This is a genomic window from Lyngbya sp. PCC 8106 (assembly GCF_000169095.1).
Lineage (GTDB): Bacteria > Cyanobacteriota > Cyanobacteriia > Cyanobacteriales > Microcoleaceae > Capilliphycus.
This window is the reverse complement of record NZ_AAVU01000017.1, coordinates 1-57,671: the sequence shown is the minus strand read 5'-3', so window position 1 is coordinate 57,671 and position 57,671 is coordinate 1. Positions and strand designations below refer to the sequence as shown.

Annotated in this window: 49 protein-coding genes, 1 tRNA gene and 1 pseudogene (1 of these 51 running past the window's edge); 16 read left to right on the top strand and 35 right to left on the bottom strand. The window is 42.3% G+C overall.

Translation table 11 applies throughout. The annotated features are described in order from the left end of the window. Nucleotides 1-1,628 carry the 3' portion of a tetratricopeptide repeat protein gene (locus L8106_RS13190; protein ID WP_156803666.1) on the top strand. It extends 397 nt beyond the left edge of the window, so only the last 1,628 of its 2,025 coding nucleotides appear in the window; its start codon lies beyond the left edge, outside the window; its stop codon occupies nucleotides 1,626-1,628. A 64-nt stretch (nucleotides 1,629-1,692) separates the two neighbouring features. On the opposite strand, the gene clpX is transcribed toward L8106_RS13190, so the two are convergent. From clpX to L8106_RS13165, 4 genes are all read right to left on the bottom strand, one after another. Next, nucleotides 1,693-3,042, bottom strand: coding sequence for an ATP-dependent protease ATP-binding subunit ClpX (clpX, locus tag L8106_RS13185; protein WP_009784814.1), 1,350 nt, complete (start codon nucleotides 3,040-3,042; stop codon nucleotides 1,693-1,695). Nucleotides 3,043-3,346: 304 nt separating this feature from the next. After that, entirely contained in the window at nucleotides 3,347-3,715 is a 369-nt protein-coding gene (locus L8106_RS13175) for a hypothetical protein (RefSeq protein WP_009784812.1), read from the bottom strand. 109 nt (nucleotides 3,716-3,824) lie between these two features. Then, nucleotides 3,825-4,709, bottom strand: coding sequence for an ABC transporter permease (locus tag L8106_RS13170; RefSeq protein ID WP_009784811.1), 885 nt, complete (start codon nucleotides 4,707-4,709; stop codon nucleotides 3,825-3,827). 223 nt (nucleotides 4,710-4,932) lie between these two features. Next, complete coding sequence (locus L8106_RS13165; protein ID WP_009784810.1) at nucleotides 4,933-5,952, bottom strand: daunorubicin resistance protein DrrA family ABC transporter ATP-binding protein; 1,020 nt, start codon at nucleotides 5,950-5,952, stop codon at nucleotides 4,933-4,935. A gap of 648 nt (nucleotides 5,953-6,600) precedes the next feature. On the opposite strand from L8106_RS13165, the gene L8106_RS13160 reads away from it, so the two are divergent. The 4 genes from L8106_RS13160 to L8106_RS29595 all read left to right on the top strand — a co-directional run bounded on the left by L8106_RS13160 (nucleotide 6,601) and on the right by L8106_RS29595 (nucleotide 16,969). Beyond that, entirely contained in the window at nucleotides 6,601-7,269 is a 669-nt protein-coding gene (locus tag L8106_RS13160; protein WP_009784809.1) for a response regulator transcription factor, read from the top strand. A 794-nt stretch (nucleotides 7,270-8,063) separates the two neighbouring features. Then, nucleotides 8,064-14,216: a hypothetical protein gene (locus tag L8106_RS33635; protein ID WP_009784808.1), complete on the top strand. Its 6,153-nt coding sequence runs from the start codon at nucleotides 8,064-8,066 to the stop codon at nucleotides 14,214-14,216. A 358-nt stretch (nucleotides 14,217-14,574) separates the two neighbouring features. After that, nucleotides 14,575-15,351 (top strand): hypothetical protein, encoded by a 777-nt coding sequence (locus L8106_RS13150; protein ID WP_009784807.1) that lies wholly within the window; start codon nucleotides 14,575-14,577, stop codon nucleotides 15,349-15,351. Between the two features lie 73 nt (nucleotides 15,352-15,424). After that, nucleotides 15,425-16,969: a pentapeptide repeat-containing protein gene (locus tag L8106_RS29595; RefSeq protein ID WP_009784806.1), complete on the top strand. Its 1,545-nt coding sequence runs from the start codon at nucleotides 15,425-15,427 to the stop codon at nucleotides 16,967-16,969. Here the strand turns inward: L8106_RS29595 and L8106_RS13140 are convergent. The 5 genes from L8106_RS13140 to L8106_RS13120 form a co-directional block, all read right to left on the bottom strand. Continuing rightward, the gene (locus L8106_RS13140) at nucleotides 16,947-18,557 is read right to left on the bottom strand and encodes a polysaccharide deacetylase family protein (RefSeq protein ID WP_009784805.1); all 1,611 of its coding nucleotides are present in this window, start codon (nucleotides 18,555-18,557) and stop codon (nucleotides 16,947-16,949) included. The two genes, L8106_RS29595 and L8106_RS13140, sit on opposite strands and share 23 nt — an antisense overlap. A gap of 186 nt (nucleotides 18,558-18,743) precedes the next feature. Beyond that, nucleotides 18,744-19,124: a hypothetical protein gene (locus L8106_RS13135; RefSeq protein ID WP_009784804.1), complete on the bottom strand. Its 381-nt coding sequence runs from the start codon at nucleotides 19,122-19,124 to the stop codon at nucleotides 18,744-18,746. A 28-nt stretch (nucleotides 19,125-19,152) separates the two neighbouring features. Then, nucleotides 19,153-19,659 carry a crossover junction endodeoxyribonuclease RuvC gene (gene ruvC, locus L8106_RS13130; RefSeq protein ID WP_009784803.1) on the bottom strand — a complete coding sequence of 169 codons (507 nt, stop codon included), beginning with the start codon at nucleotides 19,657-19,659 and terminating at the stop codon, nucleotides 19,153-19,155. 57 nt (nucleotides 19,660-19,716) lie between these two features. Beyond that, a complete protein-coding gene (gene bchI / locus L8106_RS13125) occupies nucleotides 19,717-20,820 on the bottom strand; it encodes a magnesium chelatase ATPase subunit I (protein WP_009784802.1) in 1,104 nt (367 codons plus the stop codon). A 267-nt stretch (nucleotides 20,821-21,087) separates the two neighbouring features. After that, nucleotides 21,088-22,209: a site-2 protease family protein gene (locus L8106_RS13120; protein ID WP_039896231.1), complete on the bottom strand. Its 1,122-nt coding sequence runs from the start codon at nucleotides 22,207-22,209 to the stop codon at nucleotides 21,088-21,090. Nucleotides 22,210-22,639: 430 nt separating this feature from the next. Between L8106_RS13120 and L8106_RS13115 the strand changes: the two genes are divergently transcribed. Further along, nucleotides 22,640-22,855, top strand: coding sequence for a hypothetical protein (locus L8106_RS13115; RefSeq protein WP_009784800.1), 216 nt, complete (start codon nucleotides 22,640-22,642; stop codon nucleotides 22,853-22,855). Nucleotides 22,856-22,900: 45 nt separating this feature from the next. On the opposite strand, the gene L8106_RS13110 is transcribed toward L8106_RS13115, so the two are convergent. The 6 genes from L8106_RS13110 to L8106_RS13085 form a co-directional block, all read right to left on the bottom strand. Next, entirely contained in the window at nucleotides 22,901-23,338 is a 438-nt protein-coding gene (locus L8106_RS13110; protein WP_039896228.1) for a DUF4079 domain-containing protein, read from the bottom strand. Between the two features lie 407 nt (nucleotides 23,339-23,745). Next, nucleotides 23,746-24,777 carry a C39 family peptidase gene (locus tag L8106_RS13105; protein WP_009784798.1) on the bottom strand — a complete coding sequence of 344 codons (1,032 nt, stop codon included), beginning with the start codon at nucleotides 24,775-24,777 and terminating at the stop codon, nucleotides 23,746-23,748. A 245-nt stretch (nucleotides 24,778-25,022) separates the two neighbouring features. After that, complete coding sequence (locus L8106_RS31440; RefSeq protein ID WP_009784797.1) at nucleotides 25,023-25,619, bottom strand: hypothetical protein; 597 nt, start codon at nucleotides 25,617-25,619, stop codon at nucleotides 25,023-25,025. Between the two features lie 115 nt (nucleotides 25,620-25,734). Continuing rightward, nucleotides 25,735-27,186: a multicopper oxidase family protein gene (locus L8106_RS13095; protein ID WP_009784796.1), complete on the bottom strand. Its 1,452-nt coding sequence runs from the start codon at nucleotides 27,184-27,186 to the stop codon at nucleotides 25,735-25,737. Nucleotides 27,187-27,192: 6 nt separating this feature from the next. Next, nucleotides 27,193-27,702 carry a cupredoxin domain-containing protein gene (locus tag L8106_RS13090; protein WP_009784795.1) on the bottom strand — a complete coding sequence of 170 codons (510 nt, stop codon included), beginning with the start codon at nucleotides 27,700-27,702 and terminating at the stop codon, nucleotides 27,193-27,195. Between the two features lie 83 nt (nucleotides 27,703-27,785). Beyond that, a complete protein-coding gene (locus L8106_RS13085; RefSeq protein ID WP_039896251.1) occupies nucleotides 27,786-30,053 on the bottom strand; it encodes a heavy metal translocating P-type ATPase in 2,268 nt (755 codons plus the stop codon). Between the two features lie 190 nt (nucleotides 30,054-30,243). On the opposite strand from L8106_RS13085, the gene L8106_RS13080 reads away from it, so the two are divergent. Then, entirely contained in the window at nucleotides 30,244-30,663 is a 420-nt protein-coding gene (locus L8106_RS13080) for a helix-turn-helix transcriptional regulator (RefSeq protein WP_009784793.1), read from the top strand. 187 nt (nucleotides 30,664-30,850) lie between these two features. Here L8106_RS13080 and L8106_RS13075 read toward each other — a convergent pair whose 3' ends face one another. The 5 genes from L8106_RS13075 to L8106_RS13065 all read right to left on the bottom strand — a co-directional run bounded on the left by L8106_RS13075 (nucleotide 30,851) and on the right by L8106_RS13065 (nucleotide 33,304). Further along, nucleotides 30,851-31,498, bottom strand: a complete 648-nt coding sequence (locus tag L8106_RS13075; RefSeq protein ID WP_198012937.1) for a hypothetical protein — start codon at nucleotides 31,496-31,498, stop codon at nucleotides 30,851-30,853. Nucleotides 31,499-31,722: 224 nt separating this feature from the next. After that, nucleotides 31,723-31,884, bottom strand: a complete 162-nt coding sequence (locus tag L8106_RS32160; RefSeq protein ID WP_009784791.1) for a hypothetical protein — start codon at nucleotides 31,882-31,884, stop codon at nucleotides 31,723-31,725. Then, complete coding sequence (locus L8106_RS34230; RefSeq protein ID WP_255348888.1) at nucleotides 31,881-32,003, bottom strand: hypothetical protein; 123 nt, start codon at nucleotides 32,001-32,003, stop codon at nucleotides 31,881-31,883. The genes L8106_RS32160 and L8106_RS34230 overlap by 4 nt, the downstream gene beginning before the upstream one ends. A gap of 21 nt (nucleotides 32,004-32,024) precedes the next feature. After that, the gene (locus L8106_RS13070; RefSeq protein WP_009784789.1) at nucleotides 32,025-32,882 is read right to left on the bottom strand and encodes a M56 family metallopeptidase; all 858 of its coding nucleotides are present in this window, start codon (nucleotides 32,880-32,882) and stop codon (nucleotides 32,025-32,027) included. Further along, the gene (locus L8106_RS13065) at nucleotides 32,882-33,304 is read right to left on the bottom strand and encodes a BlaI/MecI/CopY family transcriptional regulator (protein WP_009784788.1); all 423 of its coding nucleotides are present in this window, start codon (nucleotides 33,302-33,304) and stop codon (nucleotides 32,882-32,884) included. The genes L8106_RS13070 and L8106_RS13065 overlap by 1 nt, the downstream gene beginning before the upstream one ends. Before the next feature lie 211 nt (nucleotides 33,305-33,515). On the opposite strand from L8106_RS13065, the gene petE reads away from it, so the two are divergent. The 4 genes from petE (at nucleotide 33,516) to L8106_RS13045 (ending at nucleotide 36,253) form a co-directional block, all read left to right on the top strand. Further along, nucleotides 33,516-33,902, top strand: a complete 387-nt coding sequence (gene petE, locus L8106_RS13060) for a plastocyanin (protein WP_232228475.1) — start codon at nucleotides 33,516-33,518, stop codon at nucleotides 33,900-33,902. Between the two features lie 182 nt (nucleotides 33,903-34,084). Then, complete coding sequence (locus tag L8106_RS13055; RefSeq protein ID WP_009784786.1) at nucleotides 34,085-34,402, top strand: 2Fe-2S iron-sulfur cluster-binding protein; 318 nt, start codon at nucleotides 34,085-34,087, stop codon at nucleotides 34,400-34,402. A gap of 96 nt (nucleotides 34,403-34,498) precedes the next feature. Next, nucleotides 34,499-35,512: an LD-carboxypeptidase gene (locus tag L8106_RS13050; protein WP_009784785.1), complete on the top strand. Its 1,014-nt coding sequence runs from the start codon at nucleotides 34,499-34,501 to the stop codon at nucleotides 35,510-35,512. A 441-nt stretch (nucleotides 35,513-35,953) separates the two neighbouring features. After that, nucleotides 35,954-36,253: a hypothetical protein gene (locus L8106_RS13045; RefSeq protein ID WP_009784784.1), complete on the top strand. Its 300-nt coding sequence runs from the start codon at nucleotides 35,954-35,956 to the stop codon at nucleotides 36,251-36,253. A gap of 69 nt (nucleotides 36,254-36,322) precedes the next feature. Here L8106_RS13045 and atpC read toward each other — a convergent pair whose 3' ends face one another. The 5 genes and pseudogenes from atpC to minC all read right to left on the bottom strand — a co-directional run bounded on the left by atpC (nucleotide 36,323) and on the right by minC (nucleotide 41,291). Then, nucleotides 36,323-36,736 carry an ATP synthase F1 subunit epsilon gene (gene atpC, locus L8106_RS13040; RefSeq protein WP_009784783.1) on the bottom strand — a complete coding sequence of 138 codons (414 nt, stop codon included), beginning with the start codon at nucleotides 36,734-36,736 and terminating at the stop codon, nucleotides 36,323-36,325. A 123-nt stretch (nucleotides 36,737-36,859) separates the two neighbouring features. Next, a complete protein-coding gene (atpD, locus tag L8106_RS13035; RefSeq protein WP_009784782.1) occupies nucleotides 36,860-38,308 on the bottom strand; it encodes a F0F1 ATP synthase subunit beta in 1,449 nt (482 codons plus the stop codon). 491 nt (nucleotides 38,309-38,799) lie between these two features. Further along, a complete protein-coding gene (gene minE, locus L8106_RS13025) occupies nucleotides 38,800-39,111 on the bottom strand; it encodes a cell division topological specificity factor MinE (protein WP_009784780.1) in 312 nt (103 codons plus the stop codon). A 276-nt stretch (nucleotides 39,112-39,387) separates the two neighbouring features. Continuing rightward, a pseudogene (gene minD / locus L8106_RS13015) lies at nucleotides 39,388-40,203 on the bottom strand (septum site-determining protein MinD); the annotation flags it as partial. Between the two features lie 239 nt (nucleotides 40,204-40,442). Continuing rightward, nucleotides 40,443-41,291: a septum site-determining protein MinC gene (minC, locus tag L8106_RS13010; protein WP_009784777.1), complete on the bottom strand. Its 849-nt coding sequence runs from the start codon at nucleotides 41,289-41,291 to the stop codon at nucleotides 40,443-40,445. Nucleotides 41,292-41,854: 563 nt separating this feature from the next. Between minC and L8106_RS33630 the strand changes: the two genes are divergently transcribed. The 3 genes from L8106_RS33630 (at nucleotide 41,855) to L8106_RS12995 (ending at nucleotide 46,422) form a co-directional block, all read left to right on the top strand. After that, nucleotides 41,855-43,981 carry a DUF6851 domain-containing protein gene (locus tag L8106_RS33630; RefSeq protein ID WP_039896224.1) on the top strand — a complete coding sequence of 709 codons (2,127 nt, stop codon included), beginning with the start codon at nucleotides 41,855-41,857 and terminating at the stop codon, nucleotides 43,979-43,981. Nucleotides 43,982-44,384: 403 nt separating this feature from the next. Beyond that, entirely contained in the window at nucleotides 44,385-44,927 is a 543-nt protein-coding gene (locus L8106_RS13000) for a ferric reductase-like transmembrane domain-containing protein (protein ID WP_009784775.1), read from the top strand. 103 nt (nucleotides 44,928-45,030) lie between these two features. After that, nucleotides 45,031-46,422 (top strand): WD40 repeat domain-containing protein, encoded by a 1,392-nt coding sequence (locus L8106_RS12995; RefSeq protein ID WP_009784774.1) that lies wholly within the window; start codon nucleotides 45,031-45,033, stop codon nucleotides 46,420-46,422. Nucleotides 46,423-46,622: 200 nt separating this feature from the next. Here L8106_RS12995 and L8106_RS12990 read toward each other — a convergent pair whose 3' ends face one another. From L8106_RS12990 to L8106_RS12975, 4 genes are all read right to left on the bottom strand, one after another. Beyond that, a complete protein-coding gene (locus L8106_RS12990) occupies nucleotides 46,623-47,936 on the bottom strand; it encodes a four-carbon acid sugar kinase family protein (RefSeq protein WP_009784773.1) in 1,314 nt (437 codons plus the stop codon). 517 nt (nucleotides 47,937-48,453) lie between these two features. Continuing rightward, nucleotides 48,454-49,104, bottom strand: a complete 651-nt coding sequence (locus tag L8106_RS12985; protein ID WP_009784772.1) for a hypothetical protein — start codon at nucleotides 49,102-49,104, stop codon at nucleotides 48,454-48,456. Nucleotides 49,105-49,167: 63 nt separating this feature from the next. Next, the gene (locus tag L8106_RS12980) at nucleotides 49,168-49,782 is read right to left on the bottom strand and encodes an SLATT domain-containing protein (RefSeq protein WP_009784771.1); all 615 of its coding nucleotides are present in this window, start codon (nucleotides 49,780-49,782) and stop codon (nucleotides 49,168-49,170) included. Nucleotides 49,783-49,896: 114 nt separating this feature from the next. Next, nucleotides 49,897-51,309 carry an ATP-binding protein gene (locus L8106_RS12975; protein WP_009784770.1) on the bottom strand — a complete coding sequence of 471 codons (1,413 nt, stop codon included), beginning with the start codon at nucleotides 51,307-51,309 and terminating at the stop codon, nucleotides 49,897-49,899. 498 nt (nucleotides 51,310-51,807) lie between these two features. Between L8106_RS12975 and L8106_RS12970 the strand changes: the two genes are divergently transcribed. Then, nucleotides 51,808-52,137 carry a DUF3155 domain-containing protein gene (locus L8106_RS12970; protein WP_009784769.1) on the top strand — a complete coding sequence of 110 codons (330 nt, stop codon included), beginning with the start codon at nucleotides 51,808-51,810 and terminating at the stop codon, nucleotides 52,135-52,137. A 245-nt stretch (nucleotides 52,138-52,382) separates the two neighbouring features. Here L8106_RS12970 and L8106_RS12965 read toward each other — a convergent pair whose 3' ends face one another. The 4 genes from L8106_RS12965 to L8106_RS12950 form a co-directional block, all read right to left on the bottom strand. Beyond that, complete coding sequence (locus tag L8106_RS12965) at nucleotides 52,383-52,925, bottom strand: cofactor assembly of complex C subunit B (protein ID WP_009784768.1); 543 nt, start codon at nucleotides 52,923-52,925, stop codon at nucleotides 52,383-52,385. 45 nt (nucleotides 52,926-52,970) lie between these two features. Continuing rightward, nucleotides 52,971-53,333 (bottom strand): PadR family transcriptional regulator, encoded by a 363-nt coding sequence (locus L8106_RS12960; protein ID WP_039896247.1) that lies wholly within the window; start codon nucleotides 53,331-53,333, stop codon nucleotides 52,971-52,973. A 217-nt stretch (nucleotides 53,334-53,550) separates the two neighbouring features. Continuing rightward, a complete protein-coding gene (locus tag L8106_RS12955) occupies nucleotides 53,551-54,240 on the bottom strand; it encodes a hypothetical protein (protein ID WP_009784766.1) in 690 nt (229 codons plus the stop codon). Between the two features lie 6 nt (nucleotides 54,241-54,246). After that, nucleotides 54,247-55,125, bottom strand: coding sequence for a D-alanyl-D-alanine carboxypeptidase family protein (locus L8106_RS12950; protein WP_009784765.1), 879 nt, complete (start codon nucleotides 55,123-55,125; stop codon nucleotides 54,247-54,249). A 502-nt stretch (nucleotides 55,126-55,627) separates the two neighbouring features. On the opposite strand from L8106_RS12950, the gene L8106_RS12945 reads away from it, so the two are divergent. Further along, nucleotides 55,628-56,677 (top strand): AEC family transporter, encoded by a 1,050-nt coding sequence (locus L8106_RS12945; protein WP_009784764.1) that lies wholly within the window; start codon nucleotides 55,628-55,630, stop codon nucleotides 56,675-56,677. Nucleotides 56,678-56,686: 9 nt separating this feature from the next. On the opposite strand, the gene L8106_RS12940 is transcribed toward L8106_RS12945, so the two are convergent. Together L8106_RS12940 and L8106_RS12935 are read right to left on the bottom strand one after the other, a co-directional pair. Continuing rightward, nucleotides 56,687-57,445, bottom strand: coding sequence for a sterol desaturase family protein (locus L8106_RS12940; RefSeq protein WP_009784763.1), 759 nt, complete (start codon nucleotides 57,443-57,445; stop codon nucleotides 56,687-56,689). A gap of 145 nt (nucleotides 57,446-57,590) precedes the next feature. Continuing rightward, nucleotides 57,591-57,663: transfer RNA gene (locus tag L8106_RS12935), tRNA-Glu, on the bottom strand. Between the last annotated feature and the right edge of the window lie 8 nt (nucleotides 57,664-57,671).

Sequence of the window (57,671 nt, the reverse complement as noted above, 5' to 3'; positions counted from 1 at the left end):
ATCTAACCCTAGCCGATACAAATTTAGCTCAAAAAATTAGTCCTAATGACGAGAGTGAATCTGATTTTAATCGAACTATTACGCTGCTTAATAGTTTATTGATTATTGGGATATTATCACCTGTCATAACGATGGCATTTTTTTGGTTGGTTCGGCGTTTGGTGATTCGAGAATTGGTCACGGAGGCGAATCGGGGTCTAAATCGGGTTGATGGCTTAGAAGAACAAATGGCTCAATCTCGTCATCAATCTCAGCAGCAAGCCCAACAATTAGAAGCACAAATTAAAGTAACTCAAGACTCTATTAATTTTCTGACACAAGAAGCCTCCGCATCTCAAGCGTCGATTGAGGAATTAAAGCAATTACAGTTAAATTTAATTGAAAGTTTACACAAACTTAAGTCTGATTTTAAGTCTAAAGATCACTCTAATTTAATTCAGTTTCCTGGGGCTAATAATAGTCATAATAATTTACCGAAAAGAAATCAACTAAACTCTAATTTTCCTTCTGAATTTGATTGGAGTTTTCAGTTTAATTCTTCTCCCGACTTGATTGCAGATGATTACCTCAAGCAAGGAGAAGCTTTAAATAACGATAAACGCTATTCAGAAGCTTTAATTTCTTTTGAAAAAGCGGCTAAAATGAATCCTAACTTAGAGGAGGCTTGGTATAATCAAGGTAATATTTTGGTGCGTCTAAATCGTTATAATGAAGCTTTAAAGGCTTATGAAAAGGTTGTACAAATTCATCCTCAAAAATATGAGGCTTGGTATAATCGGGGTAATGTTTTAGTTAAATTGAAGCGATATTCTGAAGCCTTAGAATCCTATGATCATGCTTTAGCGATTCAACCTAATGATGATGAAGCATGGCACAATCGAGGAGCATTGCTGCGTAAATTTAAGCGTTATGACGAAGCTTTAACTTCCTATGACAAAGCATTAGAAATTCAACCCAATAAATATGAAACCTGGCATAATCGTGGGAATGTTTTAGGAAAGTTAAAACGATATGAAGAAGCGATTATCTCTTATGATCGAGCTATTACTATTGATGCTGGAAAACGAGAAGTTTGGTTAAATCGAGCCGTTGCACTGTGTAAATTGAAACGCTACGAACAGGCGATCGCATCTTTTGAACAAGCCATTGGACTCGATCCCACTTCCCCTGAATTATGGAATATGAGAGCATCTTTATTACACCAATTAGGACGATACTCAGAAGCAATTGATTCCTTTGAAAATGCGATTGAACATCAACCCAACTGTTATGAAGCATGGCTCGGTAAAGGTTCAGTTCTCGTACAACTTAAGCAATATTCAGAAGCATTAGAAACTTACGAAAAAGCGATCACAATTCAACCAGAAGCTTCAGAAGCTTGGCGACATAAAGGACTCCTATTTGAAAAACTAGAACAATATCCCGATGCGATCGCCGCCTATGATCAAGCCATCAAACTCCAACCCAATGATGCTGAAGCATGGCGTTTTCGAGGGGCATTACTCTCCAAACTCAAAAACTATCAAGAAGCGATTTCGTCTTTGGGAAAAGCGATTTCTATTCAAAAAGAGTTACGCTCAGTGAAAATAACAGCAACCACAGACCCAACATCAGCTTCTAACAATTAATGAGCAAAATTAGGGATAGAAGAAAACAAAACCATTTAACTTTCCATCCCTAGACTCAAGAAACTTAGGCTGACTCGTGTTGTCTACGCCAGGTTGGATGCCATAAAACCTCAGCCGTTGATCGTTTTTCAACCATTTCCTGAGTGATAATACACCGAACCACATCCTGACGAGAAGGCAACTCATACATCACATCAAGCATTAATTCTTCCAAAATTCCTCGCAATGCTCTAGCACCCGTTTTGCGGCGATAAGCTTCTGCGGCGATCGCGATCATCGCATCCTGTTCAAATTCTAAATTAACATTATCCATTTTCAGCAGCTTTTTATACTGCTTAATCAAAGCATTTTGGGGTTCTGTTAAAATCCGCATCAGTGCTTCTTCATCCAGGGGTGAAATCACCGTTACAACTGGAATTCGGCCAACAAATTCAGGAATCAACCCAAACTTCACCAGATCATCGGGTTCAACGTATTGGAGCAGTTCATCTTGACGTTGAACAGATTTAACTGCTGCATTATTTGCCGTTTCCGAAGATTGAATAAAGCCTAAAGACTTTTTACCCAACCGTTGTTCAATCACTTTTTCTAAGCCGACAAAAGCACCACCACAGATAAATAAAATCTTACTCGTATCAATCTCGATAAAATCTTGGTAAGGATGCTTACGTCCACCTTGAGGGGGAACATTAACAATCGTTCCTTCTAAAATCTTGAGTAGTGCTTGCTGTACCCCTTCTCCAGAAACATCGCGAGTAATCGAAGTATTTTCGCTTTTACGGGAAATTTTATCAATTTCATCAATGTAAATAATCCCGCGTTGAGCCGCTTCAATATCAAAGTCTGCCACTTGTAGCAGTCTCAGCAAGATATTTTCGACATCATCCCCAACATATCCAGCTTCGGTGAGCGTTGTCGCATCAGCCACCGCAAACGGAACATCTAGCTGCTTGGCAAGAGTTTGGGCTAGAAGGGTTTTACCACAACCCGTCGGCCCAACTAACATAATATTTGATTTTTGGAGTTCTACGCCATCATCGAGATTGAGATTGCCACTCAAACTCGATCTATCGAGGCTCAGACGTTTATAGTGATTATAAACTGCGACTGATAATACCTTTTTTGCATCATGCTGACCAATAACGTGATCATCAAGATACTGCTTAATATCAGTGGGCTTGGGGATGTGTTGCAATGAAGGAGTAGTCTGGACTGAACCTGTAGAAAGATAATTAGATTCGACATCCCCAAGTGTAGTTTTAGTCGGATCTGAAAATTCTTCCTCTAAAATTTCATTACAGAGTTCTACACATTCATCACAGATGTAAACACCAGGGCCAGCAATTAACTTGCGAACCTGCTCTTGGGACTTGCCGCAAAAAGAGCAGCGTAAGTGGGAGTCATACCTGGACATATTTGCCTTTTTGTAAACAGTTGCTTGTGGCTTTCCCCGTTGTAAATGATGTGAATTTTGAACAATGGAGCAAATTCGGGGGAATTCTATGGAGGTGAATTACCTCTTACTCTTTCAGTGTACTGTTTATTTGGCTTTTCTGCACCCCACATCCTCTCACTAGAAGGAAGTCTAAGCTTTTTTTAATATCTAGATGCTCAGTTACAAAGCCGAGTGGTTCGGGAAAATCTACCTGGAAGTTGATAGATTTTTTCCCAGTTCCAAGATTCCTCTTTCTTTTGAGAGGATACTTCACTTGGAGAGATTATTGATTGAGTTGCTCGCCATCAGAAGAAGTCTCTCCCGCCACTTCAGGATTTTGTTCAAACCTTTGACGTTGCTTGGCGCGAAATTCTGCTGCTGCATCCTGAATATTATCTTTTTGTTGATCATGAACAGAATTCACATTAAGATCCAAAGTTCCCATTTGCGCCCGATGAATCAGGTTATACATGGTACTTTGATCAATCCCCAAACTCGTTCCATTATCATTATTCTGACTGTTAAAATCCTGAAGCGGATTCAGATTGTTTTGTTGAGCAATACTCTGTTGGGACAACAGCGTTACATTGATTCCAACTGCCGATAGGATTGACATTGCCATCCCCACACCAGATTTGACTTTGAGTTTCATTGCGTTTACCTAAGTCGCTATTTCAAAGGATATACCAATTGACTATATTTTAACCCTCCCGGTTCAGAGAGGGTTACAAACTTGATTAAATTCAACTCAAAAGCTCAACCTATGCAAAGCGACGGCGCAGAAGCGGTTGAATCACTAATAACGCAGCGATCGCAAAGCCAAATAGAACCCCAATCGCACCTCCTAAAGAAATATTAGCAAAAGGTGCTTGCATCACGATACTTCCAAAAGACCAATCGGCGTGTAAATACAAATAACGAATCGGTTCAATCGCATAACTCAACGGGTTCAAGGATGCCACAACTTGTAACCAACCCGGCATAAACGAAAGCGGTGCCAAAGCGGTACTTGCGAATAATAACGGTAAGTTCGTGACAAAAATCACCGCAATTAATTCAACGTGTCCCGGTAACGCAAACGCCAAACCCAGACTTAAACCCGTTACACCCAAAACCAACAGAAACAACATCAACGCAATCAAACCCAACTCAGGAATGCCCGGAAGTCCTGCCCCCAGAAACGCACCAGCGCCTATAATGGCTCCGGTTTGGATAAAACTCATGGTGATAATAAAGATTGCAGAAGCAATCACAATAGAAAAGCGAGTCGTGAGTGGCGCCACCAATAAACGGTTCAAAAAGCCAAATTCCCGGTCAAACATCACAGGTAATCCAGCATTTAAAGCCCCTGCAAAAGCCGTAAACACAATGACTCCTGCACCGAGAAATTGAGCATAATTTTGGCTTTCTCCAAATAAACCTTTCGGTGCATTTTGAAATAACGCCCCAAACAAAATCAACCACATCAACGGCTGAATCACACCCGCCACCAGAGTTGACGGACGACGCTGAAGTTGAATAAACAACCGACGAGTTAACGCCAGAGTTTCTTGGAGAAATTCTCCGACGGGATTCGGTTGAATCGTTTCCCGTTGACTCGGAGATAAACTCAGATTAGATGAATTGGAAGTGGTTGTACCCGTCATATTTACAAGATCTCGTTACAACTTTTTTACAAATTTCAGCAAGACGTTTAATCGATTAATTCTCTCTAAAAACCAATGCCTTCAATGTTGGGGGTTCAGGAGTTCAGAAGTTTAGAATTACCTCTTGCCTGTTGCCTCTCTTGGTGCGCTTTACGCAGAGCGGATGGAACATCGCGCCTAGTCGCACCGCTGTTGCCTGTTCCCTGTTGCCTGTTGCCTAACTTTAACGCATATTCTGTTTTTTCTCCGCTTTAGGGTCACGTAAGGCCACCCCCGCTAGTTCCGCATCCATCAGGGTTCGACCCGTCGCCGCTAGATAAACATCATCCAAACTGGGTCGAGATTGGGCGATCCCAAACGTCGGTAAGTCCGCATCTTTTAACGCCTGTTGTACTGATAACAACGCATCACTTTGAGGTTGAACAACCAAGTTCAGAGAATTCCCTTGGGCGGTATTAATAATGGCTTCAGTCACAAACGGTAAAGATTCGAGGAGAGATTTTGCTTTTTCGGCTTCCTCCCACGGCGAAAACTCCCGAATTCTGAGGGTAATGCGATCGCCTCCAACTTGATCTTTGAGTTGAGAAGGAGTTCCTGTGGCAATCACAACCCCTTGATCAATAATTGCCACGCGATCAGCCAAAGCGTCTACTTCTTCTAAATAGTGGCTGGTAATCAACACAGTTGTTCCCGCTTGACGCAACTGACGCAGAAAATCCCAAACCGCTACTCGGCTTTCGATATCCAAGCCTACCGTTGGTTCATCTAAAACCAACACATCCGGTTGATGGAGAAGGCCGGCCGCCAAGTCGAGACGTTTGCGAATACCGCCGGAATAGGTACCGCTTTTTTGGTCGGCCCATTCTGCTAAACCCAATAAATTGATCGCTTTGGCAATGCGATCTTTAATCATTGGCCGAGGCAGATGGTACAATGCCGCTTGCAGTTGTAGGTGTTCACGACCCGTTAGCACCTTGTCTAAGGCGACTTCTTGAGACACATAACCCAGGCGTTGTCTGGCTTGTCGGGGCTTTTCGACCACATTCACCCCTGAGACTTCCAGACGACCCGAATCCGGAGTGATTAACGTACACAAGGCCCGTAGAGTCGTGGTTTTACCCGCACCGTTGGGGCCGAGTAAACCGAAGATTTCCCCCGGTTTGACCTCCATAGAGACTTCTTTGACGGCCTCTACAGAACCATAACGTTTTTGCAGTTTTTCAATTAAGATGGCAGGTGTCATTTTGCGCTTCTATTGGGGACTGCCTTTGTTGACATCACTTGATATTTTAAGAGATTCAACACAACCCGGAGGGGTTCAACGGCAGACATCAGGTAAGGAAAACCGACTATTCGTTGAGAAAAATTAATTTCTGAGTCGTATAACTACAAGAGTTGATATTTTAGCGAGGTGATTGGGCAAGCTAAGAGTCAGGGGAATTGTGTCTATGTATGGCGCTACGCGCTAGGGAATAGGGAACAGGGAACAGGGAACAGCAGACTATGAAAGGGTTTCAGAATTTAGAAATGTCCTAACCAATTTGCGTAGTGCTATATCTGGTATCCGTCGGGACTCATTTCATTTTCTTTGGTGAATCATTGATCTCACAAGTCCGAATGAGAGTTATGATGGAATCGATAGACCCCATAGGGTGTGAACCCCAAGGCAGACAAAGCATCTACCGATAAAAAACAAAGAGAAGCTGCATCCGTTCACTTTAGAGTTGAGGTTACTGCTCAAGATGCTGAGAACAAAAGGTAAACTGTCACAGAATATAGATTTTGATTCAGAGCGATTCAAACAAACAGGGCTGCATCTTGAGGATTTCACAGACAGCATTTGTTTTGATCAATTATTTTGAAATCATTCTCCTGAAGGAAGTTCTGTCTAATGAGCCGGATTTTGATCGCTGAAGATGAACCTCGTATCGCTGCCTTTTTAGAGAAAGGGCTAAAAGCCAACGGCTTTACTATTACAGTCGCCAATGATGGCCTTGATGCTTTACAAAAAGCATTGGGAAGTCAATTTGACTTGCTTATCCTGGATTTAAATCTTCCTCATCAGGATGGCTTTCAAATCTTGAAACAGTTACGGGGCCAGGGAGAGAAAGTACCCATCATTATCTTAACCGCTCGTGATGATATCGAAGATAAGGTTGCAGGTTTGGAAGAAGGCGCCGATGATTATGTCACTAAGCCCTTTCGCTTTGCGGAGTTGTTAGCGAGAGTACGCGCCCGCTTACGTCATCAGACTCTCTCACCTGTTAAAGAGGAACGGGTATTAACCGCAGGGGATATTTTGCTAGACTTGTATACTCGTCAAGCCCAAGTCGCTGATTGTCCCATCAAACTGTCAGCTAAAGAATTTCAGCTTCTGGAAACGTTGATGCGTCATCCTGAACAAGTGATGAGTCGAGAACAACTCCTTGATCGCGTTTGGGGTTATGATTACGATCCCGGATCGAATATTGTTGATGTTTATGTTGGATATTTACGGAAAAAATTGGGCGGGAATCGCATTGAAACCGTTAGAGGAATGGGTTATCGCCTTTGCCCCTAAGATCAAAGAATATTGAGGAACCTAACTTTAAAAATTACGTCTCCGATAGAAGGGTTCTGACTTCAGGATTCGGATCAGATTCGCTAAAACTTGTGACCCTAACAATCTTCTGAAATCTATCGAAAGATAGAGACTGAAGCTCGATTAATGCTGTAGTTTTTTTGCTTCTTTTTACAAGAAACTTTACAATTCATCAACTTTTCTTTTCAAGTCATTCCTACTCATAAATTTCAATATAAACAGGAGTGACTTATTTTCGTATTGCACAAATTTTGGATGACACAATTATCACTTGCAGACCTCAGTATAATTACGTAAATTCCCCTAGTTAATTCTAACTATCACTTAGGTTTTAAGGCTAAAATCCCTGTTAAAACGTCATTGCAAGCCTTTTTCTTATCGATTTAAAAGTTCAGTATTTTAACGGATGCCACTATTCATTCCAGATGTAACAATTGAGTGTATGGGTTGAATAGGAATCATAAAAAACTTCTCATCTGACCCTCATAGAGATCTTAAAAGTGTTTATTAGAATCAGGGTAGAGAACAAAAAGTTCGGTGTGAGACCTCAGATGAAATTATAAAAGATGAGAGCTTACAACTTAAAGCAGAAAGGAGGCAACAAATTTATGCTTGCAACTCAGACAATAAAAACTAAACTCTGAGTCTTTATTAACCCAACAAACCCTTATAGTCTGACTGAAGTTGAGAGGGGAGAAGTAAATCCCTTTCAGTCACTAATCTACAGATTTTTTTCAGTAAAGTTTTTGCAATTTAAGTAGAGGATTCTAGCTATGGACGACTTAATTATGGACGACTTGATTTTAGACCCTTTAACAGGCCTTCCTGTAAACGAAGAAACCCAAACCATCCCCACAGAAACCGTTGAGTCTGTTGATGTGGTAACGGGAGATGATGACATGGAAGACATGGACAACATGGACAACATGGATGACATAGAAGACATGGACGACATGGAAGACATGGAAGACATGGACGAACCTGTAGATGTCACCTCAGACGACATGGACAACATGGACAACATGGACAACATGGACGACATGACCCCCATCCCCGTTGAACCTGATGGCGGAATTGGAGACGGCGCAGGCCCCATTTCTGAACTTCCCGAAGAAGGGGTACAAACCGGAGTTGAAATGGATGATACAGAAGCAACAGATGATATCCTAGACGAATTATTTGATGTAGACGCTTACCTAGAATTCAACTCCGACATCAAGACCCTAGTAGAAGCAGGTCAACTGGATGCGAAAGCCCACTTCATGGAGTTTGGTAAATTTGAAGGTCGGGAATTTAGTTACTCTTTTAATATCACCGAATACGCCGAGAAAAACGTTGATGTCTCTCAAGTTGTCAGTCGTCAGAGTTTACTCTCACACTTCCTCGAATTTGGTTTAGAAGAGGGACGGGAGTTTAACAGCTTATTTAGTGTCAAGAAATACCTAGAAAAGAACACTGACATCGATAACGTCTTCCAAGGTCAAGGTAAATTTGTAAGTGGTTTCCGTCACTTCCTCAAATTTGGACAATACGAACAACGCGAATGCGGTGACTTCTTTAAACCGAGTGAATACCTCAGCTTGAACTCTGATTTAGAATCCTTTGTTCAAGGTGGTCAATTCAGTCTGTTTAAGCATTTTAATAAGTTTGGTAAAAAAGAAAGACGGGAATTTAGCAACTTCTTTAAAGTTAGCGAATACCTACAACTGAACCAAGAACTCGTTGATTTTGTTCAGTCGGGTCAAATTACAGCCGTTGACCACTGGTTACAGTTTGGACGCCTTGAAAATCGTGAATTTAGCTTCTCATTCTCAGTTTCTAAAGTTCTAGAAGTTCTCGGAATTTCCACCCTCGCTGAGTTAGATATCGAACAATTAGTTGAGTCTATTGTTAGCAACTTCAACTTAATTGCGACAGGCGATGATAACACCGACGGTAACGATATTCCTGTTGATGGTGGTGATGATAACGTTGATGATGGTAGCGACGACCAAGACGACAATCAAGACGACAATCAAGACGACAATCAAGACGACAATCAAGACGACAATCAAGACGATGATAATACCGACGATGGTGATGTAATCGCAGGAGATAATAGCGACGACTCCGACGTGGGTAGTGAAGGTGGCGACGATATTGTGGGAGAAGTTCCTGATGTGAATGTTCCCGATGATGTGAATGTTCCCGATGAGGGTGAAACTCCCGATAATGGTGAAACTCCCGATAATGGTGAAACTCCCGATAACGGTGAAACTCCCGATAACGGTGAAACTCCCGATAACGGTGAAACTCCCGATGAGGGTGAAACTCCCGATGAGGGTGAAACTCCCGATGATGTAGAACCCCCATCTAACGTTTATCTAGATGTCAAAGTTGTTAAAGGTAACGCTAACCTGCTTGAACAACTCGGTATCGACAGCGAAATTAGCAACGCAGAACTACAAGACTTGTTAGTCACAAAAGACTTGGCTGACCTGAAAGGAGTCAAACTTTCTAAGTTCTTTGATGTTGATAAACTGTTGAAGGAATTTGACGCTGAACTCAAAGATTTCTTCTCCGTTGAATCTGTTGAAGGACTGAAGTTAGGCGATTTAATCAAGTTCGTTCAAGACGAAGTTGTCGGTAAAGGTAAGAGTCCTTCCCCGAAAGTTAACTTTGATTATCTCAAAGCCATTCATGGTGAAGAACTAACTGAAGAACTGGGAGAAAATGCAACTCCTGAACAAATTCTTGAATATCTCGAAGAAAAAGGAATTAAAGAAGGTAAAAATACTTCTGCTTTCTTAGACTTCAAATTCATCAAGAAACAATACGGCGACAAGATTCGCGAAGAAGTTGATGTTGAGAATACCAGCGAACTCAGTGATGAAAATATTCTCGATAGTGCCAACTTAGAAATTGAGGTTGATGTTGACTACTGCAAGGTTAAATATGCGGAACAACTCGCTCAATTCTACAGTGTTGAAATCGAGGCAGTCAGCAGCTTAGAAGTTTCTCAAATTAAGTTCTTTGTTCTTGACCAAGAGTTAAGCAGTTCTGAAATTGACTTCAAGAAACTGCGGAAAGAATTTAAGAAAGAATTCAAAGAATTTGAGAAAGATGTCAAAGACTTCTTCAAAGGTGGAGTTAAAGACCTTGATGACTTAACTGATGGTCAACTCAAAGCCTTCTTAAAAGGCGAAGGTTTAAAACTTGGAATCTTGAAACAAGTTGTTGATGTTGAATACCTCAAAGATGTCTACAAAGAAGCTTTAGAAGTTCAATTCGGTACAGATGTTACCGTTGATGAAACCTTGGAATTTGTCTTCGGTGGAAAGCATCCCTTCATCGATGAAAAATGGGTTCGCAAGCAATTTAAAGATGAACTGAAAGATTTTGCAGAGTCTATTGGTAAGAAAGAAAAAGACCTAACTCTCGAAGACCTCAAAAAATACTTCTTGGCTGATAACTTTGAACCCGAACAACAACTCTCTGCATTCCAAATTGAAGTTTATCGCACGGAAAATGCTTCAGCACTGACCAGTTTCTTTGAAGTTAGCAACGTTGGTTTAATCAGTTCCGAACAAGTCTACAAGTACATGGTTACGGTTGGCTTGGAACAAGGAATTGACCTTTCAACTTACATCGAAGAAGAAACAGTCGAAGTTTACCGCCAAGAGTTCGCTGAAAAAATCGCGGCTTTCTACAACATTGAAGTCACCGAAGTTAGCACACTTGATGCCAAGGTTGTCATTGATTTTGTAGTCGGTGGTTTGTCTCAAGATATTGACTATGACTACTTCCGTCACACCTTTGAAGGCGATGTTCAAGCCACCTTTAATGTCGAGTCTATTACCGAAGTTAGCAAACTGCAAATTGTTCAATACCTCTACGAACAAGAAGGCGCCGTTGATGTCAGTCAGTTAAACTGGTTCGATAGCAAAGAATTCAAAGGTAAATTTGGTGAAGACCTCGAAAAAGAACTGAAAAAGTTCTACAAGGATGTCGATGATATCTCTGAACTTTCCTCTCATCAAATCTTCAAGTTTGCAGTTGAACACAGCGAACAATTTAGCTTAGAAGGATTGGTTGACCTCGAATACGTTAAAGCCACTTACGCTGCTGCGATTGCGGAAGCACTCGATGTTGACATCGCCGCTATTACAGGTGAAGAAGTGGTGATGGTTTCTGACAGTGAAATTCTCGACTTCTTGGCGGAAACAAATGTTACTGCTATCGCTGAATATGCGGAAGTTACTGAAGCTGAAGTCACTGATGAATTAGCAACAGAATGGTTTACTCAGTCGAATGTTGTCAGTGTTGAACATGGAGAACAAGACGTTAATTATGACTTCGTTCGCTATCAACTGACTCAGGTTATCACTGAAGAAAATCTCAGCAGTGTTGCAGAAATTCTAGACGTTGAGTTAACGACTGTCGAGGATATTGATAGCCTGACTGACGAACAAGTTGCTCAGTTAATTGCTGATAGTGAGTTCGAGGGAATTCTGGGTGAAGAAACAACAATTGAACCGGTACCGACCGAGTTTAACTTAGAGTTTGTTGTCTCTGTCTACGGTGAAGATATTATTACCGCTCTTAGCTTAGAAGCGGATGCTGAAATCACCGAAGCACAAGTTATTGAATACTTCAGCACAACTTTCGCAACCGACATTGAAACGTTCGTTGCGGAAAATAGCGAAGGCGATGATGTAGTCGGAGACGAAGGTGATGATACTGCTGTCGGTGATGAAGGTGATGATACTGTTGAACCTCCAACTGATGATGGAACCACTGACGACGGAACTACCGATGACGGAACTACCGATGACGGAACTACCGATGACGGAACTACCGATGACGGAACTACCGATGACGGAACTACCGATGACGGAACTACCGATGACGGAACAGAAGAAGCTTCCTTCACCGATGCGGATGTTCTAGAATACATCAAACAACTCGATGTTGAGACTGTCGCTAAATCAGTTGAAGTTGATGAACAGTATGTTGAGTTCCAACTGAGTGGTTTAGTTGAAGCAGGAACCGTTACCCTCGAACAAATTAATACCATCCTCGAAGTTGAAGTTACCACTGTTGATGAATTGACTGCTCAACAACTGGTTCAACTCTCCGGAAGTGAAGGATTTGAAAGCGTCGAACTCAAACTGGTTCAGTCTGAAATTGACTACGAATATATTCGTCAAACTCAGACAACCGAACTTGCTGAATTCACCGAAGTCTCAGAAGACAATGTTCTGCGCGGTGAAGTGACTCCTCTGACGGATGCGGACATTCTCGATGGTTTGGATGAAACTTTCGCTAACCTCGATGTTCACTACCTGAAATATCAAATTTCGCAGTTAACTGTTGAACAACAAACTCAATTGTTCGCAGACTTGGAAATTGAAGTCACTGACATCTCTCAACTCGATGTTAAACAGGTGATTGATATTGGCTTCAGTCGCGACTTCAAAGAAATCCTTGAAGTTGAGAAGGTACAATACAGCGCTATCGACCTCGACAAATACCGTAAAGAGAACGCTGAACAAATCGCCGAATTCTATCACGAAATGGATGATGATTCTGAAATGGATGATGACTCTGAAATGGATGATGATTCTGAAATGGATGATGATTCTGAAATGGATGATGACTCTGAAATGGATGATGACTCTGAAATGGATGATGACTCCGATGAAATGGATGATGACTCCGAAATGGATGATGACTCCGAAATGGATGATGATTCCGATGATGACGTAGGTGACAATATGGATGACACCGACGACATGGAAGACGGAGATGGTGATATCGCCTCTATCCCCGATAAGGACTTAATCAAGTTCATGTTCGGTAAGGGATGGAAAAACGGAATCAACCCGCTTGACTGTGTGGATGAAGACTACCTGAAAGAAGAATTTAAACATGAACTCGCTGAACGGTTTGAAATAGCGGTTGAACAAGTTGCAGAACTTCCTTCTGAGATGGTTGTCGGTGGTTTGTACAGCAAGTTTGTAGCGGAAGAAGAAGTCGATGTCGAGTTCTACAAATCCACTCAAAAGAGCGTTTTAGAAACCAATTACGGTGTCTCGGTTAATGAACTCAGCGAAAGCCAAATTGTTGAACACGCTTCAACTTACGGCTTGGCGAATAACTTAGAATTGTCTGCGGTTGATGTTCACGGATTTATCGGAGAATATCAGTCAGAAATCGCTGAACACTTCGATATTTCTGTTGAACAAGTTGCCGAACTTGATGTTTCAGTGGTCAAGGGCTTTATCCTCGAAACGGCTTCTGAAATCGGACTGGATGTTCAAGAGTTTGTTAACGTCGATTACTATCGCGGTTTAGGTGAAGAACTGGTTGAAAACTACCGGGTTGAACAGGTTTATTCTTTCAACTACGAAGCGGCTTTCAACTACACCGAAACGCAAGGTGTCAGCACTTCTTCTCTGTTAGATACGGAGTGGTTCAAACAAGAAAATGCTGCGTTAATTGAGGAAAACAAAGCAGAACTTGATACTGATGAAAGTGGTGAGGTTGAAGATGATGAGTTAATCGGTGGAATGCAGGGTCAATTCCTCGAAGATGGAGTTGAAACTGATGATTCCTACGACATTGATGAATACATCGAAAACAATGGTGATAAGCTGACCAATTTCTACGGTAAGCCTCTCGATGAAATTACTAACCGTCAGGTTGTTGAGTTTGGTTTCGGTGCAGGTTTAGAAGAGGGTATTGACCCCTATAGCGATGAATTCTTGGCTGAAAATCCTGAGTTAGAATTGGATAACTTTATCAGCACAAATGCTTCAGAGTTGACTCAATTCTACGGGGTTCAAGAAGTGACTCAAATCAACTTCTATCAAGCCTTTGAGTATCAAGTTTCCTTCGGTTTAGTTGGTGCGACAACTACTAATTCTTCTGAAGGAATTGTTTAACGGCTAACCCCTTTCTCGACCTTCCTAGTTCTACTGGGGAGGTGAGAAAACCCCTCTCGTCACAACTCGTTTAAAATCAATGAGGTGTTCGGTCTTCTGACTTGACACCTCATTTTACAGTTATCTGTTATCCGTTATCCTCTCACTCTAAGTCAAACCTGCGCGTCTTAAAAATTCGCGTGCTAAACTCACTAATGACAATTCTGTCTGAAGTCCTAAACTATAGAATAAAATTTCTATTGTCCGAGAATGTTTGAATTTATCACTTAAGGAGATAAACTATCCCGAAATACTAACCTTTCCGTTGAAAAGTTCATCGACCGATGAGTTAACCATTTATAAAGAAAGGAGAGAGAAGATGAGAAGTTCACTCAAACAAATAAAATCTGGTTTTAGTAGTTTAGGAGTCGCATTTACAATTGCGCTTACGGCTATTCCAGCGATCGCACAAATTGATTTAGCAATTGTAACAGAAATTCTCGGAGATAACAACGAAGTTTTTATCGAGAACCAAGTCGCCCAAGAAAGTGATGATGCGGCTTTAGGTGAAGAAGTCCGCACGGAACAAGCCCGGGCGCAACTTGACTTTAATACAGGCGCGTCGGGACGAATGACCGAAAATTCTTCGATTGTTGTGGGTCAGTGTATTGAAGTCCAGCAAGGGGCTTTAGTGGCTTCTGGCCCGGCTAATGGTTGTCTGTCGGGGTTTGCTGTCGGTGTCCAAGGAACGATTTATTTGATGAGCGCCGATGAAGACGGAATTGGTACAATAAATGTTTTAGAAGGACAAATTCAACTCGCTCTCCAAGACAACCCCGACGACCCCAACGCCTTAGTGATTTCAGCCGGACAGAGAGTTGCAAGGTTAACCCAAGGTTTAGCGCTCGCTGATATTACGATTGAACAACTCACCAAAGAAGAATACGAAGCCATTATCACCGGGCCGTTATTTCGAGGGTATCAAAATCCGTTACCCGATCAGGATAAAATAGATGAAATTTGTAAACGGCTGTATCAAAATTGTGTTGCTGTAGGAAGTGAACCTCCTCAACCGCCTCAACCTCAACCGCCCAAACCTCAACCGCCTCAACCTTCTGAACCGCCTAATGGTACACCTGTTCGCGGTTTATGGTAAGAATACATTAAGATTTGATGAAGCACGGGTTGTCGTCAACTCGTGACTTCTTTTGAGGCGGGAAAATCAAGTTATGACTTTGAAGCGACCCAAACGTGTAAAGTGGTATCAGTGGAAAAATATTCAAGCCCGATCACCGTTATTTCGCTCTTTTGATAAATGTCTGTGGTTTCGGATTTACCTGGCGTTGGTGATTGCTTATATTGGTCTGCTGTTTGTGAACCGGGTTGAAAACTGGGTTGCAGGTGAAACGATTTGTCAGGTACAAGACACGGCTTTACACTGTATTACTCAGGAAGTTCTTTCTCTGATTACTGTTGACCATGTAGAAAGCTTCAGTATTTCCACTGTTGCGGCTTTATATTTACTCGAAAGTCGTAAACGCCGAAAACGGGCTATTTATGAAGCATGGCAGGTTGTTGACAGTACCGCCACTTCGGGAGTTTTCGCTAGTCGAGCGCGACTGAAAGCTCTGCAAGACCTCAATAATGAAGGTGTTTCTCTCGATGGACTCGATATTTCTCAAGCTTACCTCAAAGAAATTAATCTATCTGGCGCCAATTTAGTTGAAGCCAACTTAGAAGGTGCGAACTTACAAGGCGCTAGTCTTAGTCATGCTAACCTGAGTGGAGCCAATTTGCAAGGCGCTGACCTCCAAGGCGCAAATCTCCACGAAACTAACTTTCAGGGGGCGAACCTCGCGGGTGCTAACTTAGGCGGTGCAAACCTCAAATGTACAGACTTTCAAGGGACTAACTTACAAGAAAGCCATCTCAAACAAGCCTATTCTGTGCGAAAAGCGAAATTTGCACAAGCTAACCTTTCTGGTGTGGATTTTCAAGGCGTTAATTTACGGGGGGCTAATCTCAAACAGGCGATTTTATCTGAGGTTAATCTCAGCGAATCTAATCTCGCGGATGCAAACTTAGAACAAGCGGATTTGATGGGCGCAGAATTACGAGGGGCGACGTTAAAAGGAACAAATTTAAGTCAAGCTTATTTAGTCAGAACAAACCATTTACGAGAGGTTAAAAATCTGCGAGAAGCGAACTTAAAAGGGGCGAATTTAACTCGGGCAAATTTACGAGAAGTTAACTTACAGGGTGCGAATTTACAACAAGCGAATTTACAACAAGCTATCCTACAAGGTGCGAATTTAAAAGACGCTAATTTAATCAGAGCGAACCTACGAGAAGCAAAACTTCAAGACGCTAAACTTCAAAGGGTTAACTTAGAACGTGCGAATTTACAAGCGGCGAATTTAACCGATGCTAACTTAAGCAATGCTAATTTAACTGATGCTAGTTTGTGTGACACTTGTTTAAATCAGACTCAATTTTATCAAGCTGTTTTAATTAGAGTAGATTTTTATAGCCTTGATAACCTATTTAACACGGATTTTCAAGATGCAAATTTTCAAGATGCTGACCTAAAAGGGGCAAATTTACGAGGGGTTAATCTCAAAAACGCCAACTTTCAAAACGCCAACCTCAAACACGCCAATCTCAGCGATATAGAAATTATCAACCCCCGGCAAATACAAGCTGCTCAAAATTACTGGGAGGCTGAATATAGTGAGGATTTTCGCCAACAGCTTAATCTAAAAACCCATTATTAAGGCTTGATATTGGAGTTAATTTCTGTGTTCCGATTTGCTCTGAAACTTGACAGAGTTCGGGTTTGATTTCTTCTACTTCTACGGAGTTTGTTTGAGAATTTTTATCCGCGATAACTTTCGGAAAACTGCCTTTCTGATAAGCTGCAATTTGAGTCGGTGTTAACATATCCATAAAGTCAGCCAGTTCGCGATAAGTCACACATTGCACATCCGGTTGACCACAAACGGCTTCTGCAAACCTAAATAAAGCATTCCAATAGGCACCATTATTCCAAGCTGAAAAGTGATGTCCGATGTGTAAAGGGGCGCGATTTCCTTTATAGTTATTCTCAAAATAGTTCATATAGGTTTTGAAGGTATCCTCCTCATAACGTTTGGCTTGGCTTGAGTTAGATTTGGCTTTGGAGTGAAGATAATAAAAGTTGTAGTCCATTGACAATACACTCTTTTTTGTTAAAGCTGTCGTGATACTGGCTAACGGAAAATTCCAAACCCCATTTTGTTTTTGTGGCCAATAATTGGGTTGATTGCTGCGACTTGTATCATACCGAAATCCTTGCTTTTCTAAGGTACGAAATAAACCAGGACTGGTTCCGAGTTCGGGGGCGCGAAACCCTTCAATTGCATTGCGGTCAAAGGCGAGACGACCTGTTAAACCGTTGATTTTATAAGCGTCAAAAATGAATTTATCAAAGTATTCAAACTCTTTTTTCCAGTCGGCTTCACTCCAGTTATTACCGTTAAAATGACCGACTGCATGAGAAGCAATTTCATGTCCTTCTTGATAGGCTAAATTTACCTGTTCGAGTCGTTTTTGAATGTCATCTGGTGAACCGCCCCAACCAATGGCTGAACGTCCTAGACCTTTTCCAGCAGGGGCATTGTAGAGTTTACGGTTCTCATTGCTGACAAAATAAACCGCGCTAATAAAATAAGTAAAACGTAAATTGATGCCTTTTTGTTCTAAGGTTTTGGCAAAGTTTCGCGACTTGTTCCAAGCCTCTAAAGAACTCGAACCATCAAAGGCTAACAAAACAAATTGGGGTGGCGTTTCCGGTGCTTTAATTAATTCTTCGTTTCGTAAAAGATTATATAATAAACGAGTATTCCAACGCTGAGATTTACAAGAGTTTCCGCCGTCTGCGTTGCTACAAGCTGTTACTAATTGTTGAGGAAAAGGGCCGATTGCATTTTGACCTTCTACACAGTAATTTGTAATGGAGTTGAGACGAGAACCATCTGGGCATCGTCCATTTCCGTAGGCTTTGAGAAAGAGTGTTTCCGACCAGTGAGTCTGATTACAAGCGCTTCCGCCTCCCCAGTCTAGACATTTTTCGATCATTTTTTGGGTGACTGGCCCGAAGGCAGTTTGACCATCTGAACAATAATATTTACCTTTGTCGTTAACAAGTTTAGCTTCAAAAGTTGGGGGAACTTCAACAATTTTATTAGGAGTTTTTGTTAGGGTTTCTGTTTGTTGAGGAGAAACCGTTGATGGGGTTGTGCAGGCGGAAAGTGAAAGTAATAAACCGCAGTAAATTAAGCCCTGATGCCATAATTTGAAGTTGAACTTTAATCGAATTAGCACATTACACCCCTTAAAAAAATACTTTGAACACCCATTCTATTTCAAAAGTCTCTTAATTTTGACATTAAAAAAGGGTTAACGCTTTGTATTTCAGCATTAACTTTGATGGGTATTTTAGGTGATTAACTGAGTTTATGTCAAGAGGTTGAGGTTAATTTTGGGTTAATTTTGTGATCGGTTCATCATTTAAGAGGACAGCTTGTATTCTAAGGGTTCACAGAATTGATTAATCCCTGTTTTGATAGCATAAATGACCACAGGAGTGATTAACAGTTGTGGACAAGTATTTTGTTCGATTAAATGTCCGACCATTTTACTAATATTACCTTGCAACAGTTCGTCACGATATTCTTGATCACAAATTGTTACCCGATACCGTTTCGCCACACCCGCCAGCCAATTATCGGAAGTTGTGGGCATTTGTCCAACTTGAATTGCAATGGAAATAGCCGCATCTTCGATATCTCCTTCACAGTCTTCTATGGTATCCAACGCTTCTAATGCTTGGGGATATTCAGAAAGTTGCGAACGAAATTGAGCAATTTCTTGAGACGTTAAAATAACCATCTATCCTAAATTGATATTTTTTTCTACTTTATTGCTTGGGAACGATTTCATCATCAAACCAAGCCGTTAAAGCAACTGCTAAAGCATCGGCTGCATCATCAGGTTTGGGAATTTTATCTAAGTCCAATTCCCGGGCGACTGCATTTTGTACCTCAACTTTATTGGCGTTACCATATCCGGTTAACGCTTGTTTAACTTGAGGCGGGGAAAACTCAACTAGAGGAATTTTTTCCTGGGCTAAAACTAACATTAAAATTCCTCGGGCTTGAGCGAGGGAAATAGTATTTCCCATCCGATAAAAAAACAGTTTTTCAGCAACCGCTAAATCGGGCTTAAACTGTTCAATTAAGGTGTGTAAATCCTCATAAATTGTACAAAGACGCTTTCCCATTTCTTGATGGGCAGGTGTTTTAATCACTCCAAAATCAATTAAAGAAACGGGATAGCCACCCCGTTCCCTTTTATTTTGACAATGAATCACACCAAAGCCCAAAGTTGCGAGTCCAGGATCAAATCCAATAATACGTCTTTGCATGGGTTAGGATTTTTTCAAGGTTTAAAGTTCCAATTTCTAACCCTTAAACCTTTTCAATTAATTGCCGTCCTCGGGTTCGGGTAAACCAAAGACTTGACGGAAAACTTTCTGCACTTTGTATCCTGAATCAATTGATTCTAACGGATCTTTCCGCAGACGATGACGCAAGCAAAGGGTAATCACCCGACCAATATCTTCGACTGTTACCTCTGTGCGACCTTCCAAAGAAGTTAAGGCTTTAGCGGCGCGGTTGGTGACAATATCACCTCGCAAACCATCAACATCAAGTTCTGAACAAACTTGAGAAATATTCACGCGAAAGTCATAGCTAATTTCGACAGAAGAGAGTCTTTGTTGAGCCTCAATAATCGTCTGTTGTAGTTTTTCTTGATCGCTGAGATACTGAGCGAGAAATTCTTTAGGAGCGCCGTCAAAAGCAGTACGTTGTTCAACAATTTTAACCCGCAAATTCGGTTCTTTAACAGTGCGAATTTCGGCGTGCATTCCAAAACGGTCTAACAGTTGAGGGCGTAGTTCTCCTTCTTCGGGGTTACCTGAACCTACTAACACAAACCGGGCGGGGTGACGGATAGAGATTCCTTCTCGTTCAACGGTATTCCAACCACTAGCCGCAGAGTCGAGCAACACATCAACAAGGTGATCATCTAACAAGTTCACCTCATCAACGTAGAGGATACCGCGATTAGCCTTGGCAAGCAAGCCCGGTTCAAACGCTTTCACCCCTTCAGCTAGGGCTTTTTCAATGTCAATGGTGCCACAGACACGATCTTCAGTCGCCCCTAATGGTAAATCAACCATCGAGACTTTTTTGCGTGCGACGGGAACCGATTGTTGATCGAAGACTCGCTGACGGACTTCATCACTCATCAATTCTGGGTCATCTGGATGACTGTTGAAGGGGTCATCTGCAACGATCTCTATTTCGGGTAATAAGTCAGCTAAAGCCCGAATAGTGGTCGATTTGCCCGTTCCGCGATCGCCCATGATCATCACACCACCGATTTTGGGGTCAATCACATTCAGCAGCAACGCCAGTTTCATTTCTTCCTGACCGACAATTGCGGTGAAGGGGAAAACAGCACGACGGGCTAGGCTAGCTGTTGATTTTGCATTTTCAGTCGTGACGACGGTTGAACTCACAGTTTTTCAATTCTCTATTCCGATGTACCGTTTTATATTGTCTCATATTTTTGTAAGGGCAGATTTATCTATTCAACGGGTTAGCCAGTATCTTACGGAAAACGATCTGATCGTTGCCTGTGATGCAGAAGTGATCGCTCTCATCGGGCATAATTGGTTGAATCATCGCCAACTCCAACATAGACATAAAAAATCAACCTTTCTCAGACTTTACGGACTTTCACCCGCTTCCTCAAAGAAAGGCTGCTTCGTTAAACTGATGTCGAATTATGCGGGTTTGGCTTGGGCGCTGCGTTGTAACACTTTGCGAATTGAAGCTTTTTCAATTAACCCGACTAACATTCCATTTCGCATTACCGCTAATTCATTAATTTGTTCTTTTTCAAATAAGGTGACAACATCGAGTAATGAACGTTCGGCTTCTATCGTGTTAGACAGTTCAACGGGTTGCATCAGTTCTTTCACTGAAGTTGTCGGCCACTGAGATGTGGGAATTGCTCTCATGCTATCGACTTCAAATTGACCCAACAATTCGCCTTCTTCGTTAACAATAAAGAACCGTTTGGCTTGAGCTTTTCCGATGATATATTCATTAGCTAACTCACGCAAAGATAATTCCTCAGAAATGATCGGAGTCTCGTTGGTGAGGGCATCTTCTGCGGTAAACTCAGACAGTTTGCTGCGTAATGTAGCATCTTGGGCCAAAACACCCGCATTTTGTAATAGGAACCAACCGATTAAGATTGTCCAAAAGTTGGGGAATTGACCGGATAATAAGGTCGGTAGAAATCCTAATGCGATCGCAGTCCAACCTAATGCTTGACCGACTCGACTCGCCCAGATTACTCCAGTATACTGATTTCCGGTAATTTTCCAAACGAAGGCTTTGAGTACGTTTCCGCCATCGAGAGGTAAGCCAGGAATCAGGTTAAATAGAGCCAGCGCCAGGTTAATATAGGCGAGTAAACCCACCATCGCCCCTAATGGCCCGCTTGTCGCGATGCTAGTTCCAATTCCGGTTAACAGTAAAAATAGGGCAATACTTACCGCAGGGCCTGCGATCGCAATCCAAAAGGCACCACCGGGGGTTTTGGCTTCTTTATCTAAACTTGCGAGTCCCCCAAACAGAAATAGGGTGATTGATTTAACGTTGATTCCTTGTTTGATGGCGACAAAACTATGTCCGAGTTCGTGCGCTAATACTGATGCAAATAGCAGCAAAGCGGCGACTAAACCGAGGACTGTAGAATTGATGGCGCCCAAGGTGGGAAATTCCGATGATAAGTTGGTTCCGTAGCTTAATGTCATTAATCCCAGTACGATGAACCAGGAAGCGTTGACATAGAACGGAATACCGAATAAGTTACCGACTCGTATAGAGTTATTCATTAAATATGTCCTTTGAATTCAGCTTGTGTAAACGGTTTATTTCCTTAATTTTATCTCTGCATCTATCGTAACGAAATGTAAACGTTTTACGCAATCTCTCATTTTTCGTATGTACCGTCTATTCAGGTACGGTTTTCGCAAGATTCATCTATTTATTTTTTCGATTGTAGTTGCTATTTCATCTCAGAACTCAGATTTAGAGGGCGATTACGCTCTGTCTTCGCTGACCGGAAAGAGGCTGGCAAAGGTTTTTATGCTTAGACCGGGAGAAGGTGGTATAATTACTATTGTGATAGATATCACAGGTTTATGAAGCAACAAGTCACTAGGTTTTTCTAGTGCTGTCAACAAAACGTAATTCAATTTGTCACAGATCTAATCACCAAGATAGGAGATAATTAAGGGTAATATAAAAGTTCAATTTAGACCTATGCCCTTAATTAATCTTCTTCCCGGAGCAGTTTACGCCATGGTTGCATCTGTCGGAAATAACAATTATTTAACTCAAGCTGACCGATACGGATTAATGGCTGCTATCTTAGACGATACCCTCAGTGAAGATGAGCGAAAATCTGTTGATCGTTTACTGCGGGCTGTTATGAGAGGACGAATTCAGGTTGTGGATGAATTATCTGTGATCAACTAATCTCTAGTCTTACTATAAGGTAGGGTTAGATTTTTGAACTCTATCTTATGGTAAATATTTCTGTACGACAGTCCAACCGCTTAGAGAAACAACAGCAAAGGCGAAGAAAAGTACAATATTGGTACTAATATGAAGTGATCGCGCCCAAGGTCGTGAAGGATGAATCTGAGTTGCACTCCACGCTGAAACGAAAACTAAACTCACGACTGTTAATCCCGCAGGCAAGTGGGCTGAATGACCTAGACTCCCATAGTGACCGAGGGTGCCAATCAAACCAATTGCCAACAGGAGTAAAATCAACGCAACCATTGTACCACCAATCACATAATGAGCGGTTCGTAATCCTGGAGGGCGAGGTTTTTTCACATTACGAGTATAAAACATCCAACTACCTGTGACGGCGAGCATCAGGTAAGCAAACAGCGAAAATCCCATTGACCAAGCAGCTATCTTCCATAGCCACAGAAAAGACGGAAGGTTCATTAGAAGTTCCTAAATCCAACTTCAGCGATACGGGCGTTGCGTTATACAACCAATCAAGAGTCGCTAGGGCGATGACTACAAAGATAGCATTACCCGTGTAACAAAGGATCTTTCGCCAGAAGAATTGATCAGAAAATGGAGTAACCTGAGTTTGAGGGTGAACAGTGTGTGAGGTTGGGGGTGCTGAATTGAGACTAAACATGATCAATTAAACCACTCTACTTGATTACTAGAATGGCTTAGATTTTAATCAAGTGCGTTAAATTTCGATAAAAAGTTTATGAGAAAAATTTTAGCTTTGATTAATCCATAGAGAGTGATCGATTTATTAGGGGAGTTCTATTAAAGAGGTTTAGTTCACTCTAAGGTTCACAAAAGCAGCGTTTAAACCTCTTGTTAGTTCAGCTTTATTTAGAAATAAAATGTACCCAAAAATTACCATCTGGCATACAAGTGCGTCGAATTAAACCATAGGAATAACGTAAATAAGCACCACTTAAATCGGTTCGGTATCCACTCGAAAACCATTCACCATAAGGATCATGAACAATTAACCCATAATCATCATAGCCCACGACAGGCATGATATGACCAAAGGCGGTAAAATATCCGTGAATTACACAGGGTTTTCCTTCAGCTAACCAATCTTTTAAATCATCCATATCTCCTTTTTCGGTGAAATAATCTTGACAGCCATAATCTCTAACAATTTTTGCCAAATCATAGGGACTCCATCGACTGTAGCCTCTTTTAATCGCATATTCATACAGTTCATCTTCAAACTGTCCGTAGCCTTTGCGACGAGGAGCATTATAATACGTTAAACACATCGCCATAGAAGTGACGTTACAAGCGCCTGTGGGGTTGAAAAAGTTATCCGTTTGAGGTTTGTAGGGAAAGTTCTCTAATCGGACTCGTTTTGGTAAAATTTTCGGAAAAACAAGCTTACTTCCTTCGTAAATTTCGGCGTGTTTTTCAAAGACATACCAAATAGATTTGTCTTGAAAAGTTTCGCCCCGAAATGCAACTCTGACGTGACTGCGAATGGGTTCAAAAGCAATCAGAGAAAAAGACTCATTTTCTTTAATTCCCTGCTTTTCAGATTCACTGAGTTCACTAGATTGAACGGGTCTAAGTTTGAGAATTGTTTCTTTAGTAATTTTTATAACCAAAGCCGGACTGGGTAAGTCTTCTGGCTTGGTTTCAATTAATAGTTTTGCTGTATTTGTCCCTAAATATCCCGGTTCGCCGCAGTCCATCAAGATTTGAAATCGGTGTAATGCTGCGGTTGATAACGAGCCAAACTTACCATCAGCAGGTGGGTTCAGTAAACCCAGGTTAATCACCAGCGTCTGAATTTGACGAGTTAATTCCTCATCTGCGGCGATCGCTTTCACATCATAGCGCTGATCTGTTCCTACAAGATCCTGTAGTTTCATATTGAATGGAAATATCTTGAGAGTCGTTTGCTTTTTCGGTCATTATATCCTTGAAGTTAGGCTTTAGCGTTATCAATTTTTTAAGGATTCTAAAAACTTCTAATCTGCAATTGTCTGCCCATTCGCCCGACCTTAACATTGCTTCATTCAGTTAGAATCAAAACTTAATACAATAACAGACAGTTGAACTCGATTCGCCAACTGTCTAAAAGTCTTCAACTATTCTATCCCAACTCACATCAACATTATCTTCCCCTCATCCAAGTCGGGAAACCGACTTCATCTCTGAGAGTGATGACTTGATTGCCTTTACTGACTTCACTGACCACCATCATCCCTCGTCCATCGCCGGAAGTCACTCTAATTCCTGTGACTTGAATCTGATCGTTCGGCTCGAGTCTAATATCTTGATTGTCAATATACCACGATGGGCCTAAATGTAAATCCATCGTTTCATTGTCCGTTTGTAAGACGACATGAACACCTCCTTTCTCCCATTCTCCGTTCGTCCACCGATCAACTTGAAGTACCTTTCCTGTGACGGTTTCTAGCTGATTGGAGTTAAATATCATGCCTTGGTGTTGTCCATATCCACCCCTGTGATTTCCAGGCATCTTTCCATATTCACCCCTGTGGTTTCCGGGCATATTTCCAGATTCACCCCTGTGATTTCCAGGCATCTTTCCATATTCACCCTTTTGATATTGCTGAGAAAATTTACCAGATTGACAGGGGGAAAAGGTTTGAGAAATCTCGAAGGTCGAATCACTAGAGAGGTCAATGGGATTGAGTGCAATTAGGGCTGCACTAAGAATTGTCGCGGCACTGAAATAGATACTCATAATTCAGTCCTTCTGGTTTATAACCAGTTATTCTAATTTTTATTTTAACATAAAATACCTCTGAAATCACGAATCTAGATAAGATTACAAAACTTTAAATCATCAAGAAAAATATTTAGGCTTGTATTTCAAGAGTTGCCATCATTCCTAAATCTTCATGATCGAGAATATGACAATGATAAACGGTTTTACCGGGGAAATCTTTAAACGGAATACGAATGCGAACAACTTCCCCACGCCTCACTAAGGTTGTATCTTTCCAAGCCCGATAGGGTTCGGGTTTATTATCTCGGCTAATCACTTGAAAATCATTAACATGAAGATGAAAAGGATGATCCATCGTCCCTGTATTGGCGATTTCCCAGTCTTCAATCGTATTCAATTTAACCACAGTATCAGGGTTTCCCATCTCAAACGGTTGACCATTGATTAAAAAGACCATTCCCATTCCCGGCGCCATCCCGTGATTGAGAGTTAAACGGCGTGTTTTTTGGGCTTGAGGGAGTTCAGGAACCGTAATTAATTGTTTGGGTAAAGGCAGAGTTTCAACCCGGTTATTATAAGTTAAAGTGGCTAAAGTTTGCGAAGTATTGGTATTAGAACGGTTTCCCATCATTCCACCTCCCATCATTCCACCTCCCATCATTCCGCCTCCCATCCCACCTGTGCGATCATAAGGTAAGTTTAAAAGGCGATATTGTCCGGGTTCTCGTTCTCCTCGAACAAGTATTTCTACTCGTTCACCGGGAGTTAATAACACTTCTGATAATTCGACAGGTTCAGAAATAGAACCGCCATCGGTAGCGATTAAATACAGGGGATGTTCTTCTAATTTTAGGCGATAAAAACGAGAAGTAGAAGCATTAAGAATTCTGAGGCGTAATAATCCCCCTTGAGGAATAGAAAAGTTAGGATTCAGTTCACCATTAACGGTTAAAAGTTCTCCTTCTCGCCCCAACATTATTCCCATGTGACCTTGAAAATTTGCTTGATTTCTGTTCAAAGCAAAATCTTTTAAAACGATAAATTGTTCTTCTGCGGCTTGAATTTCAGGAATTTCATCCAGTTCACCCCGGACTATCAATAAACCTGCTAAACCCCCAAAAACTTGTTCGGCGACTAAACCATGTAAATGGGGATGATACCAAAACGTTCCAGATGGATGATTTTTAGGAAGGGTAAATTCATAGGTAAAACTTTCCCCCGGTTGAATCTTTAAAAACACATTATCGGCGTTTCCTGTGGGCGGAATGTGCAAACCGTGATAATGTAAATTGGTCGGTTGGGGGAGTTTATTGGTAAAGTTAATTCTGACTGTATCTCCCGGTTTTGCTTCCAATCTTGGCCCGGGTATTTGTCCGTTATAACTTAAGAGTTTTGCCTTTTTTCCAGCAATATTAACCTGATCAAAGCTTGCTTCTAAATCAACATCTAATAAATTTCCTACACTACTTTGAGTTACAGAATTTGAAGATTTGGCTTTGATTGAGTTAGAAACACATTGCGTTAATAAAATAGCACTGGCTGTAGAGGTGCTTAAGGTGATGAATTTTCTGCGGTTAATCATGTTATTTTATCCTCGAACTTCTAACGTTCCTCGAACCATGTTCATTCCACAACTAAAGGTATATTCTCCAGGTTTTTCAGGAGTAAATTCAATCGTTGTAGTTTGATCAAGAGGTAAATCTTTCGATATATTAAAATCAGGAAACAGAACTTTATCTAAACAATGACTGGGATCTTTACGGTGAAATTTCAAACGAACAAGTTGACCCGAATTAACGGTAATTCTGCTAGGTTCGTATCCGCCATCTACTATAATTTCTAGTTCTTGAGTGTCTTGAGTTTGGGTGGCTTGTTTGGTTTTGGGTTTACTAAACATAAACCACCAAAGTTCTAAACCAATTAACCCTAAACCAGCAGTTGTGATGGCAATTTTAACAGGAATGGGTTGTTGAATTTGGCGAAATTTATCGGTAGATTCAGAAGGAGATTCTGTAGAAGCAGCTTGAACAGAAGTTACCAGAATTAAAGAGAGTAAAATCTGACTCAAATAGAATCCACTTTTCCTATAGTTTAGCATGAGTTTAATCTCCATTCGCTTTGAATTTTAATCAAAAATATCTGAGAACTTTAAACCACTTTCAGCTCAATATTTTCTCACGATTACAGTTTAAAGTTCCGCAAACGTAGCGCATTTGTAACCACAGAAACTGAACTCATTGCCATCGCACCTCCCGCAATAATTGGATTAAGTAACCAGCCAAAGAACGGATAAAGAATTCCAGCCGCGAGGGGAATTCCAGCCGTGTTGTAAATAAAGGCAAAAAACAGATTTTGGCGAATATTATTCAAAGTCGCCCGACTAAGTTTAATTGCGGTTATAATTCCCATTAATTCTCCAGAGATTAGGGTAATATCTCCGGCTGCAATTGCTACATCTGTTCCCGTACCAATCGCAATTCCTACATCTGCTTGGGCGAGTGCAGGTGCATCATTAATTCCATCACCAACCATCGCCACAATTCGATGATTTTCTCCTTTTCTTTTCTTTTCTTTTTGAATAGATTTAACTAAATCTGCTTTTTGATCGGGACGAACTTCTGCAAAGATTCGTTCAATTCCGACTTGTGATGCAATCGCTTCGGCTGTTTTTTGATTATCTCCGGTAATCATAACGACTTCTAACCCCATTCTTTGTAAAGATTTTACGGCATTTTCTGAAGTAGGTTTGAGCGTATCAGCAATTCCGATTAACCCTTCTATTATACCATCAATAGCGACTAAAGCGGTTGTTTTTCCTTCAGTTTCCCATTGTTGTTGAAACTGTTTTAAAGCTTCTATATTAATATCTAATTCTTCCATCCAGCGACTCGTTCCAATTTGTATAAATCGATCTGAAATATCACCTTGAACCCCCATTCCCGTCATCGCTTCAAAATTTTCGGGTTCAGGTAAAGGAAAATCTACGCCTTGAGATTGGGCATATTGTACAATTGCTTCAGCCAGAGGATGTTCAGATTTGCGTTCAATTGCGGCGACTAATCGTAATAATTTTAGTTCATTATCGTTAGCCGTTCCTCCCGTGGTAATATAGTTAGTAACGGTTGGTTTTCCGGCTGTTAATGTGCCTGTTTTATCGAGAATAATCGTTTGAATCTTATGAGTAAGTTCTAAGCTATCTGCCCCTTTAATTAAGATTCCATGTTCAGCACCTAATCCCGTTCCGACCATTACAGAAGTTGGTGTTGCTAATCCTAATGCACAAGGACAAGCAATAATTAAAACCCCGACGCTGGTGAGAGTTGCTAGGGTTAAATTCCCGGTAAAATTAAACCAAATAAGAAAGGTTAAAATCGCGATCGCAATCACCACTGGAACAAACAAACCTGTGACTTGATCGGCTAATTTTTGAATTGGTGCTTTTGAACCCTGCGCCTGTTGTACCAGTTGAACAATTTGGGCTAAAACTGTATCTTTTCCAACTCTAGAAGCCCGAAATTTAAAGCTTCCGGTTTTATTAATAGTTGCGCCAATAATGTCATCTCCGGGTTTCTTTTCAACAGGTACACTTTCTCCTGTTACCATTGATTCATCAATTGTGGAACGTCCTTCTATCAGTTCACCATCAACGGGTATTTTTTCACCTGGACGAACAACAACAATATCCCCAACATTTACAGCTTCTAGAGGAATATCTACTTCTTTTCCATCCCGCACAACCCGAGCGGTTTTTGCTTGTAAACCCATCAATTTACGAATGGCTTCTGAGGTTTGTCCTCTGGCTTGATGTTCGAGTAATTGTCCGAGTAATATTAGAGTAATCACTACGGCTGCTGACTCATAATAGACATCTGCACTTAACCCTTGACTGATGAAAAATCCCGGAAAAATTGTCACAAATATCGAGTAAAGATAGGCTGAACCTGTTCCGACTGCTATTAATGTATTCATGTCAGCACTGCGACGTTTTAACCCTTTCCAGGCTCCTGTAAAAAAGGTTTTTCCGCACCAAAACATCACTGGAGTTGTGAAAATTAGCTGCAACCAGGGGTTATGTAACCACATCGGAATCAAGGGAATTTCTAACCCCGTCATCATCGGTAAGCTGCCGATAATTAAAATGCTACTAATAACCGCACTAATAATAACTTTACGCCGCAGTTTTTGGGTTATTTGACGGTTTTCTTCGTCCCGATCTTCTAGACTACTCTGACTGTTTTCCATCGGTTCAGCGCTATATCCCGCATCTGTAACCGCTTGTTGAATATTTGTAATATTAGTTTGTTTGGGATTATACTGAACTGTTGCCTGTTCTGCCCCAAAATTAACGTTACAGTCTGCTACGCCAGGAACTTCGTGAATAGCGCGATCAATTTTATTGGCACAAGCGGCGCACCCCATACCTTTTAGTCGTAAATAGCTGGTTTCCATCGCTTTGACTCCAGTAGATGTGAGACTCAATGAGAAGTATTCTTTCATCCTATAGTCTCCCGTCGAGTGGAGAGTCAAGAGCTAAATAGAGGTTTGTCTTTTCCCCTTTTGAAACAGGGATCAAAATGATCACCAAAAATGACGAATACCCTTAAAATAAGAACTAGATGCAACCTTAATAAAATTGATAATGTCAACAAACTCAGCCATCAATGACGCTGTAACGAACCGCATCGAAAACGCAGAAACCCCAACTTGCGATCAACATCATGGGGTTGATTTAGAAGATATCCAGATCGTCAGAACTCAAACTCTTAGTGTCGAAAAAGCCCAACAAATGGCAGAGTTTTTCAGCTTGTTAGGAGATGCAAACCGTCTACGATTATTATCTATATTAGCCCGACAAGAGCAATGTGTTTGTGATTTAGCGGAAATTTTAGAGATGAGTGAATCAGCCGTTTCTCATCAATTGCGATCGCTGCGTGCGCTACGATTAGTTAGTTATCGTAAACAAGGACGAAAAGTTTATTATCGACTGCTAGATCGTCATGTTCTCGATCTCTATCAAGCGGTGGCTGAACATCTCGACGAAACTGAAGATTCTGATTAAAATCAGTTGGGATCGTAAATTAGAGAGTAAGATATGATAAATGTTCAAGATCAAAGATACAATAATCGGCGTTGCAAAATGAGAATATCATTTGAATAGATGCGAAAAAATGGTGCTTCATTGATCAACAGTTTCAGGGGCTATAAATTTGACTCGATTCCTGCAATAATGCAACGCCAATTTTGTGCTATTGAGCTATAATCTTCCAAAGAGCGCGGTTATAGTAATTGGCATCAGCTCCTACGACTGTAGGACTTTCAAAACCGGATGATGCTTTCCAACCTCCCTCTGCTCCTCGATCTCCTTTAATGGGTTCTCCATCAGAAAACAAATACCGCTTGGTTTCTTTATTTTCGATCAGAAAATCGTCACCATTCTGGTAAATAATCCAAAGAGCGCGGTTATAGTAATTGGCATCAGCTCCTACGATTGTAGGACTTTCAAAACCTGATGACGCTTTCCAGCCTCCCTCTGCTCCTCGATCTCCTTTAATGGGTTCTCCATCAGAAAACAAATACCGCTTGGTTTCTTTATTTTCGATCAGAAAATCGTCACCCTGTTGATGGATAATCCAAAGAGCGCGGTTGTAGTAATTGGCATCAGCTCCGACGATTGCAGGACTTTCAAAGCCGGATGAGGCTTTCCAACCTCCCTCTGCTCCTCGATCTCCTTGAATGGGTTCTCCATCAGAAAACAGATACCGCTTTGTTTCTTTATTTTCTACTAGCACAGATGTGTTTAGTAGCTTAAAGGAGTTTGGGCTAACTTTTTCCATGAAATTCTCCTGATTAGATTGTTTGTGAGTAATTGAAGAAATATCTATTGAATTTACCATCCATTAGGTTTGAGTTGAGTTAATTTTTGTGATCCTAAAAGAGTTGACATCCTCCCAACGCCAACATTCTTTATGGCGTGGGTCTCCTGCCGCCGAAAGATGAAAAGGTATAAACTCGCCTTATATCCTGGCACTCAAGTTTGAACTATTTATTGATGGGGAAATCAATATTTAATTCTGGCTCAAAGATGGACTTATTGCTCAAAATCCAGTCAAAATGTCCGTTACAATAGACGAGTCGTAACATAATTAGCAATTTGACGTAGAACCCCTTTCGGTTCCAACTCCTCAATAAACGTCAAATCCTCCTCAAAATGTCGCACACCTTCGTCAGCTAATCTATCCGCTAATTCAACAGCATATTCAATGGAACCAAAATTATTCATCGCTTGCAATATTTCCTCTGCATTGGCTTGAGTTTTTTCTGACGCGGTAAACGCAAAATTTCATCCATTCGCGCCCGAGTTCCTTCATCGATGGTTCGCATTAAATGAATTAACATCACCGTTCATTTTAAAATTAGTTCTCAACAACGGTGATGAAACGGCACAGAAATTAAGGGTAAAAACACCAAGAAAACTCGACTCAAATTCCAATAATTTAATGTGGAATCAGATTCAAGCGTAGAGTCATCCTTAATCAAAGCTTCGATCCTTTCTGTCATGCGATTTTGAGGGGCAATACAACTAAACGCCGCACAACTCTCTTCTGAAATAGCAACCGGTTGACGAACCATTAATAATAGCGACTCGGCTAAAAGTAAAGGATCAATTTGTTGAGCAGCCCATCGATCAGCTCGCAGTTCTCGTAAGAGTAACAATTCTTGCCAAATGTCTTCAGTCCCCGGCAACCAAGCCGTTAAACGCCGACAAAAGCCCAACCCAAAAAACCAAAATGTATCTTGATAATAACGATGGGCTTGTTCGTGAATAAAAACCGCTTTTTGTTGTTCAGGAGTTAATATTTTTAGCAGTCCTTGACTTACCACTAATTCTGGATTCCAAAACCCGATTTGAGCGCAAAATAAAACCGGATTTTCTAAGACTCGAACGGTGATTCCTTGAACGACAATTTGAGAACAGTGATCAACTTGGTTGATTAATTTGCAGCTTTTAAAGACTAAAACTAAACCCAATAGGATCGCCCATCCCCACAACCCCCAGGCTAACCCATAACCCAACCAACCTGTCGGCTGTCCAAGCATCTGTCCTTGTGGCCCCATCCAAATCACCGCGATCGCACTCATCAGCAACATCAAAGGTGGTAAAATTAACCTGATTAGCGATCGCTGCCAACGTTGCGCCCAAGTTCCAGAACTCAAAACATTTACCCCTCGCCAACTTATTGCCAACCCCAGTGAGACTAAAATTAAAATAAAGTGCATTATTTATCCTCGTTTCTGGCTTCTCGTAAAGCTTTTAAGCGTTGCGCGATTGCATCAAGTTGCTCTAAACTAGCAGAATCGAGATCACTAGCAAACGCCGCCACAATATCAGGATTACCCAAAGCTAAAAACTGATTGAGGTGTTCGTAGGCAATCATTGCTTGGGCTTCGGTTCGAGAAATTCGCGGTTTCCACATATAAGCCCGTCTACTGCGATCGCAAGACAGCCAGCCTTTTCGGCGCAAACGATTTAATACAGTTGTTACACTCGGCGAGGATAATTCTCGATCCGGATCGGCGAGAATCTGTTCATGGACTTGTTTGACGGTAGCACAGCCCAAATCCCAGATAATGTTTAAGATTTCTTGTTCTAGAGGGCCAAGAGACATTTTTTCAGGACGATAATTGGGTTTTGGTGTCATTTTCCTCAGATTGTTATTTAGCTGTAAACTCCATAACCAGATATCTCATTTTTAGATTTTCTTATCAAGCTTGAGTCTCTATGGTACAATAATCATCGGTTCCACTTCCAACCAGTTGTCCGATCAGCAAGTCCAGGACTGAGGATGCTAAAGTAGAAGTGTGAAAAACTCGATAAAGCGAGCAATTTAAAAGGAGAATATGAACTTCATTTTGTCAATCTCTAAGCGAATAGTATTAGGATTATCTCTTGTTTTGTTGATGGTGAGCAGCTTGGTCTTCAATGCTTCTCCTGCTGCCGCAGCAACCTATGAAGTTAAAATGGGTGCTGATAATGGAATGTTATCATTTGTACCCAGCAAGCTAGAGGTACAGCCCGGTGATACAGTAAAGTTTATTAACAATAAACTCGCTCCTCACAATGCTGTTTTTGAGGGAAGTTCAGACGTTGCTCAGGAACTGACTCACAAGCAACTGATGTTTTCTCCCGGAGAAAATTATACAGTCACTGTCCCCTCAGATGCGTCTTCTGGTGATTATACCTACTACTGTGAACCGCATCGGGGTGCGGGTATGGTTGGACACCTGATTGTTAAATAATCCTCTCAATTAGCGTTACTCACAACCATTCGTTGTAGCTTGAACTGCTAGCAATTATCTCCTCTCCTTGACAGAAAGTATTCCTCCAGACTTAAGATTTTCTTAGGTGTTGTAGCGAAGTTAAAGCAACTTTCTCAAACAAGGGGAGGAGAAATTTATTGAATATACCTTTGCCAAAGATCATGTCAAAAACTTACACTGTTGAAATTCATCATCAAGGAAACGTTCACACCCTAGAAGTTCGTGAAGATCAACTGATTCTAGAAGTTGCAGATGAAGCCGGACTAGAGTTACCGAGTTCCTGTCATGCTGGAGTTTGTACCACCTGTGCCGCTAAACTACAAGAGGGTGAGGTTGATCAGGGTGAAGGGATGGGTGTGAGTCCTGAACTTCAATCGGAAGGATATGCCCTATTATGTGTTTCTTATCCTCGCTCTAACTTGAAAATTGAAACGGAAAAAGAAGACGAAGTTTATCATCGCCAATTCGGTAAATCATAGTAATATCCTCTTAACTTCTACACAAACTTCCCTTTCAACTCAATTCCTCGACTTCAAATCAGTCTGTACATTGGAGTCGGGGAGGGGATAAAATCAATGAACCGTCGTCAATTTTTAACCGGGTTCGGACAAACCCTATTACTCACTCAGTTTTCCCCACTTTCTCCGATAACAGCAAATACTTCTCCGACGATTCTCAAGCCTCCACGACTAAAAATAGGGGATACTGTTGGGTTAGTGACTCCGGCAAGTCCGATTAAGAAGTCCCATATAAAGTTTATTCAATTCCAATTAGCCCAACAGGGATTAAAGATTAAAGTTGCCCCTCATGCTTTAGATGAATATGGCTATTTAGCCGGAGTTGATCGAGATCGGGCAGCCGATATTAATGCTTTCTTTGCCGATGAGTCGGTTCAAGCCTTGATCGCTACAGGAGGGGGTTGGGGAAGTAGTCGCATCTTACCATTTTTAGATTATGATTTGATTCGCCGCAATCCTAAAATCATTTTGGGCTATAGCGATATTACGGCTTTACTTGTTGCTATTTATAGCCGCAGTGGATTAACCACGTTTCACGGACTTTTAGGAACTTCAGTTTGGAATGAGTTTTCAGTCACTTACTTGAGACGGTTGTTATTTGACGCAGAAGCAATCATCTTTCAAAACCCGGCTGAAGTCAAGGTTGAAACGATTACTCCAGGACAGGCTAGAGGGCGGTTAGTGGGGGGGAATTTATCGGTGATTGGGGGATTAGTCGGATCAGGTTTTTTACCGGACTGGAATCAAGCGATTTTATTTGTAGAAGATGTTGGAGAGGATATATATCGGGTTGATCGAATGTTAAATCATTTGAGATTAGCGGGAATACTAGAACAACTGGGGGGTTTTATTTTTGGTCAATGTACTCGCTGTCTTGATGAGGAGGATGATTCTCCCACCCTGAGTTTGTGGCAGGTTTTAAATGATCATATTCGACCTTTAGGGATTCCGGCTTGGTATGGTTCGATGATTGGTCATATTCGCGATCAGTTTACAGTACCGCTCGGGGTCGAAGTCGAAATGGATGCTAATTTGGGTATGATTAAAATGTTAGAAAGTGCCGTGATTTGATATTATTTCCTTTGTGATAAAGATCACCCTGAGCCGTGATATAAAACAAAGATTTTTTTGAAAATGACTGTTAAAGTTTTACCAGGTTTGATTAAACAAACCAAAATTACGTCAGCTTGGAGCTGAAAAAGATCAGACGGCTGCACTTCAAGAAGCTTTAAGAGAGGAGTGCAATGGCAATCGCTAAAACGTTAATGATCTTAGCGGTGCTAGGGGGAACAAACAACCTGATGTTGTTATTGGGTTACAACAGATAATAAATAGGTTGAAAAACCTGTGTAAATAGGATTTAAGCGAGAGCGTTGAAATGTTCTCGCTGTTTTGTTAAGATGATTTCTTTTGATTGAGTAGATTGATTTTTTAAACCGATTGTTTAAGATTAAAAAGTAGAATCAAGACTCTCTTGTTCACCTCCTAACCCACCATGCTTTTGCTAGTTCGATGAGTAACTTAATCGCCCGACGTTTGGAACAATACACCGAAAAACGCCCTCAAGAAGTTTTGATTGTTCATATTGAAATTGAGGGTGAACCCGACGAAATTGCTATTTTTAAAGGATTTTCTAGTTCTTTGATGCGTCCGACAGCTTTTGATCCTGATGTTCCTGTACTGCCCAACACCGCGAAAATTCTCAAAATAGACCGTGTTGCTAGTCCCTACAACCCGACACAACCCGATTATCTTCAGCAAGGATTAACCTGGGATAGTATTCAACCCCTGTTATCTCAAGTGGGAGTCTAGAGTTGATCAGTCCCAAGTGAATGCTATGCCACCCTAGAGGGACTAATCACTCCATCCGATAGCTAGGATCTATTCAGCCATGCCCCCTGCGGCTTGAAAGCGCGCTCTAGCTCGTTTCAGCGCATTTTTGGCTTTCATTTTTTCTTGGTCGCTACCACCGCTTTCTGCTTTTTCTAAGTTCGCTTGGGCTTCTGTATAAGTAGTCCGAGCTTGACTCAGATCAATGGATTGACCCCGTTCGGCTCCATTGACTAAAATAGTGACTTCATTTTCTTCAACTTCAGCGAATCCTCCCAGCAGAGCAATCGGAATCCATTCCGACTTAGAACGAACTCGCATCACTCCCACATCAAGAGCAGTCATCATGGGTGCGTGTCCACTCAGAACACCCAATTGACCCGTTGTGCTGGGAAGAATAACTTCTTCAGCTTGATCGTCCCAGACCGTTCTATCTGGAGCAATTACACGCACATTAAGTGTCATTTGTCAAGTATAAATAGAAAGTAGTTCGTGATCTCAAGTAAACAGAAGACAAAGGCGGAAGGGGGGAAATCAAGCTGTGATCACAGAGGACTGATTTCCAATTCCCCGTAGCCCCTGATCCGACTAGGACTTCATTTTTTCAGCTTTAGCCATGACTTGATCGATACCGCCAACCATGTAGAAAGCTTGTTCGGGTAAGTCATCGAGTTCGCCAGCGAGAATCATTTGGAAACCCTTGAGAGTATCCTTTAATTCCACATACTGACCCGGAGCGCCTGTAAATACCTCAGCCACGAAGAAAGGTTGAGATAGGAATCGCTCAATCTTACGAGCGCGGGAAACCGTCCGACGGTCTTCTTCTGACAATTCATCCAAACCCAGAATCGCAATAATATCTTGCAATTCCTTGTAGCGTTGTAGAGTTGCTTGTACCGCCCGTGCAGTTTGATAATGCTCATCACCCACAACACTCGACTGTAGCATCGTAGAAGTGGAATCTAACGGATCAACCGCCGGATAAATCCCTTTAGCAGCCAATGCCCGAGACAGTACAGTGGTTGCATCCAAGTGAGCAAAAGTCGTGGCCGGAGCCGGGTCAGTTAAGTCATCTGCGGGGACGTAGACCGCCTGAACTGAAGTAATCGAGCCTTCCTTTGTCGAAGTGATCCGCTCTTGCAGTTCACCCATGTCAGTACCCAAAGTCGGCTGATAGCCCACAGCAGAAGGCATCCGACCTAGTAGAGCGGATACTTCAGAACCCGCCTGTACAAACCGGAAGATATTATCGATAAACAGCAGCACGTCTTGTTTACTGACATCACGGAAATATTCAGCCATCGCCAGAGCCGAGAGGCCGACGCGCATTCTAGCTCCGGGAGGCTCGTTCATTTGACCATAAACGAGGGCAATTTTGGATTTGGTGCGGTCTTCTAGGTTAATAACCCCTGATTCGATCATTTCTTGATAGAGGTCATTCCCTTCGCGGGTACGTTCGCCCACGCCACCAAACACGGATACGCCACCGTGAGCTTTAGCAATGTTGTTGACCAATTCCATCATAATGACGGTTTTGCCCACGCCTGCACCGCCGAATAAGCCGATTTTGCCGCCGCGACGGTAGGGTGCGAGCAGATCAAGCACTTTGATTCCGGTTTCAAAGACAGCAGGTTTGGTTTCCAGTTCTGTGAAAGCGGGTGCAGAGCGGTGAATAGAGAAAGTTGTCTCGGCATTAACCGGGCCAAGATTATCAACCGGTTCACCCAACACATTAAAAATCCGACCCAATGTTGCCGGGCCAACAGGAACGCTAATCGCAGTGCCTGTATCGATCACTTCCATCCCACGGACCAAGCCATCAGTGGTACTCATTGAAACCGCACGGATTTGGTGATCACCGAGAAGCTGTTGCACTTCACAGGTAACAGAGACTTCTTGACCCGCTTCGTTCTGACCCTTAATCGTCAAGGCATTGTAGATTTCGGGCATTTTGCCTGCCGAAAATTTGACATCTACAACGGGACCGATGACTTGGGTAATGTAACCTACGTTTGTTCTTTGTTCGGTGGTGACCATGATGAGCGTCTATTTCCTTAAATCGCTTCATCCGATTTCTCGGAAAGCTTAACATCTAGATAATTACCATCTTTTAGCGTATCACTGATGGGAACATCAAGAAATTGTCGATTTAAGATTTTAGTTTCACTTTGACAAGTCCGGCTCGAGAATCGTCGGTATCCGCTTCAGTGCCGGGAAAATTTCCCCCAACTACAGGCAGGACTGTGCGCGTTCTAACCCTAAAACTTGATTTGTGGGGAGGTGGGGAGGTGGGGAGGTCGGGAGGTCGGGAGGTCGGGAGGTCGGGAGGTCGGGAGGTCGGGAGGATTTTTATTAATAAAAAGCTATTTTTCATGTTTAAAAAATACCTCTCCCCGTCACCCCCATCACCCCCGTCACCCCGTCACCCCATCACCCCCGGCAATTTTTAACTCGGGAAGCGAGTCATCCGCAAGCACCGCCAATTCCGAGGCGGTGAACGGATGACTGAGAATGAAACAGCCCTGCAACTACAGGGGAGAATCGTAGGACGTGGGCGGGGTTTGATTTACGTCGGGAGTATTTTTGACCCGTCGAATCGGTAGATTGGCAATTAAAGCGGTCGCACGTTGATCGCTTTCTAAACCAAATTCCGAATCTTCCGTGTCAATTTCGACATAGCGAGACAACACCTCTAAAATTTCTTGACGCATGGCTTCGATTAGCTCAGGAGTCAGGTCGGCGCGATCATGGGCGAGAACCAATTTTAGGCGACGTTTGACATCCTCGCGGCTATTGGTACTACGCGGAAAGAGTCGTTCCAGGAGTTCGTTGAGTTTCATCGGATTTTCGATTCGGTGAGGATCGCGTTTCGGGTTAGAACTGGAGATTGCACTCAGAGGGGGGGATGTTAGTGAGCCGTCATCAGTTATCCCTATTAGCTCAAAATTCAGACTTGCTTTGGTTTCTATCGACTTTTGATTTTCCTCTGTTGACGAACGGTTATAGAGGGTGTCTGTCGGTTGACGGGGAACTAATAATCTATAACCGAATTGGATCAGCGGTGATCAACGACAATTTCAAGAGAAAAATTTTTAGAGAAATCGAAAAACTGCCCCTTAACCCAGAATTTTAGACGAGAATAGTCGGCGTAATCGAGTCAAGAATCCTTCTTCGGGAGGATTAAAATCAATAAATTCCACTTTTTCGCCTTCGAGACGCCGCGCAATATTGCCAAAAGCTTTTGCTGCTGGAGTCAAGGTTTCCGCCAAGACTAGGGGTTCTCCTTTATTCGTGGAAACAATCACCCCTTCATCATCGGGAACAACACCCACGAGCGGAATTGCCAGAATTTCTTCGACATCCTGGACAGACATCATGTCGTTTGACTGTACCATTTGAGGTCGAATGCGGTTAATCAGAAGGCGGATTCGTTTGATATTATTGGCTTCGAGTAAACCAATCACCCGATCTGCATCTCGTACTGCTGAAATCTCGGGTGTGGTTACAATTACTGCTTCTTTCGCCGGGGCGATCGCATTTTGGAAGCCTTGTTCAATTCCTGCTGGACAGTCAATCACCACGTAGTCATAGGATTTTGCTTCTAACATCCCGACTAATTCTTTCATCTGTTCGGGGGTGACTGCATCTTTCATGCGGTTTTGAGCGGCAGGTAATAGCACCAAATTCGGCTGTCGTTTATCTTTGACTAATGCCTGTTCTAGACGACACTCTCCTGATAGCACTTCCAACGCTGTATAAACAATCCGATTTTCTAGACCTAACAGTAAGTCTAGATTTCTCAATCCAAAATCGGCATCAATCACGGCAACCTGACGTCCTTTTTTTGCCAGAGCCATGCCAATGTTTGCTGTACAGGTGGTTTTACCCACTCCTCCCTTGCCTGAGGTAATAACAATAATGCGACTCATGCTCGTTTTGTGTGTTAGCCGTTAGGGACTTAAGAATATTAGAATAGTCGTTAAATCGCCAATCTAGGTAATCATTTGTCTACTCAAGACACTTGAAAAATCAGATGTTTTGAGTGAATCATGCCTGAGAATCTCTGCAAATGCAAGCTTATTCCTGTCTTGCTCCTGTTTGTCTAGTTTGTGCTGGTTTTTGGCTGGAGAACTTGAGGATAATCTAGTGGGGTAGAGGTTGAATAACAATTTTAGTCTTTAGCTCGATCACCTCGAACTTGCCAAAGCTTCACTTTAGCGTAATCGGAAGCTTTACTAATCCGAACACCTTGAGAGGTCATATAAGCAATTTCTGGATAAAATTGAGCAGGTGGTTTTTCCGGGCCTCTGGCCATCTGATCCGCAATCCGAATTAAAGTCGGTTCCATCTGCAACGCCATAATCATACTCTTGAGATTGCCATTCACTCCGGCATGAACGCTACCGCGCAATCGTCCCCAAATGATAATATCTCCTTCTGCAACGACTGTACTTCCCGGATTGACATCTCCGACAATGATCACAGTCCCCGGATGTTTGACTTCCATTCCCGAACGCAGAGTCGTTTGCAAATAGAGAGGATCAGCTTGAGAGTCTGCTTTGTCTATGGAGGTATTATTAAGTTTATTGCGTTCTGAGTCTTGATCAACAGAATAACCAACGGTGGCTGCGGCGACAGCAGTTTGGCGTCGAGAGGTTTGGACTCGCTTCAGGTGCAGTTGGGCGATGGTTAAAGCTTCGGCAATCTCTTGGAGTTGACGCACATCTAACAGTCGATTTCCGGCGATCAAATGCACTTCTGTATCAGGTTTCCAAGCGTGTTCACTCCCGTTAATTCGATGTTTAAGCTGTTGCCAAAGTTCTGTCCACTGGCTACCTGTGGGGGGATCGGAATCTTCTAAATTGGGGGTTTCTGGGGGTAATATTAATAACAGCCGTCCATCGAGACTTTTAAACCGCACTTGCTGCTGAAGATTAACAGAGGGTGGGGTCGCTTGGTCTTTGGGTTGAACAGTATTTTCGGGCGTAACAGTCGTAGAGGATGAGGTATCAGATTGCATGATTCTGCGTTAATGTCTAGCACTGAGACGTTCAAGAGCCGATCACTCAACAGCGACATTTTCGGCTTGATTATTTTAACAGGAATTGGTTGCCCGATTGCGTGATTAGGTCTGATCTGACTTGATTGGGTTGAGACTGGATTTTTGTCAAACCTTTGATCAGTGAGAAAATGTCAGTCCCTCGTTGTCAACAAATACCCACTTTTTCCCACTACAAAAACTCGATCCATATTTAATGATAGTAATAAGTTAAAACTCCTAATTTTAGGTTATCTCTAAAAAAAATGTATGATTTTTCTGCATAAATTCATGGAGTCCAACCTTATATCAAACTAACGCCTATCGAGATGTAGAAGTTTAGGCAGAATTCGCCAAAAATGAAGCATCGTCTGATTTGGAGCCGAACAGTTGGCAACAAGTTGCATAAGCTCTCCAATCCAAGAGATAGGTTAGATTAGGAAAGCGAGTCGCTCATTTACAGCTATTCGACTTCTCAAAAAAAACAAGAGTCAAACTTGATTTTGACTCTCAAATTAACTTTATTTTTCACCTTCAATCCTAAAATGTCTACCTCAGAAAGTCAAACCAACTCTGTGGAACTGCTTCTTGATCCCAATACCCAACTGGTGAATATCAACGACCCTTCACCGACTATTTCTGTGATGTGGGATCAAGCCGCTCAACAAGCCGTGACTGAAACCAAAGTCGGCCCAACTGTTGGCTCTCGTGCTTACAGTATGGTACACACCGCCATGTTTGATGCTTGGGCTGCTTACGACCAAGTTGCGGTAGCCACTCAACTGGGTGATCAACTGCAACGTCCAGAAGCTGAAAACACCGATGCTCATAAAATAGAGGCGATGAGCTATTCCGCCTATCGGGTGTTAACAGATTTATTTCCAGATCAAGTTGAGATTTTTGATGGGTTAATGGCAGATTTGGGCTTTGACCCCAATAATACTACCACTGATACCACAACGGCGGCCGGAATTGGTAATGTCTCTGCAAACGCTTTATTAGAATTTCGTCACCAAGACGGTTCTAACCAACTCAATGACTACGCTAACACGACCGATTATCAACCTGTTAACACCCCTGAACAACTGGTAGACATCGAATCTTGGACACCAGAACACATCCCAGTTGATAACCCTGATGCTCCCCTACAAGAATATTTAACCCCACAATGGGGTGATGTCACTCCCTTTGGCTTAGACTCCGGTGATCAGTTGCGCCCTGAAGCCCCTGAACCCTTTTTGTTGGTCGAAGGAGAGGTTGATCTCGAAGCGCGAACTATAACCTTAGCAGATGGTGCTGTAGTAGACATTAACCGCGATATCGTTGGTACCATTATCAATCCTGAATTTATCGCCCAAGCTGAACAAGTTGTCGAAACCAGTGCTAATCTCACCGATGAACAAAAACTGATTGCGGAATTCTGGGAAGATGGAGGCGGTACATCCTTCCCCCCTGGAACTTGGATGACCTTTGGACAATATACTTCCGCCCAAAATGATCATTCTCTCGATCAAGATGCGAAGTTATTCTTTGGTTTGGGAAATGCAGTCTTTGATGCGGGGGTCGCTACTTGGGAAGCCAAAACTCATTATGAGTATACCCGTCCGGTACGTTTGGTGCGAGAACTGGGTGATTTGGGCTTAATTGGTGAGTTTAACGAGGAACTGGGCGGTTATGCGGTTGAAGCTTGGGCAGGCCCCGGAGAAGGCACTCAAACCATCCTAGCGAGTGATTTCACCACCTATCAAACTCCCGGAAGCCATGTTTCACCGCCTTTTGCAGAATATGTTTCTGGACACAGTACCTTCAGTGCTTCTGCTGCAACTATTCTAGAATTAGTCACTGGAAGTGATAATTTTGGGGCTTCTGTGACCTTTGAACCGGGTCAATCTCGCTTTGAACCGAACCTGACTCCCCAACAAGAAGTCACGCTGGCTTGGGATACTTTTTCGGAAGCTGCTGATGAAGCAGGTTTGTCTCGCCTGTTTGGAGGAATTCACTTTGAAGATGGGGACTTGAATGGTCGGACTCTCGGACAAGATGTCGCGACGGAAGTCTTTGAACAAGCTCAATTTTACATTGAGGGCGGACAAGAACAAAATATTCTGTTTGGTAGCCGAGATGCAGATGAACTCGTCGGTACTGAAATCTCAGAGAAATTGTATGGTCGTGCGGGTAATGATACTCTAGCAGGGGGTTTGGGCGACGATCAACTGTTTGGTGGAGATGGGGATGATATCCTGCGGGGCGATCGCAATCATCGTTCTCCGGGCGGTTCCGTTGGCGGTGATGATATCCTTTCTGGCGGCTTTGGTAACGATCGCCTGGGCGGTAAGGGCGGAAATGATACTCTCTATGGCGATGAAGGCGACGATCAACTCTGGGGGGATCACGGTGATGATTTACTCTGGGGCGGTTTGGGTAATGATACGGTCACTGGCGGTCAAGGTAATGATACTTTTGTTGTCGGTGTGGGTCAAGGAACTGATTTGATTGCTGACTTTAATATCGGTAAAGATTTGATTGGTTTGGTGAACGGTTTAGAGGTTAGTCAGCTTTCTTTCAATGTCAATGGTAACAATACCGAAGTGGTTTTCGGAGATGAAACCTTAGCGATTGTCGATGGTGTCACTGCAAGTTTAACACCGACTGACTTTGTTGCGGTTGTGTAATTAGGAATGTTCTTTGCTCTTAGCCCCAAGTTCAGATTCATCCCTAAACTCCAGGTCAGTTTCTACCTAATCTTTAGTCTAGGTTCAAAACTCAACGATAGATGGGTGCATTTGATCAGTTGATCCCTGTATAGTTGATTGACAGAGAATCAACCCAAAAAGTCTAAACACTTGGTCATTTATACCGCTTGGTATTTGGACAAAATTAAAGTGATCTGTGAGTTTAGGTAAACGCTGATTTTTAAAAAGATAAGCGTGAATAGAAAAGGCATTCAGCATTGTTCATCTTTGCTTGAATTATAGAGTTATTTATTGATGTCCTGATCCTTCCCCAAGGTGACTGTTATCACCCGAAAAATCGAACTGTATCAAGTTCTTCTTGAGTCATTTACTGGAAAGAATTATGTTCACCTTAGATACTCCTTCACTCCCTCATATTTTAGGAATTTTGGCGTTGATTAGCTATGTCATCACACTCTCACCGACGATTCTCAGAATTGTCTTTCCTCAAACCCGACAAACCGGAATTCCTAAATTTCTCCTCAAACAGCGCCGTTTAATTGGAATTATTTCGTTTGGTTTTGCTGTTGGTCATGGATATTTACTCGTTCGTCAGCGCAGTATTGACTTTTTCGATTTGAAAAGCTCTTGGATTTATATTCAAGGTGTCTTTACTTTCTTAATCTTTGCCATTCTTGCGATTACTTCTAATGACTGGAGTGTGAAAAAGCTCAAGAAAAATTGGAAGAAAATCCATCAACTCACCTATGTTGCCATCTTTCTACTGACTTGGCACGTTTGGGATAAAATGTCTGGACATTGGACTTATCTCACTCCGATTGCGATGATTTTAATGACGGGAACAACGGTGTTATTCTTGGTGCGGATGTGGATGGAAAATCAAGGAAAAAACACAACTAAAAAGCCTGTTGCTCGCAATTACTAATGTTAATTTTCACGCTAAAACTTGACTGAATATCCTGACTATACCCTCTGAGCTTATTATTTTCTCACCCATTGACCTCACATTTAACACAGAGAATAAACCCATGATACAGTCACAACGTTACCACTGGAAATATCCGACAATACTAACCCTTTCCACGATTACGATTGTACTGGGTTTAAGTTGGCCGAAGCCACAGTTTCAACCTTCCGTTTTTAGTGAACCCAAGACTCAAGAACCCTTGCGCTTACCCGCTTCTAAAACACTCCTCGGACATTCGACTTGGGTTTATGCACTGGCTATTTCTCCTAATAATCAATACTTAGCCAGTGCAAGTTATGACGGTAAAATTAAAATTTGGAATCTAGAAACAGGTCAACTTCTTCATAGCCTTTCGGGTCATACGGATGCGATTGAAACATTAGTTGTGAGTCCGGATAGCAAGGTTCTTGTCAGCGGAGGTTGGGATAACCGCATCAGACTTTGGAATCTAGAAACAGGTGAACTAATTCGTACTCTCAAAGGTCATATAGAAGATGTTAAAACCTTAGCGATTAGTTATGATGGAAAATGGTTGGCTAGTGGGAGTGTTGACAAAACAATTAAACTCTGGAATTTGTCAACTGGAAAAAAACATTTAACCCTAAAAACTTCTGACTGGGTTCGTTCAATTGTCTTTAATTCTGATACTCAAACGTTAGTGAGTGGGAGTGAAAATGGGTCGGTTGAAATTTGGTCATTAACAGATGGAAAACGGCTACAAACTATAACAGCACATTCTCAAGCAGTTTGGTCTGTTGCATTGAGTCCTGATGGTCAAACTTTAGCTACTGCAAGTACCGACAAAACGATTAAATTATGGGATCTGAATAACCTCCAATTACAACAGACTCTTAAGGGACATTCTAGAGCGGTTTTGTCCTTGGCTTTTAGTCCAGATAGTCAAACTTTAGCCAGTGGGGGTTATGATAAAATTATTCGACTGTGGAACCCAAAGACAGGTCAACAAATGAGTCAATGGGAAGGTCATAAAAAACCGATTTGGTCGGTAGCATTTAGTCCAGATAGTCAGATTTTAGCGAGTGGAAGTAGTGACGAAACGGTGAAGTTGTGGGAGATTTCTTCATCGGAACGTTCACCAACAAACAATACACTAATATCGGCTGAGGTGAATTCAAAACCCCAACTCGCTGCATCTAAAATTCTATCTCCCCAGACGTTAGTAGAGTTAAACCAAATATTGTACAACTCCATTGATCAAAATTGGCAGTCTGTTCGATTTAACGACACTTTGGTTTATCGGGTTCAAATGACTACGGATGGAAAAATTGCCTCTTATCAACCGATGAACGCTGCTGCTTCTGATTGGGTTGCAGAAACGCCTTTAGAGGAATTACGTCAGGGGGAGATTTTAACGCAGGATTTGATTGAATTTGAAGTGCTTATGATGCCTTCTGGGGTCTTAGAAGTTGCTCCGATTCAGGGATGGGATTAATCTTCCTTAAATCTTCTTTCCCATCAGGTCAAAGCATTTTTATTCGCCGCAAAAAGCCCAATTAATGAATCTAGTCAGCGGTTAATATTGAGTTTGGAGTTCAGGTTTTAACTCAGATTGGGTGTTAATTTCCTGATCTCCTCTATCCTCAGATTTGTATTTCCTGTTGATTTAATCAGATGAATACTCAATGATCAACTCTATTGGCTAAGTCGATGATGAACTGTGACTAAACCATCAGTATCCCCTACATTCCCCGGAAACAAAACAACAGGTAAATTTGGAAATTGAGGATGATGATCGGAGGTTTTAACCATTGAACATCCATCAATAACTTGACCCAATAACCGAGCGGTTTTCAAGGCTAAACCTTTACTTAAAACGTCATTTGAGGTAATTCCACCTTTGCTAATTAAAAATCCAATATCTGCGGGTAAACCTCGCACAATATCCATTAATAAATCGGAAACCGCAGCCCCAAATTTAAGGCGATTTTCAACGCTGTTAAAAGTCAGTTCTTCACGACTGGTATAAATAACAGGTGTTTTCCCTTCGCTGTGAACTTGCTGAATGTGTTGGAGAATTTGAGTTAATAGATCCTGACGTTGAACGGCGCTGTCTTCGAGTAAATGCGAAACATCCACTTCTATTCCGACAACTGATGATTCTTGGAGGAGGCGTTCGAGTTGTTGGGTTGACTTTTTGACATGAGAACCCATCAAGACAACACCCGGTTTTCCCTCACGGCTATATTTTGCCATCTCGTCCGGTGGAACAGGTTGAGGCCCGAGGGAAGCGAGAGAGGTGAGAATACTCGCCGCACTACGAAACAGAAAACGTTTTCCTTTTTTAGCAGTGGCTAAAACATCAGATGCAAACCGATCTAAGTCCGCTTGGTTTTCCCCATCAACGACAACGCATTGGTTCCCAGAAAGCTGCATCAGACGATGTTGAGTCCCGATCCGAATATCATCCAAGACAAAGCGTTCAACCGCAGTCGCGGGAATTTTACCCTGGGTTTTTTCCGCTACATAATCTGGTAAATAACTGTAACTGTAGCCAAATACAGAATCTTGGGCGAATTCAGTTTCATGGACAGGGGTAGGAACTCCGTTAACCATCAAGTAATGAACGCTATTGCGGGTGATGCGTCCCCCTTCAAAAAAGGCGGGAACCAGAAAATGAGCGTCAAAACCCCCGAGTTCTTCGGCGATCACGTCGGTTTCGACTGGATAATGACCCCGTAAGGTGGAGTCGGAACGGCTGACAACCAGAAAATCTTCGATAGACTCTGCGGCGATCGCTTGTTTGAGGTTTTGAGTGACTTCCCGAGTGACGCAGGCGGCTTGTTCTGGGGTTAACGCTCTTGTATTGGTGAGGATAAAGAAAATTGGCGACTGATCTTGCAGTCCGAGTCGCAAGGTATCGATATCCCATTGCGTCAATAACAAGCAACTGTGAACAGTTTGAGAACCTGTCGGATCGTCATCAAGTACAATAATTTTAGGTTGCATCGGCTGTGATTTGTCGAGTGCGTGAAGTACCCATCACCAACAATGCACGCTTATGGCGTGGGCTTCCTGTTTGATTGACAACTGCCTCTACCAGAAAAGTTTCCAGCTTTGGTCTTACATCGTCTCCGGAGGTGCGTGCTCATACTTGCGTATCGCACTGACTCCCGTAGTAGATCTTTCTACTACCCAGGCTATCCCCCTCCTCCCGAGGGTTCTAAAATTCAAACAGGAAAGCAGATTTGGGCTTAATTTTTTTAGACCAGTGATCTAGCTTTCTTCCCGATCTCCGCTCTTTCTTCGGCGAGGTTAAAAACCTGCTTCTGTTGTGTATAGCCTGTATGTTCCGAGACGGTCGGTGGGTCAAAAACCATCTCTACTATATCATTTTTGGTCGCGATTCATCTTTGGGCTGTCTGCGTGGGCTTCCCGCGCAGTTTATACGCACCGTCCCGTCGCCAACCTGTTACTTACGGCGCGGGTCTTCTCGCTCAATTAAGATAATACAACAGCCTAGCATTTAACGGGTGGAGTGTTTCTGTTGCAACTGCTTAAGTTTTTGATGGACTTCTGTGGCGAGTTGGAGTGACTCGTTGAGTAATCGCCCCGGTTCGGTGGTTTCGTCGAAGTTGAAAGCTGTGATTATGGTACTTAAATCGGTTTCTATGAGGTCTTGATTGTTTGCAATAAACTGTTTATTTCTGCGAATGATTTTTTCTGTTTTCAAGGCTCGAACCAGATCGGCGCGAAGAAAGTTGAGTGCGGCTAGGACTTGTTCTCGCTGATAGATTTTAACGTCTAAATTTCCCGCTTTTTCTAAGTCTTCGTGTAAGATTAAGCTCTGAACAATGGCATTATAGCGATCTATTTGATCAAAGATATGCAGTAAGTCGGGATTTCTGACACTGATAAAAATTTTGTATAAATCATCGAGAAGAACGCCTACGCCAATGATCACATGGGTAAGAATGAGTAACGGATGATGTTGTTCAAAAACTGCCGCTAGGATTCCGTAACTGATTAAAATTAAGATCGATATGATTAAGGTTTTAAATCCTTCCTTTGCGAATTTCTGCCAGGTTGCAGGTCGATAAACCTGATTCATTCCTAAGCCACTGAGGTGTTTGAATTCACCTTTGGTGATTTCTAAGCCTTGAAGTTCAGATCGCATGGAGGATAATCGACAAGGATACCAGTATAAACCGAGTTTGATTTTAGCAAAATGTGACTGTTATTAACCTGTGCTTTTATGGTCTTTCGCAAAAGGAGCGTTCATTTGACCTCGTTTCGCTTGTTGAAATGCCCATTCAGGGGTGAGGGGAAGGGGTTTTTTTTCTTCGGAATAAGATAGATTCAACTGAACTAATTCATCTAGTTCTTCTGTTAAACCGCGTCTTTCGACAAGACATCGCAGTAAAAAGGCATCATAACGATCGCCGATTTGTTCATAAATTCTGGAGGCAGTTTGATTATTATTGGCTCTTTCGTTCGGATTTAAAAAGGTGAGTAAGGGGGCTAATCCGGCGACTAAAACCGAAAGAATGATTTGAATTATTTTTCCGGAGTTACTATCGGTTTGACCGAGTTCTGAGATGGCTTGTACCCCGGCTAAAGCTGCAAAAACGGTGCTAGGAATCCCAATATACAGATGAGTATTTGACCAACGAATTGACACTAAAACGTGCGCTCGACTCAAAATTCGACACACATTGCGGCGATCTTCTGCGCGTGCCATGATATCTTCTCGTTGGACTGAAGAATCAGCATGAGGAGGGGCGCTGACTGGAGGGGGAACATTAACGTTGGGATTATCCTGATTGGTGAGATCAGGGTCGTTTGTATTCGTCATTGATCCTACATTCTGGGGTAAATTGGGGTAAGGTTTGGTAAATGCCTGGGAGTTGTTTTTCTAACTCCGCGACTTGCATTATACGATATCAGGTGAAACCTCAAAAGGGGTTGATTAACCCCAGAGTTTTAACCAAACAATAAAGGTTGTTCCTTGAGCTAGACGAGAAAACAGTGAGAGGTTGGGGGGGATCCAGTCTAAGTTGACGGGAGAAAAGACTTGAATTTTTCCCTGCATTTCTTCCATTAAGTCTTGAGCGATCGCCAATCCTAGTCCGGTTCCGGGAATATGACCCGTGGCTTGAATCCCTCGATATCCCCGTTGAAATAAATGTTCTAAATCTTCTTGGGGAATACCAGGCCCAGTATCACTGATGGCGATCGCGAGTTGATTTGAGGGTTGATTGGGGTGGGGGGGTTGATGAACCCGAATATAAATACAACCGACTGCTGGGGTGTATTTCAGAGCATTATCAATCAGATTACTTAAAACTTCCCGCAAGGCTTTAGAATGGGCTTGTACGAGGGGTAATTGAGGGGGAATCTCTGCAATACAGTGAAGATCACGTTCTTCGGCGATCGCTTGTGCAGAAACAATTAAGGGTTCAAGCACTGCTTTGACGGATGTTGCTTCTAAAGGTTGTGAAGCCGGAAGCAAGACTTGGGTTGTTGTCCGAGGAGAGGGGGAGTTTTCCTGGGTGAGATAGCTCTCAGGAGGCGTGAGTGTTTCTGAACTTGGGATGATACTCGGATCAAAGCTCGTCGGGAGACGGATCAGTTCGTCGTTGAGGGTGAGGGTTTGATCGACTTGTTGAAGGAGTTCTTCGAGGCGATTGCTTTCTCGCAAAATACCGTCTGCGATTCTATGGTTTTTATCTTCGGGTAACAGCCGCTTGAGTAACAATTTTCCAAAGGTTCGCACCGCTGTTAAGGGACTTTTTAACTGGTGCATGAGACTGTGTAGGGTGTCGTGTTGTTGGGCTTGTAATTGTTGCTGCTGTGTAAATTGTTGCTGAAACCACTGAAAACGTCGATCTAGAATGCAAGCTGTCGTCAGGGTGTGCGCGATCGCTTGAATTTGATGCTGTTCTTGAGGTGTCCAAGGTCGATCTTCTCGGCTCGTGACTAAAAACCCCAGAACGACACCATCACGCATCAGGGGTAGCACAAATTGACGCTGTTCTACGGGTTGTTCTTCGGGGAGGGGTTGAGAAGAAGGGACATCAAAGTTTTGTTCGGATTCGACTTCAACGACAGGAATCGGCTCGGATTGGTTTGAGGAGGTTCCTGACAGCAGAAGCGGACGAGGGTTCAAACTGTCTTCGGTGTCCAAATCTGAAGGCATTAAGGCTTGACTTTCTTGCCAATCTATACTTGTTTCTGGATAAGCCGCTACGGGAATTAATTTTCGACTGCCACCTTCTACCCAGTCTTCCGCCAAGTAGACAATACTCAAGGACGCTCCCAAACTAGCAACAAGGGAGACTTGAGCTTGGCAAAGTGTAACGAACTCGGAACTACTGGGCATGAGGAAACAGGAGCATTGAATTTGGGGATGAGCAACCCTCGCTTGATGGCTATGGAGTCAGTCAAGAGCGTACAGTCAATAATTTCTCTCGCAAATTAAGTCTATTTTGCAAGCTTATCTAGCATTTTAGAGCATTTTTACCAGATGAGCGACTGATTCTCGGGTCAGGAGTCGGGTTCCCCCAGCCCTTCCCTATCCTTTAATCCTGAAATTTCTAATTGTTCACTATGAACTGAAACACCTGATAACTGGTGATTAATGACTGTTGGACATCCGTCGAGAATAATTTTTTCCAGAAAAGTTGGCCCTAAGCGCTTTCTATCTACCCTAGGGATGGGTTATGATGAGTTGTAATAGCACCGCTTTTGCTTTATTGCAAGGGTTTTTTGTATCGATCTGTTAAAAGATATTGAAATTTTGAGCCAGAATCGATATACTTCAACCGGATTTGGTAGCTAGATTTACAACACGTCTGCAAAAAACAGGAGGTAAGTTAAATTGGCTAGAAGACGTAAGCGCAAGAGCCGTCGCAGACAAGAAGGCCGTCGAATTCTAGAATGTGTACCTCAATACAGCATTTCTAGCGGAGAAGAGAAGCCGGTAACAGCTGCTCGCCGATTCATTCATGCTGAGGGAATCATTCCCCCGGCTCTGCTTCTGGTGAAGCGAAACGAGCATACCACAGATCGGTACTTCTGGGCAGAAAAGGGTTTATTCGGCGCTCAGTATGTCGAAGAAAACCATTTTCTATTCCCCAGTTTAAAACAGATTGCAGAGAGAGCAACTGCGACACCCGCGAGAGCAACTGCGACACCCGCTCGGGCTTAGACTTTGGTGTTGTGGGCAACATCGTTTTTTTGTCTAAGTTTGAGCGTCATATTGCAACAACTTTCCTAGAGTTGATGCTGAAATGGCCGAAGTCGGCTCAGATCGGAGTAGGGTTAACTCGATCAGAGAGATTTAATTATAACTCTCTACCGAACCCATTACACGTTTAGCCGAATTTTTGAGGAGTGAGAACTTCTGTTTCCTCCAGGATCATGAGTCTGATCTGACTCAGAGCCTCACTTGAGTTAATGCGTTGAGTCCCATGATTTCAACCCAAGAGACTGTTTCAGGGTGGCGAGTTCATCTCGATGTCCTCTCACCGTAATAATACTCTGGGGTTGAGAAACGGAGTCAACGGCAGCTTCGAGCTTCAGTGACACCTGCTCTATGCGTCTAGATCGTTGCCAATAAAATAATCCCGTTAAGGGAGAAAGAATGACTAGCCCCAGAAACCATTCACTGTTATCTTGAACGAGCATTGATAGAACTAGGGCTAAACACAATAATCCCACGGCAGTCAGCAGGGTTAAAAATATAGCCAGAAACAAACTTGGACGAACAAGCCCCTCGTAGGTGATTTGATTTTCCGCTGGGTTTGTTTGTGCCACTCGATAAGCGCGAGAACTAAAGTAAGCTTGAAGCTGAGTCAACAAGGACTCAGCCTCTTGTTGAGCAATCAGTTTTTCTTGTTGAATGCGATCTTTTACAGAAGCCTTGATGAAGAAAAACAAACCGACGGCTAGAAGTGCTGTTAGCACAAAGGTAGAAGGTAGAACGGGAACAGTCATGGGTTACGGTGCAGACAGCTTGAGTGAAGTTTTCCTTAGAATACTTTACACAAGTTGGCGTTCGACCGCATACTCTTGAGCATATTCGTACCAAAGGTGAGATAGCTCAAGAGCTTTGCGCCGAAATTCGGGAGTAAGCTGGTACATTCTGCGAGGACGCCCCCGCCCCTCTACCTTCTTCCAGTAGCCTGTAATGCTACCTTGTGCTTCGAGAAATTTCAAGGCACTATAAAGCACAGTATCTGAAAGTCTGTAAATGGAGTATTCCTCTTCAAGTCGGTCAATCAACTCAGTACCATAGGAATCTCCGTTGAAAACAACAGATAAGATGTAGCACACTGCCAACTCTTTATTAAGATAAACAGGTGGAGGGCTTTGAAAATAGCGATAAATGTCATCGAAAGTCATAGTCATAGTCATAGTCATTGGATTCTCCCGTTTAATATCCCTTCCCAGACCAATGGAGGTAAGGGTTTTCCACTGACTGCTTGCTAAATAATCTATCGTGCCTACCCAAAAGTATTTGGTTAAGACTGTCACTATTTGAAGAATAATTCGCCGTAATTCCTCAGAAAAGGAGAAATTGAGGTCAAAATCCACGAAAAAATAGGCAGTTGAGCCTTCTTCAAGCCCTGATTTTTAAGCTTTTCTCAAGAATCTGATAACATTCTTCCACGGAAATGCGTTGTTTCATGGCTTCGACTAACGCTGCGTAGGCAGATTGGTTTTGTTCAATTAACGTTTGGGCCTGTAGAGTTGCCAACCGTTCTTTAAGATTCGCTTCCGAAAGAGGACGTTTTAATTGAGTCCACACCGCCCGAATTTTTCCTCGGTCTTCTTGGCCTCCTTGGGCATTCTCATAAGCCAAGATTTCTGCGGCTACCCCCGCCATCCAAACTGTACAGTATTGGTCAATCCGTTGGGCTGAAAGCTGGCCTGTTTGCAGTTGAATCCATAACTCTTGATCATTAAACCTGACTCCGCCTTGTCCCGTCTGTCCTTGCTTAAAGGCTTCGAGAGTATTGAGGGCGTAACCACTAATGGGAATATTCATTAAATAGGCGACGAGAAAATGACCCGCTTCGTGACGGAGAATACGATCTCGTTTTTCAGGCGAAATACCTTCTATACCCTCAATTAAAATCATTGACCCTTGGCCCTGGAGGGCAAAAGTGTCAATTGTCCCTAGAACTAATAGCGAAAAAGCCAAACCTGCGGGAATCAGAGGAGATAAATTAACGAATGGCCCGACTAGGGCGGACATTGTTAGGGTAAAAATGGTGATCGCAATCAGATTGAGTCCGGTTTGATTCATAACAGATTAGGGTTCGATCTCGGCTTTGGGGGTGTCGGGAGAATTTTCCAGCTTAGACTGAGCCTTATAAAAGGTTTCTAGACTATGGCGATCGCCAACATAACGCCAATGCCAGGGTTCATAACTCACCCCTTGAGGATTGTCTTGAGGAAAGGATAACTCAAAACTGTAAAAAGCGGCATTCTCAGACAGCCACTGGAAGGCTTTTGTCTCCTCAAAGGTGACTTCCAGATGAGTATCTGGATAGTTCCCATCCCCAATATCAATAGCGTAACCTGTATGATGTTCACTGTAGCCTGGAGGGGCGCTGACTTCGGCGCGGGTGCTGGCATTTTGTCCCCGTTGGGCTTTCACTTCAAAAAATAAATATTCTTGATCTTGAATATTGCGAAATCCAGATATTGCCACTAGACGTATATTTTGTCGGCGGGCGGCGTCTACCATGGTTAAATAAGCTTGAGCGGCGGCTGGACGTAATCTAATGCTACCATCTCCGGTAATACTTTTCAGTTGGTCTAGGGAGGCTTCTTCGTAGGGAAGATGGCCGAGTAAGTCTTCTGAGGGGTCTTCTAGGATTAGGGCTTGATCTTCGCCTGGAGAATTACTCACAGAAGATGAAGGTTCTATAGAAATAACAGTTGGGTTGTCTAGGGCTGTGGGAGTGGGTGTCTGTCGAAGCAGAATTCCAAATTGATAGTTGAGGACAAGGGTTAGACCAAAGGCGGCTATACCCAGTCCGAGTAGCTTCCAAAATAGTTTCTTTCGCAGCGACTGGCTAGCCGTTGCGGGTTCAGTCTCGTGAGGATCTCGAATGGCCTCCGGGATATCCTCTGCAACCATTTCTGAGATGGGTTGTGTATTTTCGGGCAGACTTGCGTTATTCAACTGCTTCACTCCTGCTTTTCGTCAAAGCACCACTTATCGATTTTAGACCGTGAGTTGAAGATTATCAGCATTAAGTTAACGATTCCTGCTTAACATCTGATTGAACTTGTGAGGTTTGACTCGTGACACGGCGATCGCACCCGATCAGTGTAACTCTAAAACTGTTTTTTAGGGTCTAAATCTCAAGTGGATAGAATTTTTACCTTTTGAGTTTACACAGAGATGTGTTGTTCTTCCGACCAATTCTGAATTTTGGCTAATTTCTAATTTCTGAAAATTTAAGACGAGTCAATTTAAAGTTCTATCGTCAAGGATAAATCAATAAAAAAATATCAATATTATCTCTTTTTATGACTAAAATCTCAATAAAAATTTTATCCTCAAACAATATTTTTGATTAACTTTGGGAATATTCTAAAAGGCTGTTCTATAGCAATCCTAAAGGATTTTTGAACAAGCTAAAAACAGATAAAAAATCTAAAATTATTTCACCTTTTGCCTCTTGTATGAGTGTCTTTTACAAGCAGATATTCTACACAACCCAGATCAGATTGCTATATTTACTCAATTCGTTGAACTAGACTATGATGACATTCAAGATCAAGCCATTCTCATCTCTACTCTAATGACTCAACTTCTACAACTCTATCAATGGTTAATTGGCGGAGTCCTATTGGGATGGATTCTTCGACGTTTTTTACCTGCCTTTGTTCCGGTTTGGATTGGAAAGTTTTTATTTTGGGTTGGAGTTCCGATTGGAATTTTTGTTTTTTTACGTCAAGCTGATTTATCGGGAGAAATCTGGTTAGCCCCTGTGGTGGCGTGGATAGCTATTTTATTGGGTGGAAGTTTGGCTTGGGTTTGGATTAGTCGAAAACAGGCTAATTCTCATCTCAATGAATCTTGGAGTCGCGCTACACAAGGGAGTTTTATCTTAAGTTCAATGGTAGGAAATACAGGTTATATTGGTTTTCCGATTATCTTATCATTGGTTGGGCCGCAATACTTTGGTTGGGCGGTATTTTATGATGGTTTGGGTTCTGCGATTGGGGCTTATGGGTTGGGCGTTTTATTAGCGGCGAGGTTTGGTTTAGAGACTCAAAATCTTCTCGCTTTGATGACAGTAATGTTTAAAAATCCGGCGTTGTGGAGTTTGGGGTTTAGCTTGTTATCTCGTGATGTGATTCTTCCCGATACAGTCGAACAAATTTTAAAACTAATGGCTTGGGGAATAATTGCTTTATCGTTAATTTTGATGGGAATGCGGTTGAGTCAGCTTTCCTCTTGGCGTTATTTTAGACAAGCTTCTGTTAGTCTCACTATTAAGATGTTGATTGTTCCGTTGGTTATCGGGACTATTCTCTCTATTCTGGGAGTTGGGGGTTCTCCGCTCTTAGTTATGGTATTATTAATGGCAACTCCTCCTGCTTTTGCAACGTTGGTGTTAGCTGAAGCGTTTAATCTAGATCGGGAGTTAACGGTGACGACTCTCGCGATGGGTTATGTGGCTTTATTAGTGATGCTACCGCTTTGGTTGCTGATATTTGGCTAGTAAAACCGGCTATTTAATTGTGTTAAATACCCTGTCCCAAAATCCCCTAATGCCGTAGTTTCCTTTGAAATGAGTGTGATGAAGATCGTGAAAGTCTGATGAAATAAAAAATATTGACAACGAACTATGACCTTCTAGGTTGTAAGCATTTCCTATAAGAGTCCAAGCCAAGATTTGGGTGATATCATATCCAAATATAAAGACAGGTAAAACATCTGTAATGGTGACAAGAATATATTCAATCAAACTTTTATAGCCAGCAACAAAACTTGAAGTATCGATAAACTCATGATGTTTAAGATGTATTTTTAGCAAGAATCTTCTATGGAATAACCAATGGGTGACATAAAAACAGAAATCAGCAGCAGCGATTCGCATCAAGAACCATGCAATATTTAGGATCAAGCTATTGCCTCGATATATCTCTGGTGCTAGGTAGAGAATAATTAGTGCTGTAATGAAACTCTTAATTTCTCCTAAAACAATGCCTTTGATAGTAAATGCTGGAAATGGTTGTTCTTTTACTTTCTTGGCTCTGACGTTTAGTTTTTCTCTCAATTGGTCACTCTTTTTAATAACCTTTTCGATGAAAATACCAATGCCATAAAATGAGACAGAACCGACAACCCAGTACAATACAACCTGAGTAATAAAGTTGAGTTCAATGTCGTGTAATACCCAGTAAAAAAATTGCTGAAAAATTGCACAACTAATCGCAATCTTTAGATAAAATTCGATCTCAAACCAGAAATCAAAAAGTTTTCGCATATCTCTATCCTGTCAATTTATTGCTATTGAGCATATCATTACTATGGATTACTATCGAACAAATAAAAACTAAAGCTTGAGGCGTTCTAACCCCAAGCTTCAAGTTTGCTTTGATTCTAAATTTTTAAGTTTAGATTTTGTTTAATACCCCCAAGGGAATTCGAATCCCTGTCGCCTCCGTGAAAGGGAGGTGTCCTAGGCCTCTAGACGATGGGGGCAAGTTGTG

Excerpts from the sequence above, each read along its gene's own strand:
- L8106_RS13045 (WP_009784784.1), top strand. The coding sequence starts at position 35,954 with ATGAGTAACTTAATCGCCCGACGTTTGGAACAATACACCGAAAAACGC.
- L8106_RS12980 (WP_009784771.1), bottom strand. The coding sequence starts at position 49,782 with ATGACGAATACAAACGACCCTGATCTCACCAATCAGGATAATCCCAAC.
- L8106_RS31440 (WP_009784797.1), bottom strand. The coding sequence starts at position 25,619 with ATGAGTATCTATTTCAGTGCCGCGACAATTCTTAGTGCAGCCCTAATT.
- L8106_RS13160 (WP_009784809.1), top strand. The coding sequence starts at position 6,601 with ATGAGCCGGATTTTGATCGCTGAAGATGAACCTCGTATCGCTGCCTTT.
- minE (WP_009784780.1), bottom strand. The coding sequence starts at position 39,111 with ATGAAACTCAACGAACTCCTGGAACGACTCTTTCCGCGTAGTACCAAT.
- L8106_RS13115 (WP_009784800.1), top strand. The coding sequence starts at position 22,640 with ATGCCCTTAATTAATCTTCTTCCCGGAGCAGTTTACGCCATGGTTGCA.
- ruvC (WP_009784803.1), bottom strand. The coding sequence starts at position 19,659 with ATGCAAAGACGTATTATTGGATTTGATCCTGGACTCGCAACTTTGGGC.
- L8106_RS13110 (WP_039896228.1), bottom strand. The coding sequence starts at position 23,338 with ATGAACCTTCCGTCTTTTCTGTGGCTATGGAAGATAGCTGCTTGGTCA.
- L8106_RS13150 (WP_009784807.1), top strand. The coding sequence starts at position 14,575 with ATGAGAAGTTCACTCAAACAAATAAAATCTGGTTTTAGTAGTTTAGGA.
- L8106_RS12965 (WP_009784768.1), bottom strand. The coding sequence starts at position 52,925 with ATGACTGTTCCCGTTCTACCTTCTACCTTTGTGCTAACAGCACTTCTA.
- L8106_RS13065 (WP_009784788.1), bottom strand. The coding sequence starts at position 33,304 with ATGACACCAAAACCCAATTATCGTCCTGAAAAAATGTCTCTTGGCCCT.
- L8106_RS32160 (WP_009784791.1), bottom strand. The coding sequence starts at position 31,884 with ATGAATAATTTTGGTTCCATTGAATATGCTGTTGAATTAGCGGATAGA.
- L8106_RS13165 (WP_009784810.1), bottom strand. The coding sequence starts at position 5,952 with ATGACACCTGCCATCTTAATTGAAAAACTGCAAAAACGTTATGGTTCT.
- L8106_RS13175 (WP_009784812.1), bottom strand. The coding sequence starts at position 3,715 with ATGAAACTCAAAGTCAAATCTGGTGTGGGGATGGCAATGTCAATCCTA.
- L8106_RS12955 (WP_009784766.1), bottom strand. The coding sequence starts at position 54,240 with ATGAATCAAACCGGACTCAATCTGATTGCGATCACCATTTTTACCCTA.
- clpX (WP_009784814.1), bottom strand. The coding sequence starts at position 3,042 with ATGTCCAGGTATGACTCCCACTTACGCTGCTCTTTTTGCGGCAAGTCC.
- atpD (WP_009784782.1), bottom strand. The coding sequence starts at position 38,308 with ATGGTCACCACCGAACAAAGAACAAACGTAGGTTACATTACCCAAGTC.
- minC (WP_009784777.1), bottom strand. The coding sequence starts at position 41,291 with ATGCAATCTGATACCTCATCCTCTACGACTGTTACGCCCGAAAATACT.
- L8106_RS12960 (WP_039896247.1), bottom strand. The coding sequence starts at position 53,333 with ATGACTTTCGATGACATTTATCGCTATTTTCAAAGCCCTCCACCTGTT.
- L8106_RS13105 (WP_009784798.1), bottom strand. The coding sequence starts at position 24,777 with ATGAAACTACAGGATCTTGTAGGAACAGATCAGCGCTATGATGTGAAA.
- L8106_RS13085 (WP_039896251.1), bottom strand. The coding sequence starts at position 30,053 with ATGGAAACCAGCTATTTACGACTAAAAGGTATGGGGTGCGCCGCTTGT.
- L8106_RS33635 (WP_009784808.1), top strand. The coding sequence starts at position 8,064 with ATGGACGACTTAATTATGGACGACTTGATTTTAGACCCTTTAACAGGC.
- L8106_RS29595 (WP_009784806.1), top strand. The coding sequence starts at position 15,425 with ATGACTTTGAAGCGACCCAAACGTGTAAAGTGGTATCAGTGGAAAAAT.
- L8106_RS13095 (WP_009784796.1), bottom strand. The coding sequence starts at position 27,186 with ATGATTAACCGCAGAAAATTCATCACCTTAAGCACCTCTACAGCCAGT.
- L8106_RS13080 (WP_009784793.1), top strand. The coding sequence starts at position 30,244 with ATGTCAACAAACTCAGCCATCAATGACGCTGTAACGAACCGCATCGAA.
- L8106_RS12940 (WP_009784763.1), bottom strand. The coding sequence starts at position 57,445 with ATGCGAAAACTTTTTGATTTCTGGTTTGAGATCGAATTTTATCTAAAG.
- L8106_RS13075 (WP_198012937.1), bottom strand. The coding sequence starts at position 31,498 with ATGGTAAATTCAATAGATATTTCTTCAATTACTCACAAACAATCTAAT.
- L8106_RS13070 (WP_009784789.1), bottom strand. The coding sequence starts at position 32,882 with ATGCACTTTATTTTAATTTTAGTCTCACTGGGGTTGGCAATAAGTTGG.
- L8106_RS12975 (WP_009784770.1), bottom strand. The coding sequence starts at position 51,309 with ATGCCCAGTAGTTCCGAGTTCGTTACACTTTGCCAAGCTCAAGTCTCC.
- L8106_RS33630 (WP_039896224.1), top strand. The coding sequence starts at position 41,855 with ATGTCTACCTCAGAAAGTCAAACCAACTCTGTGGAACTGCTTCTTGAT.
- L8106_RS13050 (WP_009784785.1), top strand. The coding sequence starts at position 34,499 with ATGAACCGTCGTCAATTTTTAACCGGGTTCGGACAAACCCTATTACTC.
- L8106_RS12985 (WP_009784772.1), bottom strand. The coding sequence starts at position 49,104 with ATGCGATCTGAACTTCAAGGCTTAGAAATCACCAAAGGTGAATTCAAA.
- L8106_RS13000 (WP_009784775.1), top strand. The coding sequence starts at position 44,385 with ATGTTCACCTTAGATACTCCTTCACTCCCTCATATTTTAGGAATTTTG.
- L8106_RS13055 (WP_009784786.1), top strand. The coding sequence starts at position 34,085 with ATGTCAAAAACTTACACTGTTGAAATTCATCATCAAGGAAACGTTCAC.
- L8106_RS13090 (WP_009784795.1), bottom strand. The coding sequence starts at position 27,702 with ATGCTAAACTATAGGAAAAGTGGATTCTATTTGAGTCAGATTTTACTC.
- L8106_RS13120 (WP_039896231.1), bottom strand. The coding sequence starts at position 22,209 with ATGAATAACTCTATACGAGTCGGTAACTTATTCGGTATTCCGTTCTAT.
- L8106_RS12995 (WP_009784774.1), top strand. The coding sequence starts at position 45,031 with ATGATACAGTCACAACGTTACCACTGGAAATATCCGACAATACTAACC.
- atpC (WP_009784783.1), bottom strand. The coding sequence starts at position 36,736 with ATGACACTTAATGTGCGTGTAATTGCTCCAGATAGAACGGTCTGGGAC.
- L8106_RS13135 (WP_009784804.1), bottom strand. The coding sequence starts at position 19,124 with ATGGTTATTTTAACGTCTCAAGAAATTGCTCAATTTCGTTCGCAACTT.
- L8106_RS13170 (WP_009784811.1), bottom strand. The coding sequence starts at position 4,709 with ATGACGGGTACAACCACTTCCAATTCATCTAATCTGAGTTTATCTCCG.
- L8106_RS12990 (WP_009784773.1), bottom strand. The coding sequence starts at position 47,936 with ATGCAACCTAAAATTATTGTACTTGATGACGATCCGACAGGTTCTCAA.